The sequence below is a fragment of the Mucilaginibacter terrae genome, assembly GCF_031951985.1.
Lineage (GTDB): Bacteria > Bacteroidota > Bacteroidia > Sphingobacteriales > Sphingobacteriaceae > Mucilaginibacter > Mucilaginibacter terrae_A.
The window spans coordinates 5,245,859-5,303,529 of record NZ_JAVLVU010000001.1; the positions used below are offsets into that span (position 1 = coordinate 5,245,859).

Genomic DNA, 57,671 nt, shown 5'->3' on the forward strand with positions numbered 1-57,671 from the left:
GCAAAGGCTTTGCTTTTGTTGATTTTGATGATGAGGTTGGCGCACGTTTGGCTGTCAAAGAATTAGATGGATTTGAAATAAACGAGCGGGTGTTGCACGTAAGATTTGCAAACAGGAGAACTGTTGAATCAGGAGTTTTAGAGGCCCATGCGGCGATTACTAATGCTCCTCCTCCTGAAGAAATTAACCAGTTAAAAGTTAAACGGCCAAGAATCCACAAATGGCAGTCCATATCTGAATGATAATGGTGTAAATGGTCTTATCTTCACGGGCTTGTTGAAAAGGATATGCAGGCTATTTATGTAAAGCTTAAGTTTTAACATTGTAGGTTGCGGCAGTTTGGCTTATACAAATGTGGTGAATTTGCTGGCTTGTAGGTAATACCTGCCAGCCTATATTAATACATACAACCATTTAATTATTTTGCAGATCATGATTCGCCATATAATTGTAACAGTGTTTACTGCTGCCCTGCTTTGTTTTACTAATGCCAAAAGCCAAATTAAAGCAGCTTTACCTGTTTGGGGCAACTGGACAACCTGGGGCGACCAGCTTAAAGGTACTTACCAAAATCCTGTTATACCCGGCGATTATAGCGATGTAGATTGCATAAGGGTAGGCCGCGATTATTATGCAGTGTCGTCAACTTTTCAATATTCGCCCGGTTTTGTTGTGCTTCATTCTAAAAATATGGTTAACTGGCGTATTCAGGGTCATGTGGTTAACGATATCTCTGTAATATCACCAGCCATGAACTAAGAGTTCAGCTATGTTTATCAGTCCGTGAAGAATGATATGTGACTTATCTTTTCCGGCATGGTCTTCAATCCAGCCAAAATCAACGAATAATTACCGGTCTTTACTTATTGGGCAAGCGTGCTTTTTGAGAGAAAATAATGTACGCCCTGATAAACAACTTCTTGCCATTTGCTAAAAGCCCGAATGACCTAATATCTCTGTTTTTCTTTATAGCGGTAAAGAGAGGTATTTATATCTGTTCGTAAAAAAGCCTATCTTCGTAAATCAGACTATTTAATCTGAAGATTAAGGAGCAGTCTCTAAAATCAGGATTCTTGTTGCGTTTAATCAATTTACCAATTATAAAATATTGTGCTTTCTTTGTTTGCTTATCCTTTCGGGCCAAAGGTTTGTATGTACAATTCAATAGTTAGGGATATGCTTAATACTGGAAAAAAAGTTTATCTCTTATTGTTTTTCGCCTTTGCTGTTGTTTTTTCAACTACGGCACAAACCCCACTACTTCATTTGGGTGGGGGGCATCAGATGCCAAATTACGCACAACGGTCATATTCAACTAATGATGGTTTGCCAAGTAAATCGGTTACCTGTGCTCTGCGTTCTAAAACCGGTATTATGTGGTTGGGTACGGCTAACGGGTTGTGCAGGTTTGACGGTTACAGCTTCAAAGTATTTGTAAGCCGTTCGGGCAATTTGCAGGGCCTTAGCAATAACTTTATTAATTCCCTTGCAGAAGACCAAGACGGTAATATTTGGATAGGTACAATGGATGGCTTGTGTATACTTGAGCCCAAAGAGGAAAAATTCAGATCATTCCGCCACGACGCACGTAATGCACAATCAATTAGTAATGATAAAATATGGTCAGTACTGTGCGATCGCAACAACAACATATGGGTTGGTACTGATGACGGATTTAATCAATATGAAAGAAAAAATGACGAGTTTTTAGTCTACCGTCCGGATGCAAAAAACAGTAACGCCATGGTAGGCAAATCTGTTAATTCGATAATTGAAGGTGAGGGACCGGATTTATGGCTTGGCAACTGGGGCGGTGGATTAACCAGGTTTAACCGGTCATCTAAAGTTTTCAGGAGCTTTAAACAGGAGTGGAAAGCAGGTAGTAAAAACCCTAATGATGTATGGTCGGTTGTGTGGGGTAAAGACAAAACCCTATGGGTTAGCACGTACTGGAAAGGGCTGTATAACTTTAATCCACGCACACAGCAATTTAAATATTTTGGTGGCCCTGATGCTGATAATCCCTCAGTATTTAGCGCGGTTGCTGTTAGCAATGAAAAGCTGTTGGTGGGCGGAACTGCCGGTATATTTTGGTTAAATATTGCCACCAATAAATGGATAAAGGTTAATGATGGTACATTTTACGCTAACGGTGAGATATACGATGACCGTGCCGGCCGGTTTTGGTTGTGCACTAATTCGGGACTTATTAAACTGGATACCAACCAGTATAAATTCAATTTTGCATCTTTTAACATAGGGCAAAAAGCCGTTAAGGCATTGCTGGAGCAAGATTCATTGCTTTGGTTAGGAACCAATAACGGGTTGTACCAGTTTGACTTACGAACAGGGCAAACAACTGAGTTTAGATACAATGGAAACAGCAGGGCAATATCAAGTAATGATATTAGTAAGCTATACATTGATAGCAAAAAGCAACTATGGGTACTAACCGAGAACGGGTTTGATCTGTACAACAAAAACAACCGCACATTCACAAACTTCACACATCACTCAAAACTTGGTTCATTGTTTAATGAAGACGTTTTTAGAGATATGATTGAGCTTACGCCTGGTAAGTATTTATTGGCTACCGATGCAGGCTTAAAGACATTCAACAGCGCGAACCAAACTTTTGAACACTACTATAACCAGCCTAATAATCCTAATTCCATCAGTAATAATCACTTGTATTGTCTTTCAAAAGATTTGGATGGCACCATATGGATAGGTACAGCCGGTGGAGGTGTTAACCGCTTCGACCCGGCCACAAAAACATTTCGCAGATATTTAAGGAAAGATAATAGCAAGGGGGATATTAGTGATAACACGATTAATAACATCTTTCGTGATTCGCGCGGGGGAATTTGGATTTGTACCGTTAATGGATTGAACAGGTATGACAGAAAGCAAGATAACTTTATAAGTTACTCAAATAATAATGGTTTTGCGAGCAATGAGTTTAATAATATTTGTGAAGATGCAGAAGGTAAACTTTGGGTGCTAACAGGTACCGGTCTTTCGCGGTTTGACCCGGTTAATCTCGAAGTAAAAAACTTTGATGAAGCCGATGGGGCATTTGTAAGTGACCGTATTGCTAAAGGGCCCGGCGGGTTAATGTTAGTTGCTGGCCCAAGTGGTATACTATACTTTTCACCCGCTCAAATTAAACTTAATGCCCAAAAGCCACCGGTATATTTAACCGATTTGCAAATATTTAACCGGTCGGTTGTTCCCGGAGTAGGTTCGGTACTTAAAAAATACGGAATAAATGCAGCAGACGAAATCCGGTTATCGCACGGTCAAAATATGTTTTCAGTTGAATTTAGTGCCCTTAATTACACAAATTCCGAAAAAAATAATTATGCCTATAAACTTTTAGGTTTCGATAAAAAATGGAATTATGTGGGCAACCAACGTAAAGCCACTTATACCAACTTAAACCCCGGAAGGTATACTTTAAAAGTTAAAGCAGCTAATAACGATGGTTATTGGAATGAGGCTGGCAAGGAAATAAAAATTATTATTACCCCGGCGTGGTATGCAACATGGTGGGCATACAGCATTTACCTTTTAATAATAGCTGGACTTGTAACCGTGTTTGTTTTTTATAAAAGCAGGCAAGCCAAATTACAATACCGTATTAAGGTTGCAAATATTGAAAGCGAAAAGGAAAAAGAACTTAGTGAAAAGAAGTTGTCTTTTTTTACAAATATCTCGCATGAGTTTCGCACGCCGCTAACGCTCATCATTAACCCGGTAAAGGAGCTGCTGTATAAAAATGATCAGAACATTGATACAACGAGTTTAAATATTGTATACCGAAATGCCAGGCGCCTTTTAGGTCTGGTTGATCAGCTATTGCTTTTTCGCAAAGCGGGGGATGATGATGAGCTGAGGGTATCAATGGTTAATATTGTTGAGCTTACCAAAGAAGTATTTTTATGTTTTACTCACCAGGCCCGGGTTAAAAATATTCAATATGACTTTCATTCGCCCGATAGCCCTATTGAAGTGCTTTTGGATAGGGAAAAGGTGGAGATCGTGCTGTTCAACTTATTATCAAATGCAGTAAAGTTTACCCCGCCCCATGGACGTATTGAGGTTAAGGTTAGTGAAAGTGAAAACACTGCCATTATACAAGTAAGTGACACGGGTAGGGGTATACCCGCCAGCATTGGCGAAAAACTGTACAACAGGTTTTACCAGGAACCGCATCAAAGCAATGCACCTATGGGAGGCTTTGGGATTGGACTTTACCTGGTTAAAACTTTTATTGAACGGCATAAAGGCAAAGTTACCTATGAAAGTGAGCTTGGAGCCGGTACTGTTTTTAAAGTAGAACTTTTGAAAGGTAAGGAGCATTTGGATAAGGCTCAGATAGTAGAGGATACAGCATCAAGTTCGGTGCTGTTAAGAGAAATGATAGACGATGAGGTTACTGTTAATGCTTCGGTTGAAGCTGCAACAGAGCCTGATTTGATGCAACCACTCGCATCAGACTCTAAAACCATACTCGTGGTTGATGATAATGATGAAATAAGGGAGTATATTAAACTTATTTTTAAACTCGATCACCAGGTTTTAGAAGCAGCCGACGGCGAAACGGGATTGAATTTGGTAAAAGAAACTATGCCCGACATTGTAATTAGCGATGTTATGATGCCGGGGATGAGTGGTATTGAACTGTGCAACCTCATTAAGGATGATGCATCCATCTCGCACATACCTGTTATATTGTTAACAGCAAGTTCTTCGCCCGAGATAAAGCTGAAGGGTATAGAAGGCGGAGCTGATGATTACATAAGTAAGCCTTTTGACCGCGACTTACTTAAAGCACGTGTATCAAGCATACTAAAAAGCAGGAATACTCTGCAACAGTATTTCTACAACGAAATTACTTTGAGTCCCGGTAACCTTAAAATTTCGAACGAATACAAGCAATTTCTCGATCTGTGTATCAAGGTTGTTGAAAAGCATTTGCAGGATGCTGACTTTAGTATCCTTGTACTTGCACAAGAACTGGGTATTTCAAAATCTAATCTCAACAACCGGGTAAAATCAATATCCGGTCTTTCGCCCAATAATTTTATCCGTTTCATCAGGTTACGTAAAGCTGCCGAATTGTTTATCAATACCAATAACACAATTATGGAAACCGCCTACCAGGTAGGCATAAACGATGCTAAGTATTTCAGGGAGCAGTTTTCCAAACTGTTTAATATGAACCCTTCCCAGTACATCAAAAAATACAGGAATCCGGCATTCTATCAAAATACAGTTTCGCCTGCATTAAGGCAGGCAAAAAAGTAGGAAATAGCAAATTTCATCAGGTACATATTGTATCTGATATAAGCTAAAAATATCGAGTTTGCTAACTATATTATTAACATGAACTTTGGTAACATAAAAGTTGCAGATTTTTGCCTTACTAAGCATCTTATGCTTAAAAGCGAGATTTTGAAGCGATTTTATGCGTATTACCCCTGTATAAATGTTCAATTACCCCTCACTTGCACAGCAAAATTTCTCTCAATTTAGCTCCCAAACCAATTAGTATTACCGGCATGGCTTTAACAGCACCGGTAGTATAAAAATCATTTTTTAAACCAATTATTATGAGTGAATTTTTACAAATTCAATCCTCTCCGCCGCGCATTTACAGGCAGGCAGGAAAGGTGATCAATTGTGCGCTTATTGCCACAGCTCTGCTGTCTTTTCCGGCGGTGCTAAGCGCTTCTCCAATCACAAATCATCCCGGTTTTAAAGTTGAACTGCAAAAGCAGGATCGCCAGGTTACCGGTACCGTTGTGGATGAAAAAGGCGAACCGCTTCCCGGAGTGAGTATTTCTATTAAAGGCACCACGCGTGGCACCATTACAGATGTTAACGGCAAATTCTCGCTGCAAGTGCCGGATGATGCTGTTCTCGTGTTTTCTTATGCAGGTTATTCCAGCCAGGAGCAGGTAGTGGGTCAGAGGGCATCAATTGATGTTAAGCTGGCAGTTTCCGAAAAATCATTGGCCGATGTTGTGGTTGTAGGTTACAACGCACAAAAGCGTTCAACATTAACCGGTTCAGTATCTGATGTAAAGGGTGCCGAACTTGTTAAAAGTCCGCAGCCAAACGTATCTAACTCATTAGCCGGTCGTTTTTCGGGTGTTATTGCCAACAACCGTTCGGGCGAGCCTGGTTACGATGGTTCAAGCATTACTATACGTGGTTTAGCTACAAGAGGTAGTAATAATGTATTGGTTGTTGTGGATGGTATTCCGGGGCAGATAGGTGGCCTCGAGCGTTTAGATCCTAATGACATCGAAAGCATTTCGGTACTGAAAGATGCATCCGCAGCCATTTATGGTAACCGTGCAGCTAACGGCGTAATATTAGTAACTACTAAACGTGGTAAAACAGGTAAGCCAACTATCAACTATACCTTTAACCAGGGTTTTAGCCAGCCTACCCGTTTACCTCAAATGGCCGATGCGCCTCAGTATGCTCAGCTTGTAAACGAAATTTTATACAACGGCAGCCCAAGCGGAGGTTTAAACCAACGTTACAGTGCAGCGCAGATCGAAAACTTCCGTAATGGCTCTGACCCGTTAAATTACCCTAATACCGATTGGATTGATGCAACGCTGAAAAAAGTAGCATTACAAAATCAGCAAAGCCTGTCTGTAAATGGTGGTAGCGAAGATGTAAAATACTACCTTTCATTAGGTACTATTTACCAGGATAATCTGTATAAAAATGGTGTTACCAAGTATAAGCAATACAATTTCCGTTCAAACGTTGATGCCAACATTACCAAACGGTTTAAAGTAAGCTTATCACTATCTGGCAGGCAGGAAGATCGCCAGTACCCAACTACAGGGGGCGGTGGCATATTCCGGTCAATTTACCGTGCTAACCCAACTGTTGCGCCGTTTTATCCTAATGGTTTACCAACCATTGGGATCGAGGGTGAAAATCCGGCCTTACAAGTAACCGATATTGGGGGCATAAACAAGAATCCAATACATGTTTTCAACGGGATTTTGAGGGCAACTTACCAAATTCCAGGTGTTGAAGGATTATCTGTTGACGGATTTTTCTCGGTTGACCGTGCTTTCAATTTTAGTAAAAATTTCTCGAAGCCATACAGCGTTTATAATTATATAGCCAGTACAAATGTTTATGAACCAAGGTTATATGGTGGTTTCAATAACAAGCCTATATTGTTCGAATCGCAAATGAACGATGTTCAGTTAATATCAAACGCTAAATTGAACTATACCAAAAAATTTGGCAAGCATGATATTTTCGCTTTTGTGGGTTATGAGCAAAGCAGAAACCGCAGGGAATATTTTGATGCAACCCGCAGGAATTTCCTTTCATCAGAGCTTCCAGAACTTTCGCAAGGTGGTACAGCTTCAACAGATTTTGTTAACTCTGGCTACAGCTCCAATTTTACCCGCCAAAGTGTTATCAGTAAACTTACTTATAACTACAACGAAAAGTACATGATTGAAGGCCAGTTACGTGCCGATGGAAGTTCTAACTTTCCTGCAGGTAAGAGATGGGGGTATTTCCCGTCGGTATCGGGTGCATGGCGTATTTCGAAAGAAGACTGGTTTGCCAATAACGTTAAGTTCTTTAACGACCTGAAATTCCGTGCATCATATGGTACTTTGGGTAACGATGCGATCGGTAATTTTCAATACTTTGACAACTTTACCATTGTTAGAAATGGTTTTGTTAGCGGTACCGATATACAAGCTAATTTGAACCTTATTAAACTGGCCAACCCTAACATTACCTGGGAAGTTGCCAAGAAACTCGACATTGGTTTAAATGCTGTATTTCTTAAAAACTTTAATATCGAGGCAATTTATTTCAATCAAAACCGTACAAGTCTGCTCACTCCGCGAAGTGGCTCGGTACCCGCAGTTACCGGTATAGTCAATCCATATAATGGTGATAGATTATTACCTGAAGAAAATATTGGCGAGGTTAACAGCAAGGGTTTTGAAACCACTTTGGGATATAATCATAGTGGTAAAGATTTTACTTGGGGAGTATCAGGTAATGTAACTTATGCTAAAAGCAAAGTGATATTTTTAGATGATGCACCAGGGTTGTTACCATACCAAAAAATAACAGGTGCTTCATTAAATACCCCGCTGCTTTACAGAAGCATAGGCCTTTTCAGAACCGCCCAGGAGCTTGCCGCATATCCGCACGTAGTAGGGGCAAAAGTTGGCGACCTTAAATTTGAGGATTACAACCAAGACGGTGTAATTGATGCTCGGGATATGGTAAGAAATACTTATGGAAACGTTCCAAGAATCACCTACGGCTTTACATTAAACGCAGCTTACAAAAACTTCGATTTTACTGCATTACTGGCTGGTCAGGCACAGGTAGCACAATATGTTCTTCCCGAGTCGGGCACCATTGGTAACTTCTACCGCTCATGGGCCGATAATCGTTTCGGGCCTAACACGCCAGACGGAACTTTCCCTATGGTAACCGAAAGATCATCAAGTGCCATAAGCGGTGGCTTATATCCAAGCACTTTCTGGTTAAATAACGCATCTTTTTTACGTCTTAAAAATCTCCAGGTGGGGTATAATGTAAACGCTAATTTCTTATCAAAAATTAAGGTTTCAGCTTTACGGGTTTACTTCAGTGCCTTTAACTTGTTTACCATATCAAAAGTTAAAGATTATGATCCGGAAGGTGACAGTGGAAGCGGCCAGTTTTATCCGCAGCAAAAAATATACAACCTGGGTGTAAACGTTAAATTTTAAGAGTAATGAAAATTAGATATATAAAATATTGGGGCGCATTAGTAAGTGCAACCCTGCTTTTTTCGGCCTGTAAAAAAGATTATTTAGATATTCAGCCAACAGACCGTATTGCAACATCAGCATTACAATCAGATAGTACTGTATTTGAGGCTTATGTAACCAACCGTTACATTGGTACACAGTTAACCAATAAAGAAGGTGACGGCACTCCTCCAGGATTTGGAAGAGGATTTGAATACGCCATGTGGAGCTCACTTACCGATGAATCTATCTATAACAATGATGACGATACCTGGTTAATTCAACGTGGGCAATTAAGCCCTGATAACCTGGGTATAGCCAATGTTTTTTGGGGTAGAGGTTACAGGGGTATACGCGAGTGTAATTTTGCATTGAGCCTGTTGCCTAACGTACCAATGAGCGCACTTCACCGTAACCGCATAGAAGGCGAGCTGAAGTTTGTAAGAGCCTTCCGTTATTTTGACCTTATTCGTAACTATGGGGGTATAGTGCTCATGGGCGACCGTGTTACCCAGTTAGGTGAAAATTTTCAGGACCCGGCGTTATTTAAACGTTCTACCATAAAAGAGTCTATTGATTATGTAACGGCTCAATTAGATGATGCTTCGGCAAAATTGCCTCTAAACAATGATGGAACCTGGATCAATGGACGGGCAACAAAAGGGGCAGCGCTTGCTTTAAAATCGCGCTTGTTATTATACGCAGCAAGTCCGCTGTATGCAGCCGGAACCTGGGAAGCAGCAGCAAATGCAGCACAAGCAGTTATTGGTTTAAACAAATACAATTTGTACTCAGGTGGCTATGGTAACATGTTCCTGGTAAATGAAACCAGCGAAACTATTTTTGCCAGGTATTATACCCGCGATGCCGGTCACGTGCATTTAGAAATTGCTAACGGACCAAACGGTTACGGCGGTTGGGCAGGTAATTCGCCTTTGCAAAATTTAGTTGATGATTATGAGATGAGCAATGGAAAGGCCATTACCGATCCAACATCAGGTTTTAATGCCAATGACCCGTATGCTAACCGCGACCCGAGATTTGCAGCCACTATTTTCTACAACGGTGCACAATACCGTGGCCGTGCCATAGAAACTTTTATACCTGGCGGCAGAGACAGCCGGGATGGCAGTGAAAACTGGAACACATCAAAAACTGGTTACTATCTTAAAAAGTTTATTAACGAAACATACCCTATACAGAACCCATGGGGTAACGCGGGTTTCCAAACCTGGACGTATTTCCGTCTTTCTGAAATACTTTTGAATTTTGCCGAGGCTGCCAACGAGGCTTATGGTCCGGATGTGGTTCCTCCGGGAGCAACTTATTCGGCTCGTACTGCGGTTAATGCCATCAGGGCGCGTGCAGGGGTGAACATGCCAGCCCTTGCCAATGTATCTTCGAAAGACCAAATGCGTGATGCTATCCGTCATGAACGCCGCATTGAGCTTGCCTTTGAAGAGCACCGTTTTTATGATGTGCGCCGTTGGAGAATTGCCGATGTAACCGAAAATAAACCGGCAATGGGAGTAACCATTACCAAAACCGGCACCGGCTTTACTTTTGCACCAAAAGTAGCTTTGGATGGCAGAAACTTCCAAACCCGCCATTACTGGTTACCAATACCTCGGGCCGAGATACAGGCTTCAAGTAATCAGCTGCAGCAAAATAGCGGCTATAACAATTAATATGATAACCCGTGCCGTTTTGGCGGCACGGGTATTTTTTTAAACATTCAAATTTTTCGGATCATGAGATTTAAAGGAATACTTGCCCTCAATACAATCCTATGGATGTTTTTACTCATTTTTTCGGCTTGTAAAAAAAATGAGTCATCAACTGATGAAGCACCGGAGACCACAACCACAACTCCGCCTGTAACAACAAATTCGTTAGGCGCAGCCGCCATTTCAGGATTAAACTGGGCCGATGCAAGAGATAACTATAATGATGGTTGGGTTATACCAAGCGGCTTAACTGCTGCAGATAATTACAGCACTGTACAAAATAAAGCCGAAACTATTTTAAACGCCTTCATTACCAACCAGGCTAATACAGTCAGGTTGCCTGTAAACCCGCCTTCGGTAGCCGAATCCTGGTGGAATTCTTATTCGGGTGCTATTGATAAGGCATTAAGCAAAAACATGAAAGTGATTTTAGCTTATTGGGAAGGCACAGCCGCTAAAGATGGTAAGATTGACGACATGACCAAGTTTTGGGCTATGTGGAGCGCAGTGGTAACTAAATATGGGGCTAACCCCAAAGTTTACTTTGAAATAATGAATGAGCCGTTCGGTTATACAGAAACCGACTGGAAAAATATTTGTGCACAGTGGCTCACTACTTACAGCAACGTGCCGAGAGAGAGAATTTTAGTTGGAGGAACAGGTTACAGCGAAAATGTAGCCGTAATGGGTGCAGATAGCAGGTTTAACAACTGTTTGTTTTCTTTACATATTTATGCATGGTGGGGAAACCATGTTAACGAAAGTACCTGGCAATCACAAATGCAAACCGCCATGGGCGCATATGCTTCGCGCACTGTGCTAACCGAGTTTGGCGCTCCAATGACCACTGGTGAAAACTACACCGGTAGTATTAACAACGATGCAGAAATAGCCTTTATAAAAGGTATCACCAATAAATTAAGAACCGCCCACGTAGCCAGCGTATACTGGCCGGGGTTAAGAGATAATGATACTTACAGCCTGTTTACGTTCAACGCCGGAACTATGGCCTTTACCAATGGCTCGGGTTTAACGCGTATGAATTATGCGTGGGGTAATAATCCATCAACTTTTAATGCAAATAGCTTTTACAAAATCACTAACGCCAATAGCAATTTGTTGCTTGATGTAAGCCAAAGCTCAACTGCCGGTGGTGCGGCTATTACACAACAAACCGCAGGCACAGGTAACAGCCAGCAATGGAGTATCGTATCAACCGATAATGGATACTTTAAAATTATTAACCGTAACAGCGGATTGGCGCTTGACATAAACCAGGCATCAACCAACAATGGTACCGCCGCAATTCAATGGACCTATGGAGGCAGCGATAACCAGCAATGGGATATTTCGGTATTGGAAAACGGTAAATACGTAATCACTAATAAAAACAGTAAACAGTCTCTTGATGTCAATCAAGGCTCTACTGCAGCAGGTGGCACAATTATACAGTGGCCCTGGAATGGTGGAAATAACCAGCAATGGACAATTGCGCAGTAATAGCACTGGTATGAACTGTTAAAACACGTTTATTTAATAACCTAATGCAAAGCATTTTTTGAAGTAATATACTATGAAAAAATCCCCTGTACTGTTATTGATGTTGGGTTGCTGGTTTGTACAGGCAAATGCTCAGGATTTAAAAAAGACTTTTAATGATGGCTGGCAATTTCATTCGGGCGAAGCTGCGCCTGACCAAATTTCACCACAGGAATGGAAAGCAGTGCAACTACCTCATGATTGGGCTATTGAAAGCCCTTTTAGCGAGGAGTGGGCAAGCGCAACAGGCTATTTACCCGGAGGAGTAGGTTGGTATCAAAAAACTTTTAAAACTCAACCTACATGGTTAGGCAAAAAGGTATTTATATATTTTGACGGAGTTTACAAAAATAGCGAGGTATATCTTAACGGGCAACTGCTTGGCAAAAGGCCCAATGGTTTTATTGCATTCAAATATGATTTGACTCCTTATCTCAAAGAAAAAGGCGATAACCTTTTGCAGGTCAAGGTTGATCACCGCGATTTTGCCGATTCGCGCTGGTACACAGGTTCGGGCATATACCGTAATGTTTATGTTTACGAAAAGGATAAAACCTACATCGATCCGTGGGATGTTGCCTTTACCACACCTAAGGTAACTTCAGACCTTGCTGAAATAAATACCTCGGTGAAGATCACCAATAGTTTAGGTAAAAAAGAAAAGCTTAACCTTCAAATAAGCATTTTAGATAGTAAGGGTAAACTGGTTGCTACACAGTTGAAAAAATTCAGCACCGCAGGTAAAACTCAGGATTTGCTATTTAAGATGATCATGAATCAGCCCCGGCTATGGTCGCCCGAATCACCGCAGCTTTACAATTTGCAGGTTTCACTTAAGCGAAATGGTAAGGTAATAGACCTTATTTCGCAGCAGGTGGGTATACGATCGATAAGGTTTGATAAAGACAACGGATTTTTCCTTAATGATAAGGAAATGAAGATAAAAGGTGTTTGTATTCATGATGATGCAGGTGCTTTGGGCGTGGCCGTGCCTAAAGAAGTTTGGGCGCGTAGGCTCGATATTCTAAAAGAAGGGGGTGTTAATTCTGTAAGAATGGGGCACAACCCACACGCTGATTACTTGTACGATTTGTGTGATGAAAAAGGTTTTTTGGTTATGGATGAGGCTTTTGACGAATGGGAAATTGGTAAAAATAAATGGGTTAAAGGTTGGAATGTAGGCACACCTGCCAAAAACGGCTACCATGAGTATTTTAAACAATGGGCCGAAGCCGATTTGCGCAATATGGTGCTGCGTAGCCGCAATCACCCGTCCATATTTATGTGGAGCATTGGTAATGAAATTGATTACCCGAATGACCCTTATACGCATGAGGTGCTAAATTCAGGCAATAATCCGCAGATATATGGTAAAGGCTATCTTCCCGATCATCCGCCTGCATCTCAAATGACTCCCATAGCACGCCGCCTGGCTAAGGCTGTTAAACAATATGATACCACAAGGCCGGTAACTGCGGCATTGGCGGGCGTAGTAATGTCGAACGAAGTGGGTTTGCCCGAAGAATTAGATATTGTGGGTTATAATTACCAGGAGTATCGTTACCCCGAAGATCATCGCAAATTCCCTAACCGTATTATTTACGGTAGCGAGAACGGCATGCGCAAAAATTTATGGGATGCTGTTGATACGAACCGCTACATTTCAGCCCAGTATTTGTGGACGGGTATCGATTATTTAGGCGAGGCCGGTAAATGGCCGCAAAGAAGTAATGGCGCGGGTTTACTTGACCTTGCAGGTTTCAAAAAACCTGAGTATTATTACAGGCAAAGTCTTTGGTCAGCCACTCCAATGGTTTACACGGTGGTTGCCCCGCCGCGCACTAAAGAGCAAACCGGTAACTGGAGCCAAAGGAGAGGGCAGCCTACCTGGAACTGGACCGGATACGACGAACTTACCGTACAAGGTTACACCAACTGCGAAGAAGCCGAACTTTTTATAAACGGGCAGAGCCAGGGGCGTAAAAAATGCGCCGAAGCAACACTTAAAATTCCTGCTTGGAATGTTAAATATGCAGCCGGTTCACTGGTTATCAAAGGGTACAACTCGGGCAAGTTAGTTGCACAATCAGCGTTGAAAACTTATGGAGAGGCAAGCCGCATTAATGCCTCTGCTGATAAGTACAAAATTAAGCAAGGCGCAAAGGGTATTCGCCATATTGAAATTGAAATTGCAGACACAGATAATAATCGTGTGCAAATTGCAGAAAACGAAATATTGGTAGAGGTTACAGGGAATGGCAAATTGTTGGGCCTCGAAAGTGGCAGTAACGACAGCCATGAATCTTATCAAAGTAATAAAAGGCGGGCTGTACGCGGTAGGTTGCTGGCTTTTGTGCAGCTATCGGGCAATACAGGCCAAACAGAGGTTAAAATTTCGGCACCCGGTCTTCAAAGTAAGACCATAATTCTAAATAATAATTAATACATATGTTCTTCAAAAGAATCTTACTTATGGCTTTGCTGGTAGCTCCGGCAATGCTTTCTAACGCTCAAACTGCAAAACACACCTTTGCACTGGGCGATTCTACTTTTCTGCTCGATGGTAAGCCATTTCAAATGATTTCCGGCGAAATGCACTATCCGAGGGTTCCGCGCGAAGCCTGGCGTGCACGTATGAAAATGGCTAAGGCTATGGGCCTAAACTCCATAGGTACTTATGTGTTTTGGAACGTTCACGAGCCGCAAAAGGGTAAATTCGATTTCTCGGGCAATAATGATATTGTTGAGTTTGTAAAAATAGCCCAGGAAGTTGGCTTATGGGTAGTATTAAGACCCAGCCCTTACGTATGTGCCGAGTGGGAATTTGGTGGTTACCCTTACTGGCTGCAAAACGAAAAAGGCTTGCAGGTGAGGAGCAAAGAAGCTCAATACTTAAAAGAGTACGAGGCTTATATAAAAGAGGTTGGCAAAAGGCTTGCGCCTTTCCAGGTTAACCATGGCGGCAATATCCTCATGGTTCAAATTGAGAACGAATACGGCTCATATGGCAGTGATAAAGAATACTTAGGAATCAATCAACGTATGTTTAAGGATGCCGGTTTTGACGGTTTACTGTTTACCTGCGATCCTGCCGCTGATCTGGTGAATGGTCATCTTCCGGGATTGCTTCCGGGCGTTAACGGACTTGATGATCCGGCTAAGGTAAAAAAGCTGATCAACGAGAATCATAACGGTAAAGGCCCGTATTACATTCCGGAGTGGTACCCTGCATGGTTTGATTGGTGGGGAGCCCCGCACCATACCGTACCTGCTTCAAAATACGCCGGAAGACTTGATACTGCTTTAGCGGCCAACATCAGCATTAATATGTATATGTTTCATGGCGGATCGACCCGTGGATTTATGAATGGTGCGAATTATAAAGACACTTCACCATTTGAACCGCAAACCAGCAGCTATGATTATGATGCTCCTTTGGATGAAGCAGGTAATGCTACCCCTAAGTTCCATGCATTCAGAAAGGTGATCGAGAAACATCTGCCTAAGGAGGTTAAGTTACCGCCGGTACCTGCTGCCAAGCCTTCTATGAGCATTCCGGTTACAGCGCTAAATACATCGGCAGCTTTATTGAGCAATTTGCCTAAGCCTTTTGAAAATACAAATCCTTTAACGTTTGAAGATTTAAACCAGGATTATGGCTATATGCTTTACCGCTCCCAATTAAAGGGTGGACGTAAAGGAGTATTAAAAGTAGATGGCTTGCGCGATTTTGCCGTAGTGATGCTTAACGGACGTATGGTTGGCTCGCTTGACCGTCGTACTGGTAAAGACAGCATGATGATTTCGCTGCCTGCGGGTAATGTGTCACTGGAAATATTAGTGGAGAACATGGGCCGCATCAACTTTGGTAAATATTTGCTCGAAAACAAAAAGGGTATAATAGGTAAGGTGAGCTTTACCGGTAGTACCGTGCAAAACTGGAAAATGTATAAACTTCCGTTTTATGATTTAAAGGGTGTTAAATTTAATTCAGGCAAAAGCGCAGTTAATGGTCCGGTTTTACGTAAAGGATCGATCACCTTAGCTAAGGTTGCTGATACTTACCTGGACATGCGCACCTGGGGTAAAGGTATTGTTTGGATCAACGGTCACAATTTGGGTCGTTATTGGAGCATAGGTCCGCAGCAAACTTTGTATGTTCCTGCCGAATGGTTGAAGCCTGGAAACAACGAGGTGGTAGTTTTAGAATTATTGAAACCAGATGCTTCAAAAATATCTGCGTTAGATAAGCCTATTTTGGATATGCTACAACCTTAATTATATAGGTAAACAATAAAACAGGTTTAATAGATTTACTAAACTTTGTTTGTGAATTAAAGGGCTGGAATTATTCCGGCCCTTATTTGTTTAGAGTATTTGTACTACATATCAATTTAAGATGTTGCTGTAATTATTGATTAATACTTGTTGAACAAGGCAAAACATTTCTTTTACAAGAGTGGTTACCATTAAAATTTTACCTATGAATACCATCGATCCTAAAAAACAAGAAGAAAACGAACTGCCCGATTTTGTAGAGACTGATACCAAAGCGGCCGATTTTGGCGAAACCGAACACCCCGAAGTAGAGCAGGAGAGTTTCCCTGCAAACGGTAATCAAACACAAACCGGAGCGGCCACTAATAACAGCAAATTAGATATTGAACCTAACGAAGACGGGGACGATAGCTTGGCTAAAACTGATGATTGAATAACCTGAGGACATTGCTTTGCGCGATTGAATTGTCAATTTTTTGAATTTTGTACACATTGGCTATAAAATCAACATAATATTGCCGAATATAGCGGTGCAATGCCCTCAATCCGCACCTTTTCAATAAAGCAATTACTTGAGCTATTTGGCCTCTATCATCACCATCATGGGCTTCATATCAGCAGTTCGGAGGGTAATCCTGATGGTGGTATTATTTCTTTTCCCTTCCGGGCCGACCACTTTTCGCTTGCATTATTAAAGAGTGGAGAAGCTCATTTTCAGGTTAATTTATTGAAGTTTACTTTAAAGGCCAACCATGTTTTATTAATGGCGCCTAATGTGGTGCGGCAACTAACCTATTTATCTGACGATTGTGAAATTACCTGGGTTGCCTTTACACCAGAGTATTTAACAAGTGCAGGGGTACATGCTAAAGATATTGAAGTATTTGAGTTCTTGTCGGCGCAGTTAAATCCAATGATAAATGCCTGCGAAGAGGATTTTAATGGCTTGCTTGGTATACTCAATTTGCTGCGGTTTAAGCTTGATACAGCCAATACCCGTGTATACCAGGAAGATATGATGCTGCATTTGTTTGCCGCATTAATTTATGAGTTAAGCTCGCTTTACAAAATACATCAAAGCCTTACTGATATAAAACGCACCCGCAAAGAAGATCTTACATACAGGTTTTTTAAGCTATTACCTCAATATATAAAAGAGGAACGCAGCATACAGGCATATGCCAGTTTGCTTAATGTTTCGCCAAAATACCTATCTCAAACTATTAAAGAAGTCACCAGCATTCCGGCAGGTAATCACATTGATGAAATGGTAGTACTCGAAGCCAAGTTATTGCTTAATAGTACCGAACTCAGCATTGGCCAAATTGCCGCCTCATTGCACTTTGCCGATCAGTTTATGTTTAGCAAATACTTTAAAAAGCACAGCGGACTTACGCCCAGTCAGTATCGTCAAATTGCATAAAGAGATTTAGCTCATCCTTTCAATATCTCCATTAGACGCTTAATTATATAATGAGCCGGTTGTTTTAATGACTTTTTAATTACCAAAAATTACACTTACATACCTTTTTGACATATTTGTCAGGCTTCTGAACATTTAGTAAGCCTTCCACTTTACTCAATTTTGTCGCTATCAAACCAATAGGTCGTAATACAATGCCCTGTTGTTATGTAATTTGCATATGGCTGCTAGAGATACCGGTGCCGAACAATTGATAAAAGATACTGCAAAACACGTTTTTTTTGCCGAAGGAAAAATACATGCAGGTACCCAGGAAATTGCCGATGCAGCAGGGGTGAGCCGAACGTTGTTGAACTACTATTTTCGCTCAAAAGATGTGCTGATTGAGCAGGTTTTTAAGGAAGCTGTAATCAACCTCAATCAAAGGCTTGATATAATTATGCAGTCGGAAAAAACATTCCGGAAAAAAATTGAAGAATTTATAGAGGTTTTTTTAGGAGAAGCCATGGCTTTCCCATACCAGGAAACCTTTCTGATATCAGTAATAAATTCCGACATCTGCAAATACAGCGATGTCCAAAACTCACATAAGGTTCAACAGTTTTTGGAGCAAATTAAGGATGAAATGGATGCCGGTCGTATTGAAGCCATGAACCCTATTCATTTTATGATGAATCTTTCATCGTTACTTTCTTATCCCATGGTTATGGCTCCCATTTACAAAGAGTATTTTGACTTGAGCAAGGAAGACTTTTCGGTACTGATTAAAGAGCGTAAGCAGATTATATGTAAGATGATATTCAAATAAACATTTATACAGCCGTTAACAAAAATGTCAAACTAAATACACAACCGTCCAATGCTAATTAGCAACATAAAAACCACTCCATATACTTTCAAATTCATCATGAAAAACACAGTTCTTCAACTATCTGCATTTGCAGCAGCGCTACTGCTGCTGGCCTCATGCGGTAATAAACCCGATCAAGGCGCGGCTGCCGCTGCAGGCGGACCTCCACCCGTACAAAGCTATCCGGCTTTTAAAATAGAGCAGCAAGACGCTACATTAAATAGCGAGTATCCGGCTACCTTGCAAGGCCAGCAAAACATCGAGATCCGTCCGAAAATTGACGGCTATATTGAGCAGATATACATTGACGAAGGTGCCGTGGTAAAGAAAGGCCAGTTGCTTTTCCGCATCAGCGCGCCGCAGTATCAGCAAAGCGTTAACAATGCCCAGGCGGCCATTAGCAGTGCCGAAGCCGATGTAAGCGCAGCCCAATTGCAGGTTAATAAAGTAAAACCATTGGTTGAAAAAGACATTATCAGTCACTACGATCTGGAATCGGCCCAATATACCCTGCAGGCACGCAAAGCTGCTTTGGCGCAGGCTAAAGCAAATTTGGCTACTGCACGCACTAACTTAGGTTATACAACCATAACCAGCCCGGTAAATGGTGTAGCCAGTTCAATACCGTACAAGCTGGGTAGCTTGGTAAATAGCACCAACGCTGAGCCTTTAACCACCATATCGAACATTGGCAAAGTATACGCGTACTTTTCAATGAACGAGAAACAGCTTCTCGAGTTTTCGCGCACGTTTGAAGGAACTACGCTTGCCGCTAAACTCAATAAATTACCGGCTGTATCGCTCATATTAAGCGACGGCAGTAACTATCCTGAAAAAGGTAAAGTTGAAACTGTAAGCGGTTTAATTAATACCGAAACCGGTTCGGCAAGCTTCAGGGCTACCTTTCCTAACCCGGTAGGTTTAATACGTAGTGGCGGTAGCGCCAAAGTGAGCCTCCCGCGAAATATCAAAAACACTATACTGGTTCCGCAAAAATCAACCTATGAGTTACAGGGCAAACGCTTTGTTTACGTGGTTGATGCCGCAGGCAAAGTTAAAAGCACCGAAATTAATGTAATGAGCACGTCTGTCGGTCAAAACTTCGTGGTAACCTCGGGCCTTAAAGCCGGAGACACCGTGATACTGGAAGGCACATCAACCTTACAGGATGGTACCCAGGTTAAAGCCGAAGTGCAGCCTGCCGATAAGGTTTACCAGGATTTAAAATAACATTAGCTGACTGAGGCATTTATGCCTTGCAAAAATTCAACCAGCACATCAATTCATTATGTTAAAAACATTCATCGAACGGCCGGTACTATCTACCGTAATATCGGTCATCTTAGTTATACTGGGTATTTTGGGCCTAACATCGTTGCCCATATCACAATACCCCGAAATTGCCCCGCCAACCGTACAGGTTTCGGCCTCGTACCAGGGCGCAAACGCCGATGTGGTTATGAACAGCGTTATTGTTCCGTTGGAGGAGCAAATTAACGGTGTGGAAAACATGACCTACATGACCTCAACCGCCAGTAATGATGGTTCGGGTAAAATTACCGTATACTTTAAACTGGGTACCAACCCCGATCTGGCTGCCGTTAACGTGCAGAACCGTGTATCGAAAGCTACCCCCTTATTACCCGCCGAGGTTACCAAGGCAGGTGTAACTACCAGCAAGCAGCAAAGCAGTATGGTATATGTTTTTGCCCTAACCAGTACCAACAAATCATTCAACAGTACCTTTTTGCAAAACTATGCCAACATTAACTTACTGCCGCAAATTAAACGTATTAACGGTGTAGGTGAGGCAACTGCCTTTGGTACGCAGGAATATTCGATGCGTATTTGGCTAAAGCCCGATGTTATGGCTACCTACGGTTTAGTACCCGACGATATTAATGCCGCCCTGGCCGAGCAAAACGTGGAGGCCGCTCCCGGTAAAGTGGGCGAAAACAGCAAGCAATCATTCCAGTACGTGTTAAAATATAAAGGCCGTTTGAAAAAACCGGTTGAGTACGAGAATATTGTTATCCGTTCGGCTAAGAACGAGCAGATATTGCGTTTAAAAGATGTGGCCCGCATTGAGCTGGGTTCGCTGGATTACTCGACCACATCGAGCACCAACGGCTTACCGTCAATTGCTATTGCGGTATACCAATCGGCCGGTTCAAACGCGCACGAAATGATCAAGGAGGTTGAGAAAACTATTGAGGATGCTCAAAAAACTTTCCCTCCGGGTATTAAGGCCATGTCTATATTCAGTGCCAACGAGTTTTTAGATGTATCTATCGAAAAGGTTATTCACACATTAATTGAGGCGTTTATCCTCGTGTTCATCGTGGTATTCATCTTTTTGCAGGATTTTCGCTCAACGCTTATTCCGGCCATTGCGGTGCCGGTGGCTATTGTGGGTACGTTCTTCTTCCTGCAATTATTCGGCTTCACCATTAACTTACTTACCCTGTTTGCATTGGTACTGGCCATTGGTATTGTGGTGGATGATGCCATTGTGGTGGTTGAGGCCGTACACGCCAAATTAGGTAACGGAGCCAAAACTGCCAAAGGTGCAACGCTTGAAGCCATGAGCGAGATAAGCGGCGCTGTAATCTCCATAACGCTGGTAATGGCGGCGGTATTTATACCCGTAACGTTCATTACCGGTTCTACAGGTGTATTTTACAAGCAGTTTGGTTTAACGCTGGCAATCTCCATTATTATATCGGCAGTGAATGCGTTAACGCTTAGTCCGGCGTTGTGTGCTTTGTTGTTGAAGCCGCATAACGATCATGATCATCAGCCTAAAGGCTTTATGCAACGCTTTTACAGCGCGTTTAATGCCGGGTTTGATAGCATGACCAATAAATATAAAAGCTCGGTACAGTTCCTGTCGGCTAAAAAATGGTTGGCTATGTTGGGCATTGCCCTGTTTGCCGGTTTGTTTTGGTATTTGCTTAAAACCACGCCAAGCGGTTTTGTACCCAATGAGGATCAGAGCTTTATTATGGCCGATGTAAGCTTACCGCCGGCATCATCATTAGAGCGGACCGAGCAACTTGCCGACCAGGTAGCCGGTATTGCCCGCAGTTTGCCCGAGGTTGAATCGGTTACGCGTATTGGCGGTACCGGTTTATTAAGCGGCGCGGGCGGCTCATACGGCATCCTGTTTATGAAACTGAAACACTGGAGCGAGCGCGAAGGCAAAGAGCACGACGTAAATACGGTAATAGGTAAACTATTTGGTATGACGGCGGGCATTAAAGGTGCCAACGTTATCTTTTTTGCGCCGCCAACCCTGCAAGGTTTTGGTAACAGCAGCGGTTTTGAGTTCCAGTTGCAAGACAGGACCGGTGGCGACATCAGCAAATTTGTAGAGGTTAACGGCAAATTTTTAGGAGCCTTAAATCAGCGCTCCGAAATACAATATGCTACTACCTTTTTTAACACTAACTTCCCTCAGTACCAGGTTGATGTAAACGTGGCCAAGTGTAAAGAGGCTAACGTGGGTGTAAACTCGGTGTTGAGCACATTACAAGGTTATTACGGTGGTTTGTATGCCTCAAACTTTAACGAGTTTGGTAAACAATACCGCGTTATGATACAGGCCGATGCCATTTACCGTGGCAACATCAACAGCCTGAACAGCATTTTTGTACGCACTAATAATAACGTAATGGCCCCGGTATCGGAGTTTGTTACGCTGAAACGAGTTTACGGTCCTGAATCTATCAACCGTTTCAACTTGTTTACCTCCATATCAATTACAGGAGCACCCAAACCGGGTTATAGTACGGGCGATGCCATCAAAGCTATACAGGAAGTGGCGCAACAAACACTGCCTACTGGTTACGGCTACGAGTTTTCGGGTCTGAGCCGCGAGGAGATCTCGAGCGGAAGCCAAACGGTGTTTATCTTTATCCTTTGTCTGGTATTCGTTTACTTTTTGTTAAGTGCACAGTACGAGAGCTATATTATACCATTTGCTGTATTGCTTTCGTTACCGGTAGGTTTGGCGGGAGCGTTCTTATTTGCTAAGATATTCAATGTAGAAAACAACATCTACCTGCAAATTACGCTCATCATGCTCATTGGCTTATTAGCTAAAAACGCCATTTTGATCGTAGAATTTGCCGCTATGCGCCGCAAAGGCGGTATGAGTATAGTGCAGGCAGCTATTGATGGCGCGGTGGCGCGTTTACGTCCAATTTTGATGACCTCGTTTGCGTTCATCTTAGGCTTGGTGCCGCTAATGCTGGCTACAGGTGCCGGTGCCGAGGGTAATCGCTCAATTGGTACAGGTGCAGTAGGAGGTATGTTGATAGGTACCATATTCGGGGTGTTTGTGATCCCTGTGCTGTTTATCATCTTCCAAAACTTACAGGAGCGTATTGGCAAAAAGCAGGTAGCAACCGATGATGATAGCCATTTATTAGCCGAAGCCCATTAACCTTATTCATTCACCATTTTTGAAACATCATAAAATGATTAACAGATATAAAACGCACACCTTTTTAGCGCTGGCAACAGTGCTGAGCATTTCGGCGTGTGTTACCAAAAAGTATCAGGCACCCGGTTTGGATGTTAAAGGCAACGTTTACCGCGATACCACTATAACCGATACCACATCAATAGCCAACCTGCCCTACAAGCAGTTGTTTGCTGATACCGTGCTGCAAAATTTAATTACCGAAGGCCTGCAGGAAAACTTCGACCTTAAAACTGCCGTGCAGCGTATTAACGAGGCTACGGCTACTTTAAGCCAAAGCAAAGCAGCCTTTTTGCCAAGTTTAAATGGAAATGCACAGGTTACCCGTAACAAGCAGTCGTTAGCGGCATTAAACTTTCCGCCTGAATTTGTGGGCGCATTTCCGCTGAGCACAACCTTGTACCAAATGAGCCTGAGCACAAGCTGGGAGGCCGATATTTGGGGCAAACTAAGCAGTGCCAAACGTTCGGCAGTGGCTGGTTTGCTGCAAAGCGATGCTGCCCGTCGTGCCGTGCAAACCCAGCTTATTGCCAATATTGCCAATAACTATTATAACCTGCTGGCTTTAGACCAGCAATTGCGCATAACCGAGCAAACGCTTAAAAACCGTATTGCCGATGTAGAAACCATGAAAGCGCTTAAAGAGAGCGCCGTTGTTACCGGTGCAGCCGTGGTACAAAGCGAGGCCAACCGTTACGCAGCCGAGGTAACCATCCCCGATTTGAAACGTAGCATACGCGAAACCGAGAACGCTTTGAGCGTACTACTTGCCCGTAGTGCAGGTGCTATAAAACGCAGCTCGTTAGAGGAGCAAAAGCCGTATCAAAACTTACAGGTTGGCGTGGCATCACAACTGCTTAAAAACCGCCCCGATGTGCAACAGGCCGAATTGGGTTTCAGGATGGCATTTGAGAATACCAACCTGGCCCGTACTTACTTTTATCCGCAGTTAACCATTACGGCACAAGGTGGTGTATCATCGTTAAGAATCAAAAACCTGTTTGATAACTCTATATTTTACAGTTTGGTTGGCGGCTTAACTCAGCCCATTTTTAACAAAGGTGAAAACAAAGCCCGCTTACGTACCGCACAGGCACAACAGCAATCGGCTTACTACGCTTTCCAAAAATCATTGTTAACCGCAGGTGGCGAGGTATCAAACGCATTGTTTGCTTACCAGGCTGCCGTTGAAAAGCAAAGCAGCCGTGCCAATCAGCTTAAAGCCCTTGAAAAATCGGTTGATTACACTAAAGAGTTATTACGTTACAGCTCGTCAACTAATTATACTGACGTATTAACCTCTGAGCAAAGCCTGTTATCGGCTAAACTCAGCAGTGTTAACGACAGGCTCCAGGAGCTGCAGGCCATTGTGAACCTGTACCAGGCACTTGGCGGCGGTTGGAAACAATAACATAGCCCCTTTCCACTAATAATTTATATATCACGAAGCCGGAAAAAGCAATTTTTCCGGCTTATTAGTTTATCATCATTTACATATTATGAACACATACCGCACAAAATAAAATCTGAATTATATTTGATATTTTACAGCTGTTTTAGGTATAACCCGAATAACCGAAGCGACTACCCATTTTTATGAGAAATTTCAAGCATTTAATTTTATCCATTACCGGTTTATTATGGGTCTCGGCTGTTTTTGCGCAACAACGTACCGAATGGCTATCCACCACGCCAGATACAAGCTATTCAACCGCATCAGACTATAAAAACAACATCAAAAAATTTCCGCAGATAAAGGTTGTACCCGAACAAGCGTTTAATAATGTGACCGAAAACCGCGAATTGGTTTATTGTACCATGGGCAACCGTCAGCTCAAACTGGATGCTTTTATGCCAAAAGCAAAAAAGAAAGTCCCGGCCATCATGATCATACATGGCGGTGGCTGGCGTTCGGGTAGCCGGCAGCAACATATTCCGCTGGCGCAGCATTTGGCTTCAAAAGGTTTTGCGTGTTTTACGGTAGAATATCGCTTGTCGACCGAAGCGCTTTACCCAGCTTCGGTTTATGATTTAAAGGCAGCTTTGCAATGGATAAGGCGAAATGCCAAAAAGTACAATGTTGATACGGCTAATATTGCAGTATTAGGCTTTTCGGCAGGGGGACATTTAGCAGCTTTGGTTGGCTTGACTCCCAATATGGAAAAATTTCAGAAAGGGGAGTGTAACGATGCTACATCAACGGCTGTAAAGGCTATTGTAGATATTGATGGTACCTTATCATTTGTAAATCCTGAAGCGTGGGAAACCCAAAATGTTGACAAGATAAATGCCTCGGCCAAATGGCTGGGCTATCCACGTACCGAAAATATTGAGCTTTGGACCGAAGCTTCGCCCTTTACTTATGCTGAACAAAACCGAACTCCGTTTTTATTCCTGAACAGTTCGGTGGAGCGCATGCACGCCGGCCGCACCGATTTTAAAAAGATAGCTGACAAAAACGGCGTTTATGTAGAGATTAAAGAGTTTGAAAACTCGCCGCACTCGTTTTGCCTGTACGAACCCTGGTTTACGCCAACGGTAACAACCATCACCAGTTTCCTGAACAAGGTGTTTAAAAAGTAGTAATTGACCTGTGGCATAAAGAAAGGCATATGTTTAGTTTTCGTTTGAGGTTATCCTGAACCAATCAAAATCGGCATAGCCCGAATCATTGATCTGTGTGTCGCGGGTGCAGTAAATGCCCACTTTAGCACCTATCCATTTGCCCGGAGTTGCGGTAAAAGCCTGACTTGCCGGCTCAAATTTATTACCATCAAAGCTATAGCTGAAATTACAAATAGCACCCTTGGTAATCTTTACCCGTAAGTAAATTATTAGCGATGTAACTTTTGTAATAGTTTGCTCTTTTTCCTCCTCGCCGCGGTCGGCATTTTTTACTATAGAATAAACTAAATAGTCGCCATCTTTTTTATGCCTGATGCCGATGTTGGCATAGCTTAATCCCATTACAGCAAGGCCAGCCTTTTCTTCGAGTTTTACATTTGGTTTAAACTCAAGTTTGGTAGTAGCCGTAAATTCATCGGCCGGGAATTTTTGAAGTAGCAAATTAGGAACAAACCACAGGTTTTTAGCATCGGCTGGTGCCTGGGCGCTAAACAAGCGTAAAACTCCTTTGGCCGGATACATGTAACTCCAGTGTGCTTTGGGGTTGGCCATCCATTGCCACTGTAAACCTAATTGGTTGGTATTAAACTCGTCGCTTTCAATCGGGTTTTCAATGGGTTGTGCTGCGCCTGTGTTGGGTTTGCGGTGGGTTAATACAGGTTCGCCCTTGCCATCTTTATCGTTATCGATGCCAATAACCGGCCAATTGTTTTGCCAGGTCATGGGTTGCAGGTGTACAACACGTCCGTAAGCATCTTTATCCTGAAAGTGCAGGAACCAGTCTTCGCCCGATGCCGTATTTACCCAGGCACCCTGGTGCGGGCCATTAACCGGGCCTTTACCCTGATCCATCACAACTTTACGCTCATAAGGGCCATAAATATTTTTTGAACGTAACACCAATTGCCAACCGGTTGATACGCCGCCCGCCGGTGCAAATATGTAATAATAGCCGTTGCGCTTATAAAACTTCGGGCCCTCAATGGTAGGATCGGTCTCGTGACCATCGTACACAATTACGCCTTCGTCGGTAACTTTATCGCCTGCTTTGTTTAATTTATTAACCGAAATAATGGTTTTTATGCCAGCACGGCTGCCGGCAAAGCCATGCACCAGGTACATTGCACCATCATCATCTAAAAGAGGGCAGGGGTCAATTAACCCTTTACCGGGCATCACCATAACCGGGGTGCTCCACGGACCAGCCGGGTTAGTAGCTTTGATGAGGTAGATTCCAAAATCGGGGTCGGGGTAGTAAATATAAAACTCCTTGTTATAATACCTTATGGCCGGTGCCCAAACACCATCGCCGTGGCGGGGCGTGTCAAAATGTTCAAATGGTGGTTGCCTGAGCAGGGCATGTCCTAATATCTTCCAGTTAACCAAGTCTTTTGAATGCAGTACAGGCAAACCCGGTATATCTTCAAAACTCGAACTGATCATGTAAAAATCATTACCCACCCGTATCGCATCAGGATCAGAATAATCGGCATTAATGATAGGGTTTTTGTATTGCCCGTTGCCCAAATCGGGCGACCACACTTTAGATACATACGGTTTTGAGGCAGTGGCAACCGTTTTTTGCTGAGCATTGGTGGCAAGTGCTACAATAACTGCAAGCGTAAATAATACCAAATGTTTATTAGCCATTTAATTTAATTGCGTATTCAGGGTTGGATGTTAGTAACTGGTTGTGCTAAAGCGTCTCAATATAGCAACTGTTGCTAAATATCAACAGAATATTGTTACGAAAAACTTTTTATAAAGCAACTGTGTTTAGTTAAAAGTGTAATAATTAAACTATTAAGAATATGGCAAAGTCGAGCATAATTGCAATGCAGCAAGCATCTTGCACATAAAAAATTAACTATTGCCTTTGCAGAAAGCGCCACTGCGGGCTGGTTATGTTCTGAATTTGCTTTGGCACCCGAATCGGGACAGGTATTAAAGGGCGGCATGTTTGTTATGATGCCTCACTGAAACAATCCATACTCCATGTTCCTGAAAGTTTGTTTGAGCAGTTTACACCCGAATCGCAAGAGGTAACAGATGAACTGACGAAACGATTGGTTGCAGTAATACCTGCCGATGTATGCGTTGGCGTAACAGGATTAACAACGCCCGGCGGAAGCGAAACAAGGTATAAACCTGTAGGTACCATGTTTGTAAGCATGTTATTTAACGGCCAACTCATTAATGCCCGTTGGGTATTTGAAGGGAGCATTGAAGATATCATTCATCAAACTGTAGATGCTGCAGCTCAATTAATTATGAAAAGCATTTAAAAGATTAAATAAGATGGTATCTATTTTCAAATAAATTCTACTAAATAGATAGATATTATATACATTTGTTTTATCAGAAAGATAATAGCAATTGTTAAGACGTTTATTTAAGATATGAAATTTTTAACCACACTTAAAACGCAAATCATGTTCGGCCTCTCCAGCTGTTGCATGTGCTGTTGTTGTTAATGCCCGCAAGCGCCTGCCTGCACATTAAGTGGTTATTTTACCCAGGCTTTTAGCCGGGTACGGGTGAATTGAAAACACTATTTATCAGCTCAATTTTAAATAACATCATGAAAAACGCATCATCAAAATATCCTGAATTTGATCATCTTGAATTAGATACTGAACTGGAATTCGATAATATAAAATCTTATAAAAAACTTCAGCCTTTAAAAAGCGGCTATAACATTGCGTTAGAGGTACAGCAAACTGCGTATGGATTTTCGGCACTGCAGCATAAATATGGTGAAACGCCAAAGCTTAGCAAAATTCTGGTAGCTTATTTTTACTCAAAACATTGGGGAGAATTAGGGCTTGAGCATCTTAAACAGTTAAATGCGATCAGAAATGAAGTAAAATTTCATGACGGTAATATTGTAGTGATTGATGCCGATGGTGATGAAAGAGGCTTGCAGCAATTGTTATGGGATAACAACCTTGTTTTGCCCATACATACCGATAATAACGCGCTTTTAGCCAAGCTATTCAAGGTGTATTCGGACGATAGCCCGGCCTGGAATTTTTATGGTGGCATTGACGTAAATGTACCGCTACCTGCAATTTTTGTGGTCGACCATTCCTTCAAAATTATTTTTGATTATAGCAACGAAGAATTGTTAAGCCGCATTCCTTCACAGGAAATAGTAAGTACAGTATTTCGTTCAAACAATTATTTAGCCGGAAAGCGGTCTGCCTAAAAACATAAGGCGGAGTGGCCGAGTGGTTAGGTAGGGGTCTGCAAAACCTTGTACGACGGTTCGAGTCCGTCCTCACGCCTCATGCCCCAAAAATTGTTATTTCAAACAGATTATATATAAAATAAAGCAAGCGTTTAATGTTATTATTACTTTAGCTATTGCCTTTACAATGTTGGGTAATTAATAATGAAGCACCAAAATCGCGAATACGATGCTGTAATAATTGGATCGGGACCCAATGGACTGGCCGCTGCTATACTCATGCAGCAGCATGGGCTAAAAGTGCTTATTGTTGAAGGCAAGGATACAATTGGTGGTGGGTTGCGTACTGCCGAACTTACCCTGCCGGGCTTTAAACATGATATATGTTCGGCTATTCATCCGCTTGCGTTGGGTTCGCCGTATTTTAAAACCCTGTCACTTTCCGGTTATGGTCTCGAGTATATATTGCCCGAAATTGACACTGCGCATCCGTTTGATGATGGTACTGCTGCAGTTCTAAAACGCTCTTTAACTGAAACGGCAGCTTTGCTTGGTGCCGATGAGCAGGCTTATGTTGAAATGATAGGTCCGGTTATTCAAAACTGGCCACATTTGGCATCTGATATATTAGGGCCTTTAAGGTTCCCGCAAAAACCGCTTAAACTTGCCGCATTTGGTTTGTCGGCATTACAACCGGCAACATGGCTGGCCAAAAGGTTTAAAACTACTCATGCTCGCGGCCTGTTTGCCGGAATGGCCGCGCATGCAATACAACCTTTAGGTAATTTAACCACTTCAGCTGTTGCATTGGTGCTGCTGGCTAACGGGCATTTAGGCGGCTGGCCTATACCCAAAGGCGGGTCGCAAGCTATTGCCGATGCTTTGGCGGGATATTTTACTTCATTAGGAGGAGAGATACAAACCGGAAATTATATAACTTCATTAACACAATTACCATCGGCTAATGCTGTTTTGTTTGATGTAACGCCTCAGCAACTACTGCAAATAGCCGGGCATAAATTTTCATCAATTTACAAGTGGCAGTTAGAGCGCTACCGTTACGGCGATGGTGTGTTTAAGGTTGATTGGGCCTTGGATGCACCTATATCTTTTAAGGCTGATGAATGCCGCAGGGCCGGAACCGTTCATTTAGGCGGAACGCTTGAAGAAATTGTTATTGCCGAGCAAGCGGCATCAAAAGGGCAATATACCCATAAACCATATGTGCTGTTAGCACAGCAAAGTTTATTTGATAACACTCGCGCACCCGAGGGTAAGCACACCGCATGGGCTTATTGCCATGTACCCAACGGTTCAACTAAAGATATGACTGCAATTATTGAAAACCAGGTTGAACGTTTTGCCCCCGGTTTTAAGGAACGGATATTAGCTAAGCATACGTTTAATACAGCCCAATTGCAGGAGCATAATCCCAATTACATAGGTGGCGATATTAATGGTGGAAGGCTCGATATTTCGCAGTTGTTCACCCGTCCGGCACTTCGCCTATCGCCTTATAAAACATCGGCAAAGGGATTATACATCTGTTCATCATCAACACCACCGGGTGGGGGAGTACATGGTATGTGCGGATATTATGCAGCTAAACGGGCATTGAAAGATGTATTTAATATAGATACCAGTTTACAATAATAAGGCTGTTTATTTTGGGTTTGCTAAAACGCTGCTTAGCGTTAAACAATTCCTTTAAAAGGCGATGATTTAAAGAACAAAGCTTTTGCATTGTCTAAAATTTTGTGTTCATGTATAAATCTTCTACTTTTTTACGTGCCCAGGGAGTTTTGCGTAAAAATTTCAAGCTTGAAGATACACTTGGGTCTGAAGTAAAGCAATTTATTGGTATGATCCTTCCCATCTCTCGCCAGCCATAAAAAGCTACCAGGTCATTCAAAATGCTTTCCAGTGTTTTACCATGCAGCGGATTGTTGGGTTGAGTATTCATATGCAATAATAATCAATTTAGATGTAAGGATATTCTCGGGCATATTCCGCGATACTTGTATAGTGGCAAGACAATGTGCTTTACAAACGAACAAGGGAGGCCTTGCGCCTCCTTTGTTTTTAACATAAACTATTAACTGCTGATGACAGTGCTTTAATTATCTTAGTTTAAGCAGTGCCTTTTAAAAAAGACCCTGCTTTGTATAAAAATGACACAATATGATAAACGAAGAAAGGAAGCCTTGCGCCCCCCTTCTCTCAAAACTATTTATTAACTCTCAAACAATTAAGCCGGGTTTGAGGCCGGACAAGATCTTTAAATAAAGAAGGGGAAGCCTTGCGCGCCCCTTCTTTAACAACACACTTAACTAAACTATAATTGGGAGCAACACCACATTGCTAAACCATAGTTTTCTCTTTATTGCCAGCCGCCGCCTAATGCCTGGTAAGCATTAATGCGGGCGTTTATTTGCTGTTTTTTAGTTTCTATTAGTTCAAATTTGGCTTCCAAAGCATCGCGTTGAGTCATGAGTACCTCCATGTAATCGGCCCGCGTAGATTTGAACAGGTCGTTGGAGATATTGATGGACTGCGACAGTTTTTGCACCTGCTGCGATTTCAGGTCGAAGCTTTTTTCGAGGTTGCCCATTTTCGATAACTGGTTGGCTACCTCCATGTAGGCATTCAAAACAGTGCGCTCATAATTGTAAACTGCCTGTAATTGCCGGGCATTGGCCGTGCCGTAAACCGCCTTAATAGCATTACGGTTGATGAACGGCGCAATCAAATCGCCACCCACCGAATACAGTAACGATTGGGGCATGTTAAACAGAAACGACGGATTGAAGGCATTGTAACCGATAGATGCCGAAATACCCAACGAAGGGTAGAACTGAGCCCTGGCAACCGATACATCCAGTTTGGCAGCCGCTAAAGCTAATTCGGCCTGACGAATATCAGGACGGTTAGCCAGCAACTGCGACGGTAAACCCGATTGAACTTCTACATTTTTTAAAGCTTCAAAGCTTTGCTTATCGCGCGAAATGGGTTGAGGATAACGGCCCAGCAAAAAGTTAATGCGGTTTTCGGTCTCCACAATTTGCTGCTGAATGTTGAACTGCAGGCTACGGGTACTTAACACCTGTGCTTCAAACCGGCGCACAGCCAGTTCGGTAACACGGGTAGCCTCTTTTTGTATGCGAACAATGCGTAAGGCGTTATTTTGTATATCAATGTTCTGCTTTACAATATCCAGCTGATTATCAAGCGCCAGAAGCTCGTAGTACGAGTCGGCAATTTCGGCGATCAGGTTGGTTACCATAAAGTTTTTACCTTCAATAGTAGCTAAGTACCGGGCAACTGCGGCCTTTTTACCGTTACGCAGTTTGTGCCAAATATCCAGCTCCCAGGTGGCATAAGCCGCTACCAGGTAGTTTGGCAGCGGGTCGGGCATTTCTTTACCGGGTTTAATTTCGGTAGTGGCTTCGCTGGCACCACGGCTGGTGTAGCGGCCTACTTTCTCTAAATCGGCACCGGCTTTAAGGCCAATAAAAGGCAGGTATTCACCTCTGCGGGCTTTGATCTCGTTACGGTCGATCTCAATATCCTGCATGGTGATATTAAGCTCCTGGTTATTTTTAAGCGCCGTATCAATCAGGCTGCTCAGGTGTTCATCGTTAAAAAACAGCTTCCAGTTAGTTTTGGCTGTATTAACGGTATCCTGTGTGCCCGATGCGTAGGTAGCAGGCGTGGCCTTGTTAGCCTCGCGCTGCGAAAACTTAGGAATTGAACAGGCCCCGTAAACAACCGACAGGCAGGCTACTGCAAATCCTCTATATATGGTCTTGTTATTCATGAGGGGTTTCTGTGATAATTAATTTCTCTTCTTGCTTGGTCTTAAAAGGCCAGAATTTTCTTTTCTTCTTTTTCTTGTGGCCAAAATCTTCGGTTAATGGGTTGTGGTCTTCGTCCTGTATCAGCTTGCGGCCATCGGCCAGGGTACCAAAAATATAGTACAAGCCCGGCACAATAATTACCCCGAAAATGGTACCGAACAACATACCGCCAGCCGATGCTGCACCAATGGTCCGGTTACCCAATGCACCCGGTCCGGTTGCAAACAGCAACGGAAGTAAACCCGCCACGAAAGCGAACGAGGTCATTAAAATTGGACGGAAACGAACTTTAGCACCCTCAATGGCAGCCTCCAGTACGGTTGAACCCTGCTGGTGTTTTTGTATGGCAAACTCAACGATCAGTACCGCGTTTTTACCTAATAAGCCAACCAGCATTACCAAACCTACCTGTGCATAAATATCATTGGCTAAGCCCATGAATTTTAACAGCATAAAGGCACCAAAAATACCGGCAGGTAATGAGAGTATTACCGCAAACGGTACAATGAAACTCTCATACTGGGCGGCAAGTACCATGTACACAAACAGGAGTACAATGATGAAGATGTAGACTGCTTCGTTACCGCGGCCAACCTCATCTTTTGAGAGGCCTATCCAGTCAATATCGTAACCGCGTGGCAGGGTTTGTTTAGCTACGTCCTGTATAATTTTAATGGCCTCACCGCTGCTGTAACCTATGGCAGGGGCACCGTTAATGGCCGATGCCGTGTACATGTTAAAGCGGGTGATCTCGTTCAAACCTTGTTTCTTCTTGATTTTCATGAAGGCCGAATAAGGCACCATTTCATCGCGGTTGTTCTTTACGTAGAGTTTTAATAGATCCTCAGGTAAAGCGCGGTATTCGGGCGGCCGACTGCACGTACACTTTAAAGAAGTTACCAAAGCGAATAAAACCCTGCTCATATGTACTACCGATCAAAATAGAAAGGTTGTTCATGGCGGTGCTAATGTCAACGCCTTTTTGCATGGCCACTTTGTTATCTATCTGCAAATCGTATTGCGGATAGTTTGACGCGAAGAAGGTGAACAAACCGGTCAGCTCTTTACGTTTTTTAAGTGCGGTCATAAACTCCTCGTTCACTTTGCCAAAGGCAGCATAATCGCCCGAGTTGGTTTTATCTAACAAACGCAACGAGAAACCGCCTGCCGCACCGTAACCCGGTACTGCCGGTGGTTCAAAAAACTCAATAGTAGCGCCGGGGATCACCTTGGCTTCTTTCTCCAGTTCTTCGATGATCTCTTTTGCCGAATGCTTACGTTCCGACCAATCCTTTAAGTTGATCAAACAAGTACCAGCGTTCGAACCGCGGCCTTCGGTCAAGATCTCGTAACCGGCCAGTGCCGATACCGATGCCACACCATCAACATGGCTGGCTACTTTTTGCAGCTCGCGCGATATGTGGTTGGTACGCTCTAAAGTTGATCCCGGAGGGGTTTGAATGATGGCATATATTTGGCCCTGGTCTTCGTTAGGGATGAAACCGGTAGGTAACGAATTGGCCGTGAAATAAATACCGGCACAAAATACCAATAATATGCCGAAAGTTACCGTACGGCGGTTAACAATTGCCTTGAGCAAACTGGTATACTTACCGGTTACGCGTTCAAATACGTTATTAAATCCGTCAAGTGCTTTGTCAACAATGGTTTTCTTTTTATGATGATCGTGTGGTTTTAAAATCATGGCACACAATACCGGGGTAAGCGTTAACGCCACAATACCCGATATTACAATGGAGGTAGCCATGGTGATGGCAAACTGCCGGTAAAAAATACCTACCGGCCCTGTCATGAAGGTTACCGGCACAAATACAGCCGTCATTAAAAAGGTAATGGCAATAATAGCCCCGCTAATCTCGTTCAATACCTGCTTAACCGCTTTAAACGGGGACAAGTGTTCCTCGGCCATCTTGGCGTGTACGGCCTCCACGACCACGATGGCATCATCCACCACCACACCAATAGCCAGTACGAGTGCAAACAGGGTAATGAGGTTAATGGTTAACCCAAACAGCTGCATAAAGAAGAACGCACCAATTAATGATACCGGTACCGCAATGGCCGGGATGAGGGTTGAGCGCCAATCGCCCAAAAAGATGAATACCACAAATGCTACCAGCACAAATGCCTCAACCAGCGTGTGTATTACCTTTTCAATAGATGCATCCAGGAAGCTCGAAACGTCATAGCTGATCTGATAATCCATACCCGGAGGAAAGGAGGTTTTCTTGATCTCTTCCAGTTTGGCTTTTACCTCTTTAATAACATCGCTTGCATTACTGCCGTAGGTTTGTTTTAAGGTTATAGCGGCCGATGGGTGGCCATCCATGTTAGAGTAGATGTCATAAAACTCACTACCCAGCTCTACATCGGCAATATCTTTCAGGTAAAGTATTTCGCCGTTTTTGTCGGCCTTAACAATTACGTTTTTATATTCTTCAGGCGTGTTGTAACGGCCTTTGTAGGTTAGTACATACTCCAATGATTGTGAGCGTTTACCGGTACTTTGGCCCAAACGACCAGGCGAACCAATAATGCTCTGCTGAGCCAGTGATTTCATTACCTCCTCGGTTGATACGTTGTAGGCGCGCATACGATCGGGTTTTAGCCAAACACGCATGGCGTACTGGCGGCTACCCAATATTTTAGCACTACCCACACCTTTAAGGCGGCTTATCTCGTTCACAATATTTACACCCGCAAAGTTGTAGAGGAAGTTCTCGTTGGCCTTAGGGTCGGTACTGTACAAGTTAACGTACATGAGCATGTTAGGCGAGGTGTAGCTCACAATCAAACCCTCGCGCTGTACCAGTTCGGGCAGGCGGTTGGTAATTTGCTCAATACGGTTTTTTACGTTTACTACGGCCTGGTTAGGGTCGGTACCTAAATCAAATACTACCTGTACGGTTGCCTCACCGGCGCTGGTAGCGTCGGATGTCATGTACTTCATGCCCGGAGCGCCGTTAATGGCTTTTTCCATTGGGATGAGTACCGAGTTTACCAGTACATCGGCGCTGGCACCAGGGTAGGCTATATTAACCACCACCATGGGCGGTGCAATGGATGGGAACTGCGATATCGGTAGCGTCTCGATAGCCAGTGCCCCCATAAATACAATGACCAGCGACAGTACGATGGCAAGCACCGGTCTTTGAATGAATTTATTAAACATGTTAAAAGAAGTTTAGAGGGTTAACTATTCGGCGTGTAACCTTAATTCGGGCAATACTTTTTTCATGTTTACATAGTTGTAAGCAATCTTGTCGTCGTTATTAACCTTGCGTAAACCCTCGAGCAGTATCTTGTCGTTAGGTGAGAGGCCCGAGCGTATCTCGTACAAATCGGCCATATCGGCACCTATGGTTATTTCGCGGGCGTGTACACGGTTGGCGTTGTCAACCACATAAACGTATTTCTTTTCCAGTACCTCAAAAGTGGCTTTTTGCGGAATGATAAGTGCACCTTTAAGCGGTACGGTCATTTCCACGTTGCCGGTTTCGCCGTGGCGCAAAAGGCCTTCGGGGTTAGGGAAAGTGGCCCTGAACGGAATGTTACCGGTTTCGTTATCAAAATCGGCCTCAATGGTTTCAACCACGCCGGGGTGTTTAAATATCTGGTGGTTGGCCATTAACAGGTTAACGGTTTGTTTCTTTTGATCACCCAGCATTTTGTAGTCCAGGTATTCGGCCTCGGGTACATTGTAGTAAACCCACATCTGGCTGTTATCGCTTAGGGTCGTAAGCAGGTCACCTTCATCAAGCAAACTACCTATACGTACCTGCAGGCGGTCAATGTAACCATCAAAAGGGGCTCTTATTTCGGTGAACTGGTAATGCACGCTCATTAATGAGAGCTCGGCTTTGGCTTTGTTCAATTTAGCTTTAGCCATGGCTAACTCGTTAGGAGCCACAATGTTGCTGTCACGCAGCTTTTTGGTGTTTTGATATTCTATCTGGGTCAGATCCACCTCGGCTTTGGCCTTTTCAATTTCGGCACCATAAAGCTTAGGCATGATCTGGAAAAGCAGCTGACCCTTTTTTACATAGGCACCTTCGTCTACATAGCTTTTTTGCAGGTAACCACGTTCCTGGGCGCGTAGTTCAATGTGCCGTATGGAGCGCACCTGGCACACATATTCATTTACAATGGACGTGTCCATTTTTAACGGACTGGTAACCAATAGCTTGGTTTCTTCTTCTTTTTGTTGTTCTTTTTGTTTACAGCTGGTATGGCATAACATTATGCACAAACCTGTAACCACGAATAAATACTTCATGAATAGTTATTATATATTAACCGGAAAGGATTGATTGCTTTTTGAGCGGTAATGATTATACAGGAATGCGCAAATTCCTGTTGAATAATCATCGTATCATGAATTCAATAGAAAACATGAAAAGGCGGACAAACAGAAAGTTTACCGCATAAAGAAGAATAAAATATCAGATGCGGAATACGCTGATAGAGCGATATAGCTTATTGGAAGTAGTGTACCTGGGGAAACGGTTAAGATTATAGCCTGTTTTAAGGTAGTGGCCATTAATGGCAGCTACACGAGTGTAAAAGAAATGGCAAGCGAAGTTATCGCGCTCGGCAATTTTTTTGTGCGATGAAGACTCGTTGCTGTCGTCTTTAAACTCCTCATCGGGAAGATTATGATGATTTTTGTGTTTGTGACGACCGGTAAGTTTGGTAATATTTGAGCCGTTTGCCTTATCTTTTTTAAGAGAAGTTTGGGCAAAAATGTAGCTGTCCTGTAGCGAGTTAGCTGATAAGGCAAGGTCGCAAAACAGGATAAAACTAAGCGGCAGAAATATTCTAACTAACCATTTCATTTTCCGGGATAAATATATGCAAAAAATTAAATTGAATAATATTTAACGTAAATGTTACAATTTTGGCATTTTTAAAGTAGATAATGTGAAATATTACTATTTATCAGGATGTTAAAATTATATATAACATATGCTAATATAAACTAATACACATTCAGTGCAAATTACTTATTTGCAAACCGGTAAGTTTGATGTGTAACTTGCAACCCTAAACGGCATATAAAGCGTGGTTATTGCATCTAATCTATCATTTAATCTATAAATCATTTGAAAATTCATGTTCAGTTTAAAAAATAAAGCGGCAGTAATAACAGGCGGCGGCAGCGGAATTGGTAAAGCCATTTCCAAATTATTTGCCAAACAAGGTGCTATTGTACACATTATCGAACTTAATGCCGATGCTGCCCAACAAACTATCAAAGAAATTAAAGCCGTAGGCGGCGAAGCATTTGCACACAGTGGCAATGTTACCGATCAGCAGCAAATTGTTAGTGTGTTTAACGAGATAAGCAAAATTGATATACTGGTTAACAACGCCGGCATAGCCCACGTAGGCAATGTTGAAAAAACTGCCGAGGCTGATTTTGAACGGGTATACAGCGTAAATGTTAAAGGTGCCTATAATTGCTTTTATGCGGCCATCCCGATTATGAAAGCCAATGGCGGCGGGGCTATTGTAAGCATGGCTTCCATTGCATCATCGGTTGGTATTGCTGATAGGTTTGCCTACAGTATGAGTAAAGGCGCCATACACGCCATGAGCATGTCAATTGCGCGCGATTATTTGCATGATAACATCCGTAGCAACAGCATTTCGCCGGCACGGGTGCATACCCCGTTTGTGGATGGATTTATATCCAAAAACTACCCTGGTAAAGAAGAAGAAATGTTTGACAAGCTATCCAAAAGCCAACCCATAGGCCGTATGGCTAAGCCCGATGAAATTGCCACCCTGGCATTATACCTGTGTTCGGAAGAAGCCGGATTTATCACCGGATCTGATTATGCGATTGATGGCGGGTTTATCAGGTTAAATAATTAATCGCCAGTTTAATTAATTAATGCTCTTTAGGGCATTTTTTCGGGCGTTAATTAATAAATAGTTAATTGTAAATATTCATATATCGCACTAAATATTCTGTTTATATTTAGTGTGATATTATGAACACACCAACCTTATCATTTTGGCACTCAGCCAATATCAAGAGATATTTATGTCTCGCTGTAATCTGTCTCTCTTTCTTTGCACCACAATTAGTTAAAGCTCAAAGCTGGCAAGCTGTAGGGGAAGATGAAAACAACCAGCCTATTTTCTCTTCTACAGGGAATGTATCCATGGTCACAGGGCCTGATCATAAGCAATATCTTGCTTTTATTGATGGTTCGACAAACAAAGCATCAGTACGTAGATATAATGGTACAAGCTGGGAGCAGGTAGGGCAAAGAATTATATCTGATTCGGTTATAACCAAAGTTAGTATTGCATTTGAAGGCAACACGCCCTACTTAGCTTATGCCGGCAACGAACTTGGCGTAAAAAAATTTAACGGAAGTAATTGGGTTAGCGTGGGCAGTGAGGTTATAACCGGCGGTGCCTCTATGTTAGCGCTAAACGTAGTTAACCAAATTCCTTATATTCTTTATCGAAAAAACAACCGTGATATTGTTTTTAAAATGTTTGAAAACGGAGCTTTTGTAACCATCTCTGCATCGGGTGTTATGCGTAATAGCAATTACTATAATCCTACTTATAATTCATTTGCCTTTGATGGAACAACTCCATATATAGCCTACAAAGATGAAAGTAACTATTTTTCGTATGTGAAGAAGTTTAATGGTGCTGAATGGGTAGATGTTGGTTCTTTCAATGAGTTTGAGGCATCTGCTGTGATGCAGATAAGCATAAATAAGGGAATACCATATATTGCATATCGAAGCAGTTCAAATAAAGCTACAGTAAAATATTTTAGCGGTAATAAATGGAATTTTTTGGGCGAAAGGGAGTTTACCGAGAATAGGGTAAGTACAATGGTACTTGGGTTTGATGATGATACTCCTTATTTATTAAGTCAGGGTGGATATTTGTCATACAAAGCATTTATTTATAAGTATACTGGTGGCAGGTGGCAACAAATAGGTTCATCATTAAAGTCAGATGAGCAATCAGATGCGTCGGTTTTAGCACTTGCATTTGATAACGGAACACCCTATACATTTTGCCAGGACGGAAGCGCTGGAGGAAATGTGGTGCGCAAATACAATGGCACCGATTGGGAGGTATTAGCAAGTAAGGGATTTTCATTGGGTTCTGCTATTATACTTGATGTAAAAACAGATAAAAATAACACTCCATATGTGCTTTATAATGATTACACCAATTCGTACAAATGTACATTAGTTAAATACAATGGTTCTGTATGGGAAGTTGTTGGGCAACCAGGTTTCACAACTGTTGGAAATGTAAATATAGCCACACTTGGGTTTTCTGCCGACAATTATCCAATGGTTGTTTACAGAGGCTCGGGCACTACTGAAGAAAAAGTTTTTTTAAGTAAATTTAACGGTGCTACGTGGCTAAATGATAATACTTCGACTCTTACATTACCATCCAATGCCTACTATTCTGTATTTTCCTTTGACGGAAGTACTCCATGTGTTTTATATCCAGATTCTTATGATAAGAAACTTACCCTTAAAAGGTTTAACGCATCGGCTTGGACTGTTTGGGGGGCAACGGCCTTTACAGATGCTTATGCTTCAGAAGCTGAACTCAAGATTCAAAATGGTATACCATACGTTGCATACCGGGATGAGTATGGCTTAAAGCTAACGGTGATGGCATTATTATGGAACCAGTGGTCGCGTTTGGGTAACGTTATGGAAACCCAAAGGGATGCCGATATGATAAGCTTGGCTGTGGGTACTGATGGTGTGGCCTACATATCAAGGGCTGGATGGCAGAACACAAAGCTATCGGTATTAAAGCTTGTTAATGGAAATTGGACGCTGTTAGGCTCTGCGTTCAATTCAAGTTCGCCTACCAACAAGCCATCACTTTTTATATCATCGGCCAACCAGCCTGTTGTAAGTTTCAAAGATGCCGGTGTAACTGGCCGTGCAAGCAGTTATCGATTTGACGGTGCCAACTGGCTTCCAATTGGTTCTCGTGGATATTCGGCCTACGAAACTATGCCTTATACTTTTGTTTATAACAATAAACTACATGCTGTATATGCTATAAACAAACTATATCACCAATTTTTTAACGGCGATTTTATTGAGAGCCGGCCTTCAACCGCAGCAAGCAATGTGAAAGTAAATACATTATCAGCTAATGAAGCTGGCATTAGCTGGAAAAACGGAAGCGGGGCCGCAAGAGCTGTTTTTGTATCAACTTATGACTCGGGCACAATAACATTACCCGACGGAATTGAATATACCGCTAACGCTGAATATGGGATGGGCTCGAAGGCACAAAACAGTAGCTGGTATTGTGTATATAACGGCACTGATACTACGGTGACTGTAAAAAAACTAAGCTTAGGTACACACTATAAAGTTGCAGTATTTGAATATAACGGGAGTGGAACCGAAATCAAGTACACCTCTCCTGTGCTGTCAATGACTAAAGATTTTACGACGCTGGCGAGGCCAATTACCATTGCCGAAGGACAATGGACTTGGGCAAGCGGAACGCAAGGATTCCATTCAAACGGTAGCCCGGGTTTAAAGGAGGTAAGCGCGCCTTCAAATGAACCCAAGGCCAGGTTTGGGGGTATGAACTGGAAAGATAAAAATGGAGATTTCTGGATAATGGGTGGTTATGGTCTTTACGATTTTGGCCAACGTAACGATTTGTGGAAATATACCACCCAAACCGGTGAATGGGTATGGATGAGTGGCGAAGTGACTATAAATCCGGGTGCCTCGTATGGTACTAAAGGCGTGGCCGCCGCATCTAATGTGCCGGGTGGCAGGCAGGATGCTTTAACCTGGACGGATGCTAACGGTGATTTGTGGCTTTTTGGTGGATTTGGGTTTACTACTCCCGATAAAATTGGCTACTTAAATGATCTTTGGAAATACAGCACTGCAACTGGTTTGTGGACTTGGGTAGGTGGTTCAGATCAAATTAACCAATATGCTACTTACGGAGGTAAGGGAATAGAAAATGCCGGAAATTATCCCGGGTCCAGAAGGCAAAGCGTAACCTGGGTTGATAACAATGGGAACTTTTGGCTGATGGGAGGAGCTGGATACGCAGTTACCGGGACATTTGGCGAATTGAATGATCTTTGGAAATACAATTCACTTACCAACCAATGGACGTGGATGTCGGGCAACAATGTTATATATAGTAAAGGTGTTTACGGAACAAAGGGTGTGCCATCTGCCGACAACTACCCTGGGGGCAGGGCTGATGCAGTTGGTTGGACAGATGGGCAGGGAAACCTTTGGCTGATGGGTGGTATTGCTTATTTGAGTAATAATAACGGGGGCTTTGCAAACGATCTTTGGAAATATAACATTGCCACCAATCAATGGACATGGATGTCGGGTGGTAATATTGGGGGCGAAATATCCAATTACGGAACTCAGGGTGTGCCATCGGCATCAAACATGCCGGGTTCAAGATATCAGGCTAGCGCATGGACTGATAATAACGGAAATTTTTGGCTCATGGGTGGCAGTGGGCATAACCAATATGGAATTTTAGACAATTACAATGAAATGTGGGTTTACTCACCTGCAACCAATATGTGGACCTGGATAGACGGTAGTACATACCAGGGCCAGCGGGGAGTATACGGTACCAAAGGACAAGCTGCACCAGCTAACCGGCCTGGCACTCGCCGGGATGCACTTACCTGGACTGATAAAAATAATAATCTTTGGTTGTTTGGCGGATCAGGTATGGGTGGAATGGGAACAGGTAATGCAGAAAATGGCACGCTGAACGATTTATGGGTTTATCAACCACCTGAATTGCCATGGGTAAAACCGGCATTAACCAGCCTTACACCCGATAAGGGGAAGTTATCACCCGGGTTTTCAGCAGATAGTATTAATTATACTGTAAAGCTGCCCTTAGGCTCAAAAGCTATACGTTTTACACCAACGGCTCCTAATAGTGCTACTATTAAAATACAAAATAACATCATTCAAAGCGGAAGTTTGTCTGATAGTATAGCCTTAACAAACGGCGATAATATAATACCTGTTGTTGTAAGTATCGGTAATGAAAGTTTATCCTATAAGGTTACAGTTAAGGTAGGCCGTTATGCAGCTCAACTCGCCTTAAGCCTTTCACCAAAAACTTACGGCGATACTGCTTATGATCCCGGAGCTACCAGCGATAACTCCAAAACACCTATTGTTTATACTTCAAGTAACAACCAGGTAGCACAAATTGTAAATGGAAAAGTGAAAATTATAAGAGATGGCACGGTACGTATAACGGCATCGCAACCTGCAGGTAATGGTTATGATGCTGCCGTGCCTGTTTCACAAATTCTTACCGTTAACAAGGCTCAATTAGTAGTTAAAGCCAAAGATAAAAACCGTATTTACGGAACAGCCAATGGTACTTTAACCTTTATATACACCGGTTTTGTGAACGGCGATACACCTGCTAAACTCACTGGCGGGCTACCGGTTGCCAGTGTTAATGCAAATGCCTCATCTCCGGTGGGAACTTACATAATTACACCAGTAGTAAAGCTATCAGGTTTTTATGAATTAATAACCGAGCCCGGTGTATTAACCATAACCAAGGCTCCGCTTACGGTTACAACTACGGCTGCAACTCGTTTTTATGGTGCTGTTAACCCGGCAATTACTTTTAAGTATACTGGTTTTGTTAATAATGATGGCGTAAGTAAACTTACCATAAAACCTATGGCTAAAATTCAGGCTAATCAGTTATCGTTACCCGGAAAATATGTAGTTACTGTTGATGGAGGCGTAGCGCAGAACTACGAGTTTACCTATGTGCCGGGCACAATTACCATCAAACAAAGCTAACTTGTTTATCACCGCCAAGAGTAGGATTACAACTTATGGTGCAGCTTTTCCATCGCTTTCATTAGCTTATAGCGGTTTTGTAAACGGCGAAAAGGCCGAGCAGGCATTTGATAACATTCCTATGGTAAATACAACCGCTACACCAGCTTCTCCTGCAGGTAATTATCCTATTACTGTTTTGGGTGGTGCTTCTTCAAAATACGTGTTGCGTTATACTAATGGAACCTTTACCATTAACAAAGCGGTATTACAGGTTACAGCACGTAACCAAACCCGAGAGCAATATCAAGCTAATCCGGAATTTACTTTGAAATATAGTGGCTTTGTAAACGGCGACACCGAAACTATGTTGCGTACTATACCTGCAGGGAGCACCAGTGCTACAATAAATTCAGCAGTTGGACAGTATGCTATCCATGTATCGGGAGGGTACTCGCCGTTTTACACTTTTAATTATACTCCAGCGGTACTTACAATTACAAAGGCTACTTCATCATCGTTTGCCCGTACATCATCACTACAAAATGATGTTGTGGTGCACCCTGCAGTATCACCAAACGGCGATGGCCAAAATGATTACTTGCAAATAGACAATATTGAGAAGTATACTGATAACGAAGTGATGATATTAACAAGCTCAGGTACATTAGTGTACAAGGCTAAGGGATATGATAACTACAACAATCGCTTCGATGGTTACTCTTCGGGCGGGAGGATTAAGCAACAGCCTGGCAATTATATGTATGTAATAAATTATTATGATAACGGCGAACAGAAAAGAGTAACAGGCTATCTCATGATAAAGTAACTATAAATAACAAAGCCCTCAATTTGGAGGGCTTTGTTATTTAATTAAGCGGTTAAATACTTATTTAAATGTGCTAATAGTACCACATCCAGTCCATATACATCAGGCCTGAATTGCAGGGTTCCGTTCTCATCGGCCCAGCAAGTTACATAGGTAAGATATACAGGAACTTTTTTGGATAAGTCAACGTTTTTAGGCTCCGCGCTCCCTGAAGCCATGTCATTTTTAATAGTTTCATATTTTGTACCATCTCCAAATAGGGCATGAGCTAAATCGAGCGGACGTTCAACCCGCACACAGCCGTGGCTAACGGCACGCATAGGTTTATTAAAGGCCAGTTTGGCAGGAGTATCGTGCAAGTAAACGCTGCTACTGTTTTTAAATAAAAACTTGATTTTGCCCAATGCATTATCATCTCCTGGGCGCTGTTTAAACTCATAATCATTTGGACCGGCCGATGACCAGTCGATCGTTTCGCTATCTTCTATCTCTTTGCCATTTTTGTAAACAGCCATGTTGTGATTCGATAAATAGTAGGGGTCTTGCGCAGCCGCAACCATAATTTCTTTGGTTGCAATACTTTTAGGAATGTTCCATACCGGGTTTACCTGTGCGGTATAAATGGCGCTGTTGAGTTGAGGCGTTTCGCGCGAAAAAGGACGGTCAACTTTATCACTTTCGTCGTACTCGGTTAAATCGGCAGAGCGGTCAATATTACGGCCTTCGCCCACACAAACCTTCATATTCATTACTGATTTTCCGCCTTCCATTACATCCAAACGATAATCGGGGATGTTTACTATTACATATTTATCAGCGGTAGGTTTGTTTTTCCAGCGCAGGCGTTCCAAATTCACTTTCAGCATTCGCTCAGTTTCCTCGGCGGTTTGGCCAGGTACTTGTACGTTTGCTGCCAAGGCTTTTTGAAGGGCAATGTACTGTGGGTTTTTAGGCTGAACGCTGTCTAAAAAACTTTTCATATCGGCAATCGCAAACACCTTTTTCATCGAGGTGCTGTCTGGGCGTTTAGTTTCGGTATAGTAACGCGCATATATTTTACGCGGACTAATTAAGCCGTACTGCAGGGAGTTGGTGTAGTTAATTAATGAATTTGCCAGTGCCACTTCTAAACGAGCCATAGTTTCATAGGCTTCTTCGGTAGTTTTAATAGCATCTTTGCTGTAAAATTTATCTACCAGGCTGTTTACTTCATCGGCCTGGAAGATTTTAGGGTTAAGACCATGCTCACCTGATTTTTTAAGATAAGTAGCAAGCGTTTTCAGGTCTTCACCCTTCATGTGGTCGAGTACCAGTACCGGGTCATAACCATTGTCCTTATAAAAAGTGGTTATTAAAACCGGGTTTTTAAGGCCCGATTTTTTTTCGGCTAATATTTTTTGAAACACAGGTTGAAAGCCCTCTTCAGTAACTTTATTAAAAGCCTTGTTTTTATTAACATCGTAAATGGTTTGAGCCATATCTGAACGTTTGGTATGTTTACAGCTTTCAAACGTCAGGAGCAATATTGCGCACATGCCTAACATCAGGCCATGCCAATAGCTTTTAAAATTGATTTTGTTGAGTAATATCATAGGTAGATTATATTTGATTTTGCTATGCAATACCTGTACCAATCACCTTTGTGGCTCTAAACGGTTGTTTAACCATCTACATGATCTCAGATGTTAGATTAAAATGATACGATGTTGTATAGTTTAGCATAATTTTACGCTATGGCTAATTCAAAACCCGAAGTATGGCTGAGAGGGCCACTGCCCAATATACCGGCATTATTGCAACCGGTAGCGCATGCGCTTTTACAAGCCCGCGAAGAACTGTTTGAGTTGATGCAAGATTTTTCTGAGAATCATTTATGGCAAAAGCCGGCCAATCTGGCTTCACCCGCATTTCATTTACAGCACCTCACCGGGGTTTTGAACCGCTTATTTACCTATGCCCGTGCCGAGGCATTGAATGTTGAGCAATTAACCTATTTAGCAGGTGAAGGCAACCCGCCATCTGCTAATTACAGCGTGCAAACTTTGGTCGAAACTTTCAGTAATGAAATTGATGCTGCCCTTAACCAGTTAAGCAAAGAAGACGAAAGTCGGCTAACCGAAATTAGGGGAGTGGGTCGTGCTCAAATACCATCAACCGTAATTGGCCTGTATACTCACGCTGCCGAACACACCATGAGACATTTAGGTCAATTACTGGTTACGGTTAAAATTTTAAAGGCGGGTTATTAATTGCCGTAGCTATCAATAATGCTTTGCAATGCGGCAAAGTTGTTAATATGATGGTCGGCCACTTTATTCGAGTAATCGCTATTACGGTCGTACAACACGGTAGGTATGCCCAGTTGTAATGCCGCTTTGATTTCCGATTCAGGATCGTCACCTATCACCAGCACTTCGTGAGGCTTTAAGGCATGTTTTAGCAAGATGTCCTGAAATACTTCTTTTTTAGTGTCTTTGCTTAGTTCCGGGTCATTAATATGAATTTCGGTAAAATCGTCGCCTATATTCAGCTGTTTTACTTTGCTGTTTTGCATATTGGTAAAACCCATGGTAACTAAAAACTTAGCTAATGGCAATTGTCTTACATGCTCATAATCGGCAAACGTGTTCATTGGCTTATCATAAGTCAAGTTGCTTAGTAATTCGTTGCCTTTTTTTATAAGTTCGGGGCTAAGTCTGTTTTCATCGGCTACTTTTTGCCAGGCCCTACGCATAATTTGCTTTTTAATTTCGCGCATTACGTCTTCGGCAACCTCTGCTTTATGTTCATTAAGCAGTTGTTGCAACGGCTCAAACAGCTCATTGCCAATTGAACTAACCGGGTAAATAGTATTATCTAAATCGAGTATCAAGGCCTTAATCATAAAATACAAACCACAAATTTTGAAGCATGTTTTATTTGAGCGGCTAACTTATAGCTTGTAGCCGCTCAAATTTGGTTAAATGTTTACTTGTAAAGGTTTTGTGCGCCTGCTAAACCTATTGTAATACAGAACTGTAAACCCACCGGCCGAAACGATGCTGATCACACCCAACGCCCACCATAAAAAAGTATAGCCGTTGTAATCAACCAAAAAGCTACCCAAAGCCGGGGCCGCAATTTGAGCGGTAGACCACGCCATGCTGTACAAACCTGCATATTGCCCTGTATTACTTTCGTTCGCACGCGAAATCCAGAACGCATTCATAAATGGCATGCTCATGATTTCGCCTATGGTTAAAAAAACAATTATCATAAACCCGGTAAACCCTGTGCCTGGTAATAGGTTGGTTAAGGCAAAGCCAAAGCCCATAAGCAATACCCCCAGCGGAATATAAACAAGTGGGTGCCGCCTGCCATCTATTTTATGCACCAGCACCATTTCAATTGCAATAATTAGTAAGCCGTTTATTGACATGAGCATACCAATAAAACGCTCGGTGTAGTGCCAGTGTGTTTTAAAGAACACCGGTTGCAGCGTAAAAAACTGGAAAAAGCAGGTTGCAAACAAGGCCGTAAATACCAGGAAAAGTAGATACACACCATCTTTATAGGCTGATGCCGTTACGGCAGCTTGTTGAGCTTTGTGCAATACCTTTTTTACCGCACCCGTGCGCGGCATAAGTTTTAAAAGTAAAAAGGCCGAAAATATATTGGTAAAACCATCAACCCAAAACAAAAGGTGGTAATTTACAGATGCTATAAAACCGCCCACGGCACCGCCAACAGCCCAACCCAGGTTAACAGCTAAGCGGTTGAGCGAGTAGGAGCGGGTGCGTGTTTCGGGAGTACTGTAATGTGCAACTGCTGTTGAGTTTGCCGGCCTGAAGGCATCATTACAAACACTCAAAATAAAGCTGGTAAGGCAAACCGACCATAAGCTTTGCTGAAAACCCAGTATCAGAAAAATTAAGCCACCGCTTAGTAGCGCACCAAACTGTACATCATAAAAGCCATATTTATCGGTTATTTTTCCACCCAAAAATGCGCCCGCTAATGAGCCTAAGCCAAACATCGACATAACTATACCTGCCTGTGCAATAGTAAAGTGCAGGTGCTGGGTGCAGTAAATGGTCATGAAAGGGAGTACCATAGTGCCGCTGCGGTTTACCAGCAAAACCAGCGACAGGTACCAACTACTTCGGGCCAGGCCGCTGTAGGCGGCTTTGTAAAGGTTAATAGTATAGTTAAACATTTGTGTAATATTTAGGAATAAAATCTTTGAATTTGTGTTTGAAAAAAACCTTGTAAAATAAAAAACCACTGCTTTGATTATCAAGCAGTGGTTTCTGTTACTTAAGGTGTATCTGTAATATTTAGATACGCTTTATGTCGGCACCCAGTGCTATTAATCGTTCGTCAATGTGTTGGTAGCCACGCTCAATTTGCTCAATGTTGTAAATAGTTGATTTGCCCTGAGCTGATAGCGCTGCAATTAACAATGACACTCCCGCGCGAATGTCGGGCGAGGTCATGGATATACCGCGTAACTTGACCTGGTTATCTAAGCCAATAACCGTAGCGCGATGCGGATCGCACAGAATAATTTGCGCGCCCATATCCAGCAGTTTATCAACAAAGAACAGGCGGCTCTCAAACATTTTTTGATGTATTAATACTGAACCTTTTGCTTGTGTAGCTACTACTAATACAATGCTGATCAAATCGGGCGTAAAGCCAGGCCAGGGCGAATCGGCAATGGTCATGATCGAGCCATCAATAAAGCTTTCAATTTCGTAATGGTCCTGCGATGGTATGAAAATGTCATCACCACGCAGCTCCAGTTTTATACCCAGGCGTCTAAACGTATCAGGTATTATGCCTAACTCTTTATACTGAACATTTTTAATGGTAATTTCAGAACCGGTCATGGCAGCCAAGCCAATGAAAGAACCAATTTCGATCATATCGGGCAGCATACGGTGTTCGGTACCATGCAATTCGGTTACACCTTCAATAGTAAGCAGGTTTGAGCCTATGCCGGTAATTTTAGCGCCCATACGGTTAAGCATTTTGCAAAGCTGTTGCAGGTAAGGCTCACAAGCGGCATTGTAAATAGTAGTAATGCCTTTAGCCAATACAGCAGCCATAACAATGTTAGCTGTACCGGTAACCGATGCTTCGTCAAGCAAAATGTAAGTACCTTTAAGGTCTGATGCATCTACTTTAAAAAAACCGTCTTCGGGGTTATAATCAAAACGGGCACCTAATTTTTCGAAACCCAGGAAGTGGGTATCTAACCTGCGGCGGCCAATTTTGTCACCACCCGGTTTAGGAATTGATGCTTTACCAAAACGTGCCAGTAACGGGCCAACGATCATGATAGAGCCACGTAAGCTGCCACCTTTTGATTTAAATTCGTCTGAGTGGAAAAACTCAAGATCAATTTCGCTGGCTTCAAAAGTATAAGTATCAGGAGCAAGGCGTTCAACCTTAACGCCCATATCTCCAAGCAATTCAATTAGCTTGTTAACATCTTTAATATCAGGTATATTGCTGATGGTAATTTTTTCGCCGGTTAACAGCACAGCCGAAAGTATTTGCAAAGCCTCATTTTTAGCGCCCTGCGGAGTAATTTCGCCTTTAAGTTTTTTACCACCTACAATTTCAAAAGCATTTTTCATATAAAATTCAATATAGTGTATAACAGCACACTATTGCCGGTTGATTTGTTTGCAAAGATGTTTAAAAGAGAGGCAAGAAACAAGAGGCTCTTTAAAAGAGAAGCAAGAATCAAGAGACAAAAACCAAGACTTCACAAAATTAAGGTTTGCCTCAAACGCAAAAGCCAGAAGCTAAGACTCACAAATAAACGTCTTGGCTCCTGGCTCTTAGCTCTTGGTTCTATTCCCTTAGTATTTTCTCGAACCGCCATTGCTGCGGTTTTGGTTATTATTGCGGTTTTGCTGTCCGCCGCCGCTTCCGCCACGGTTTTGCTGACCTCCGCCACCACGATTTTGCTGACCGCCACGGTTTTGCTGGTTGTTGTTGCGTTGGTTATTGGTGCGGGCTTGTACCGGTGTACGGTATTCAACCTTGGCAAGGTTAACATTGTCTTCAAGTTTCAGCTCACCTTTTGATAGTTCATAAAGGTCATTTAAAATGATCTCGTCGCTTACCGAGTCTTTATTCCATTGCACATAAGCCATTTTCATGAAATTGGCAATAGCCTGTACCATGTGCTGCTTGCGTGCAGGCTCATCAATACTTTTGGCTTTGGCAATCATCAGTTCAATGGTTTTGCCATAGTGCTTAAACCTGATGCGCTGGTTAGGATAGCCTAACGGCTCGGGCCTGATATGTATAGCCTCGGGCGATGGCAGCGGGTAAGGCGCGTCAACATCAATTTTATAGTCGGATATGATGTGAAGGTGATCCCAAAGCTTGTGCTTAAAATCGGCCACATCACGCAGGTGCGGGTTTAAAAAGCCCATTAATTCAATAACCACGTTGGCATAGCGGTTACGTTCTTCTTTGGTGGGCAGGGCAACAATGTACTTAACCATGTTTTGTACGTTGCGACCGTATTCGGTTAATAAAAGTTTGCTACGGGTTGAGTTATAATCAAATTCTCCAGGCGTAAGTTTTGCAGCCATGTAATTGTTTAGAGTAAAATTTCAGTTCAGCGCCGGTCCTTTAAAATAGTATAAGGAAATATGCGGCAGCCGGATTTGAGTAAGTTAATTAATAAAATATATACGGGTAACGCAAATATAAGCTAAATTGTGTGGGTTACAGCTAAAATAAGTAGCACAAATGTGTAAATTTTTGCCGTCAAGTCAAAATATTTATCATCTATCCCCTAAAATATAACGTATTAAGTTTACATGCCTGATCAACTTAGCATTACCCATATTGATATTTACCGTTTAAGCATTGCCATGGAGCCTTTTACCATTGCCACCGGCACCATGAACTATGCGCAAAATGTTTTTATACGCCTACATACCAATGCCGGTTTGTACGGGGTAGGTGAGTGCTCGGCCTTTCCTATGATAGTGGGCGAAACACAGGATACCTGCTTAGTAATGGCCCGCGATTTTGCCAAACTTTGGATCGGGCAAGATCCGCTTCATATACCCGAACGGATGCAGCAACTGCACGATTTTACCGCCGGAAACTATACCATAAAAGGGGCATTCGATATGGCACTGTACGATATAGCGGCAAAAAATGCAGGCTTGCCTCTATATAAATTTTTAGGCGGAAGCCGCCGCGAGGTTGAAACCGATATTACCATTGGCATATCCACGCCCGAAGTGATGGCGCAAAAGGCCATACACTTTAAGCAAACCGGAGCTTCCATATTAAAAGTAAAATTAGGCAAAGATGCCCGGCAGGATGTAGAGCGCATTAAGCAAATACGGGAGGCCGTTGGTGCCGAAATGAAGATACGTATTGATGCCAACCAGGGCTGGAGTTATGATGATGCCATATATGCCTTACAAGCCTTAGGTGAGTATGGCATAGAGTTTTGCGAACAACCCATGCGTACCTGGTATAATGATAAGCTACCCGAACTACGCAGCCTATCGCCAGTAAAAATTATGGCAGATGAAAGCGTGTATATCCATTACGATGCCCGCTTGCAAATTGAGAGTAATTCGTGCGATTACATTAATATCAAATTGGCTAAATCGGGCGGGATTTTGGAGGCGCGTAAAATACACGATTTAGCAGCGCAGCATAATATACCTTGCATGATGGGCGGTATGCTCGAAAGCCGTATTGCCCTGAGCACTAAGCTGCATTTGGTTTACGCCAGCCCCAATATTCAATTTTTTGATATGGATACCTGCATGTTAGGCCACCTCGAAGACCCATGCCTTGGTGGGGTTACTTATGATGGCTACTTTTTAAATATTGATGATACCCCCGGCATTGGAGCCGATGCCCGGCCGGAGTTTTTAGAGAAGTGCGAAAGGTGGACGATATAAACTTATCCTGAAAATTACCTGTCTACCTCGCCTAAAACAAAATCAATAGAACCTACTATGGCTATCAGATCGGCGATCATAACGCCTTTTGAAATTTCGGACAATACCGAAAGATTATGAAAACTTGGCCCGCGCGATTTTACACGGAACGGGATTTCGGATTTGCCTGAGGGATCGGTAATAAAGTAAAATCCAAGTTCGCCTTTTGAACCTTCGCCACGCATGTAGTAATCCTGAGCCTTAGGGGCAAGTCTGCGTGGGAGTTTAGCACGTGGATCGAACTCGGGGAAACGTTTAAGTTCTTTTTGCAGGCGATCGAGGCATTGCTCAATGATCTTGAGCGATTCGCCAATTTCATCAACACGAACCTTGTTACGGTCCCAGCAATCGCCTTTGGTGCCCATTAAACCCTCGCCAACGGGTATTTCAAAATCAAGTTCGGGATAAACCGAGTAATTATCTATACGGCGTAAATCCCATTTTAAACCTGAGCCGCGTAGCATTGGGCCCGAGCAGCCGTAATTAATGGCCACATCCATGGGTAAAACACCCACGTTGGCGGTACGGCTAATAAATATCTGGTTATTGGTAAGCAGCTCATTCAGCTCAACCATTTTAGGCTTAAAGTATTCTATAAACTCGCGGCAACGTTCTTCAAAACCAACAGGAAGGTCGAAAAATAGGCCGCCAATCCAAATATAGTTGTACAGCATGCGTGAGCCCGAAGCCCATTCCAGCATACCCAATAATATGTTCCCGGTCGCGAAAACACCATAAAAAAGGTGTAAATGCGCCAATATCAATACCGTAAGTGCCGATGGAAATTAAATGCGATGCAATGCGGTTTAATTCGCAAACCAGCACGCGTATATACTCCACACGTTTCGGAATATCCTTATCAATACCCAGCATACGTTCAACACCCATTACCCAAACGTGGCTGTTGTTCATGGAGGCCAGGTAATCCATCCTGTCGGTAAAAGGTATAGTTTGCTGATACGTTAAGTTTTCGGCATGCTTTTCAAAACAGCGGTGCAGGTAACCGGCATGCGGAATAACCTCCTTCACAATCTCGCCGTCGGTGATCAACTCCAACCGTAAAACCCCGTGGGTAGACGGGTGCTGCGGCCCCATATTCAGGATCATATCCTGTGTTGCGGCTTCGGCTATTTTTTTATGATATTGTTCTAATGCGGTCATTTTTGGATTTCGAATTTCGAATATTCAATTCGAAATTTCCTTGTGTTTATACTGTTTGTCATCTCAAACGGAGTGAGAGATCTTTTCGAACTGTTTAGTTGGTCGCTTTGAAAAGATTTCTCGTTCCTCGAAATGACATGTTGGACTTAATTCAAAGTCTTGACTCTTGGTTCTTGTCTCTCGCCTAATCTATCTTTATCCCCTTATAATACTCCGCAGCTTCATAATCTTTTCGCAACGGGAAACCTTGCCAATCATCGGGTAATAAAATACGCCGTAAATCGGGGTGCCCTTCAAAAAAGATGCCTACTAAATCATATGCCTCACGTTCGTGCCAGTCGGCGGTACGGTAAACGTTTGACAGGGTAGGGAACGTTGGTAAGTTGTTAACATCGCGGCCGTGCTCTTTACTCACTTTTAAGGTAAGCTGCGTTTGATAGGGGATAGATGCCAGGTGATACACCACGCCAAAGCGGTTGGCTGTAACACCGTAATCAATCCCGCTAAGGCACGAAAGGAAATCGAAATACGTAGCCGGGTTGTTTCTCAGCTCCAGGCATACGTCGGCAATACGGTCGGGCGCTATCAGCAGGGCTGGTTGCAGGCCGCCGGTTTCTTCGCCAACAATTACTTCGGGGCCAAAGCGTGCGGTTAGTATTTCTTTAACGCTATCTAACATCATGGGGCAAGTCTTACTTTTTTCCAGGTCTTTTTATCAGCTTTTTTATACAAAACGCGGTCGTGCAGGCGGCTGCTGCGGCCTTGCCAAAACTCTATTAATTGCGGCTTTAAAATGTAGCCACCCCAGTAAGCTGGCTTAGGCACTTCTTTACCCTCATACTCGGCTTCTAACTCCTGCCACTTTTTCTCTAACACATCTCGGTCTTCAATTTCCTGGCTTTGGGGAGATGCCATAGCACCTATCTGGCTGCCTTTAGGGCGCGAGTGAAAGTAGTGTTCCGATTTTTCTTTGCTTAATTTTTCGATAGTACCCTCGATACGTATCTGGCGCTCCAGGTCGCCCCAAAAAAATACGAGAGCAGCATGCGGGTTTTTGGCAATTTCTTTACCTTTACGACTAAGGTAATTGGTGTAAAACGAAAAGCCATCTTCGTTAAAGCCCTTTAACAGTACCACACGTGCCGATGGTCGGCCGTCATGTGTTGATGTGGCCAGCGTCATGGCATTGGGTTCGAGTACTTCGGCCTTAACAGCCTGGTTAAACCAGCTCTCGAACTGTTTTATAGGGTTGGCATGAGCGTCGGCCTCTTTTAATGAGCTGGCGCGATACTCTTGTCTTAGGTTTTGTATGTCTTTTTCATCCATTTGCTGCAAACTTACTAATTGCCGTTATCAATTTATGAAGCGAGTGTTAAAATGAACATATTTATACACTTCATGTTATACAAGTAAATTTTAACTATGCTAAGTACTATAACACCCGCCGCCGGGCGCCTGCTAATTTCTGAACCATTTATGATGGACCCAAACTTCAAGCGTTCGGTAATATTATTGGCCGAACACGCTGAAGACGGTACGCTGGGTTATGTACTTAATCACCTGAGCGAATATAAGCTGAGCGATGTATTGCCCGATGTGAACTACTCGGAAATGCCCATATACATTGGCGGACCGGTTGCCAACAATACCCTGCACTTTATTCATCGTTGCCCTGATAAAATTGAAGGCGGGGTAGAGGTATGGGATGGTATTTACTGGGGCGGAAGTTTTGACCGTGTAAAAGAACTGCTGAACAACTACCAGCTAAACGAAAACGAGATCCGTTTTTTTATGGGCTACTCGGGCTGGAACCCCGGCCAGCTGGATACAGAAATAGAAGAAGATACCTGGATAGTAGCCAATAAGTTTAATCCTGAAGTGCTTTTTATGCACGATGAACAAAACTTGTGGCGCGAAGCAGTAATTAGCTTAGGCCAGCGATATGCGCATATCGCTAATTTTCCGGAAAATCCGATGTTGAATTAAACCTCACCCCGGCCCTCTCCAAAGGAGAGGGAGTAAAACAAATTGGTATTTACTTTTTAAAGTCCTCTCCTTTGGAGAGGGTTTAGGAGAGGTTACCCGTTATACCCAATTGGCAACCCTTCAGCTTTCATATCTTCTGCCGAATCCAATACCTTTTGGGCTAATTCATGTTTGTAAGTGATGAGGGCTTGGGTTAATTTCTCATCTGCTGTTGATAATATTTGGGCAGCAAGTAGGCCTGCATTTTTAGAAGCATTGAGTGCTACGGTTGCCACTGGGATACCATTTGGCATTTGGAGTATAGATAATACCGAATCCCAACCATCAATTGAATTGCTCGATTTTACAGGAACGCCAACTACCGGTAAATGGGTTAATGAGGCTACCATGCCCGGCAAATGCGCTGCACCGCCTGCACCGGCAATTATTACCTTTAAGCCACGGCTTGCGGCCGATTTTGCATAATCAAATAACCTATCGGGTGTGCGGTGGGCTGAGACCACGGTAATTTCATAGGCAACGCCTAATTCGGTAAGCACATCGGCAGCATCCTGCATTACAGGCAGATCTGATTTGCTGCCCATTATAATTCCTACTTTATATTCTGAGGTCATTGTATATGTTATTAAGCGTCATTGCGAGGTACGAAGCAATCTCTGCGGATGCATACAGTATATGCAAATCGTTCAGGGATTGCTTCGTACCTCGCAATGACGGGTTGGGTATCTAACTAATTACTTTAAGCGTATTCTGCACGTACCTTGCTTTTTCAATCGCTTTCTCTCTATCAACATCAACAATAGTAACATGTCCCATTTTGCGGAAAGGTTTGGTTAATGCTTTACCGTACAAATGAATATACACTCCGGGGCAGTTTAATACCTTTTCAATGCCCTGGTAAACTGCCGGCCCTTCGTGGCCTTGTTCGCCCAATACATTTATCATAATGGCGTTGCTCAAGCTGTCGGTATTACCTAACGGTTGATTAAATATAGCGCGCAAATGTTGCTCGAATTGCGACACCACATTGCCCTCAATAGTTTGGTGACCGCTGTTGTGTGGGCGTGGCGCGAGTTCATTTACTAATATCTTACCGTTCTTGTCCAAAAACATTTCAACCGCCAGTAAACCTACAATACGCAGGCTTTCGGCAATTTTTTTGGCTATGTTAGCTGCTTCCTGCTGTATTTCGAATGATAGGGTAGATGGCGAAATTAAAAACTCTACCAAATTGGCTTCCGGGTTAAACTCCATCTCCACCATGGGGAAGGTTTCTATATCACCTTTTTCGTTGCGGGCAACTATTACGGCAATTTCCTTCTCAAAATTAACCCAACGCTCAATAAGGCTTGGTTCGGTAAAGGCCTTGGCTAAATAACTTTCGTCAACTACCTTATACACACCTTTGCCATCGTAACCGTCGCGGCGTAGCTTTTGAATGTAAGGGAAAGGCATAGTGCTTTCCTGTAGTTCTTTAGCGCTGCTTATAATTTGAAACTCGGCCGTGGGAATTTCGTTTTCTTTAAAAAACTGCTTTTGCAGTCCCTTGTCCTGTATTAATCTTATTACACGGGGTTGCGGATAAACCACCACGCCTTCGCGTTCCAATTGTTCTAAAGCGTCAACGTTAACCTTCTCAATTTCGATGGTAAGGAGGTCAACCTTTTTTCCAAAATTATATACGGTTTCGTAATCGCTTAACGAGCCAACTACAAATTCGTCGCATAGCTTGCGGCAGGGCGCTTCGCGGTCGGGGTCTAAAACTTTAACGGTTACGTTATAATTGATGGCTTGCTGTATAAGCATGCGGCCTAATTGTCCGCCGCCTAAAATTCCAAGCCTTAAATCGCCATAAAATGCTTTCATATTTCGGTTTACAAATTAAGCCCAAATCTTTTAAAAACCCTAAATCAAATTTATCCAAATCAATTATGCGTGTTTAGCTGTATATTTGCAAAAGTTTATTAACATAATACATTACCCTTAATGAAGACAAGAATAGCTGTAGCCAAAGGCGATGGTATAGGTCCTGAAATAATGGAAGCCGTACTTAATATTTTTGAGGCGAACGA

Annotated in this window: 38 protein-coding genes, 1 tRNA gene and 3 pseudogenes (2 of these 42 running past the window's edge); 26 read left to right on the forward strand and 16 right to left on the reverse strand. The window is 42.8% G+C overall.

Annotated features, from left to right (window positions below):
- The 15 genes from QE417_RS22520 to QE417_RS22590 form a co-directional block, all read left to right on the forward strand.
- Nucleotides 1-242, forward strand: the 3' portion of a protein-coding gene (locus QE417_RS22520) for an RNA recognition motif domain-containing protein (protein WP_311954053.1). The gene continues 124 nt to the left of window position 1, outside the view; 242 of the gene's 366 nt are visible here — the last part of the coding sequence; its start codon lies off the left edge, out of view; it ends in the stop codon at nt 240-242.
- A 190-nt stretch (nt 243-432) separates the two neighbouring features.
- Nucleotides 433-759: a family 43 glycosylhydrolase gene (locus QE417_RS22525; RefSeq protein ID WP_311954056.1), complete on the forward strand. Its 327-nt coding sequence runs from the start codon at nt 433-435 to the stop codon at nt 757-759.
- Nucleotides 760-1,176: 417 nt separating this feature from the next.
- Nucleotides 1,177-5,313, forward strand: coding sequence for a two-component regulator propeller domain-containing protein (locus QE417_RS22530; protein ID WP_311954059.1), 4,137 nt, complete (start codon nt 1,177-1,179; stop codon nt 5,311-5,313).
- A 305-nt stretch (nt 5,314-5,618) separates the two neighbouring features.
- Nucleotides 5,619-8,792, forward strand: a complete 3,174-nt coding sequence (locus QE417_RS22535; RefSeq protein WP_311954062.1) for a SusC/RagA family TonB-linked outer membrane protein — start codon at nt 5,619-5,621, stop codon at nt 8,790-8,792.
- 5 nt (nt 8,793-8,797) lie between these two features.
- Entirely contained in the window at nt 8,798-10,501 is a 1,704-nt protein-coding gene (locus QE417_RS22540) for a RagB/SusD family nutrient uptake outer membrane protein (RefSeq protein ID WP_311954064.1), read from the forward strand.
- 63 nt (nt 10,502-10,564) lie between these two features.
- Complete coding sequence (locus QE417_RS22545; RefSeq protein WP_311954067.1) at nt 10,565-12,040, forward strand: RICIN domain-containing protein; 1,476 nt, start codon at nt 10,565-10,567, stop codon at nt 12,038-12,040.
- Between the two features lie 73 nt (nt 12,041-12,113).
- On the forward strand, nt 12,114-14,522 hold the full coding sequence (locus tag QE417_RS22550) for a sugar-binding domain-containing protein (protein WP_311954071.1): 2,409 nt from the start codon (nt 12,114-12,116) through the stop codon (nt 14,520-14,522).
- A 5-nt stretch (nt 14,523-14,527) separates the two neighbouring features.
- Nucleotides 14,528-16,357 (forward strand): glycoside hydrolase family 35 protein, encoded by a 1,830-nt coding sequence (locus tag QE417_RS22555; RefSeq protein WP_311954073.1) that lies wholly within the window; start codon nt 14,528-14,530, stop codon nt 16,355-16,357.
- 205 nt (nt 16,358-16,562) lie between these two features.
- Nucleotides 16,563-16,790, forward strand: a complete 228-nt coding sequence (locus QE417_RS22560; protein ID WP_311954075.1) for a hypothetical protein — start codon at nt 16,563-16,565, stop codon at nt 16,788-16,790.
- A gap of 102 nt (nt 16,791-16,892) precedes the next feature.
- Nucleotides 16,893-17,780 (forward strand): helix-turn-helix domain-containing protein, encoded by an 888-nt coding sequence (locus tag QE417_RS22565; protein WP_311954077.1) that lies wholly within the window; start codon nt 16,893-16,895, stop codon nt 17,778-17,780.
- 220 nt (nt 17,781-18,000) lie between these two features.
- Nucleotides 18,001-18,588: a TetR/AcrR family transcriptional regulator gene (locus QE417_RS22570; protein WP_311954080.1), complete on the forward strand. Its 588-nt coding sequence runs from the start codon at nt 18,001-18,003 to the stop codon at nt 18,586-18,588.
- A gap of 99 nt (nt 18,589-18,687) precedes the next feature.
- Nucleotides 18,688-19,860, forward strand: coding sequence for an efflux RND transporter periplasmic adaptor subunit (locus QE417_RS22575; protein WP_311954083.1), 1,173 nt, complete (start codon nt 18,688-18,690; stop codon nt 19,858-19,860).
- Nucleotides 19,861-19,918: 58 nt separating this feature from the next.
- Entirely contained in the window at nt 19,919-23,077 is a 3,159-nt protein-coding gene (locus QE417_RS22580) for an efflux RND transporter permease subunit (RefSeq protein WP_311954085.1), read from the forward strand.
- A gap of 34 nt (nt 23,078-23,111) precedes the next feature.
- Entirely contained in the window at nt 23,112-24,527 is a 1,416-nt protein-coding gene (locus QE417_RS22585; protein WP_311954088.1) for a TolC family protein, read from the forward strand.
- Between the two features lie 185 nt (nt 24,528-24,712).
- Nucleotides 24,713-25,699 carry an alpha/beta hydrolase gene (locus QE417_RS22590; protein ID WP_311954090.1) on the forward strand — a complete coding sequence of 329 codons (987 nt, stop codon included), beginning with the start codon at nt 24,713-24,715 and terminating at the stop codon, nt 25,697-25,699.
- A 33-nt stretch (nt 25,700-25,732) separates the two neighbouring features.
- Here QE417_RS22590 and QE417_RS22595 read toward each other — a convergent pair whose 3' ends face one another.
- Nucleotides 25,733-27,391, reverse strand: a complete 1,659-nt coding sequence (locus QE417_RS22595) for a glycoside hydrolase family 43 protein (protein WP_311954094.1) — start codon at nt 27,389-27,391, stop codon at nt 25,733-25,735.
- 180 nt (nt 27,392-27,571) lie between these two features.
- Here QE417_RS22595 and QE417_RS22600 point away from each other — a divergent pair.
- From QE417_RS22600 to QE417_RS22615, 4 genes and pseudogenes are all read left to right on the forward strand, one after another.
- Nucleotides 27,572-28,026, forward strand: a pseudogene (locus tag QE417_RS22600) (CinA family protein).
- 296 nt (nt 28,027-28,322) lie between these two features.
- Complete coding sequence (locus QE417_RS22605) at nt 28,323-28,949, forward strand: redoxin domain-containing protein (protein WP_311954097.1); 627 nt, start codon at nt 28,323-28,325, stop codon at nt 28,947-28,949.
- An 8-nt stretch (nt 28,950-28,957) separates the two neighbouring features.
- Nucleotides 28,958-29,029, forward strand: a tRNA-Cys gene (locus QE417_RS22610).
- Between the two features lie 106 nt (nt 29,030-29,135).
- Complete coding sequence (locus tag QE417_RS22615; protein WP_311954099.1) at nt 29,136-30,584, forward strand: phytoene desaturase family protein; 1,449 nt, start codon at nt 29,136-29,138, stop codon at nt 30,582-30,584.
- 94 nt (nt 30,585-30,678) lie between these two features.
- Here QE417_RS22615 and QE417_RS22620 read toward each other — a convergent pair whose 3' ends face one another.
- The 5 genes and pseudogenes from QE417_RS22620 to QE417_RS22640 all read right to left on the reverse strand — a co-directional run bounded on the left by QE417_RS22620 (nt 30,679) and on the right by QE417_RS22640 (nt 37,644).
- A complete protein-coding gene (locus QE417_RS22620) occupies nt 30,679-30,894 on the reverse strand; it encodes a VF530 family protein (RefSeq protein ID WP_311954100.1) in 216 nt (71 codons plus the stop codon).
- Between the two features lie 417 nt (nt 30,895-31,311).
- Entirely contained in the window at nt 31,312-32,748 is a 1,437-nt protein-coding gene (locus QE417_RS22625; RefSeq protein ID WP_311954103.1) for a TolC family protein, read from the reverse strand.
- Nucleotides 32,741-35,981, reverse strand: a pseudogene (locus QE417_RS22630) (efflux RND transporter permease subunit). The gene QE417_RS22625 and the pseudogene QE417_RS22630 overlap by 8 nt, the downstream one beginning before the upstream one ends.
- 24 nt (nt 35,982-36,005) lie before the next feature.
- Complete coding sequence (locus tag QE417_RS22635; protein ID WP_311954105.1) at nt 36,006-37,085, reverse strand: efflux RND transporter periplasmic adaptor subunit; 1,080 nt, start codon at nt 37,083-37,085, stop codon at nt 36,006-36,008.
- Nucleotides 37,086-37,251: 166 nt separating this feature from the next.
- Nucleotides 37,252-37,644, reverse strand: a complete 393-nt coding sequence (locus QE417_RS22640; RefSeq protein WP_311954108.1) for a hypothetical protein — start codon at nt 37,642-37,644, stop codon at nt 37,252-37,254.
- Between the two features lie 277 nt (nt 37,645-37,921).
- Here QE417_RS22640 and QE417_RS22645 point away from each other — a divergent pair, with 277 nt between their 5' ends.
- The 3 genes from QE417_RS22645 (at nt 37,922) to QE417_RS22655 (ending at nt 44,476) form a co-directional block, all read left to right on the forward strand.
- Complete coding sequence (locus QE417_RS22645; RefSeq protein WP_311954111.1) at nt 37,922-38,686, forward strand: SDR family NAD(P)-dependent oxidoreductase; 765 nt, start codon at nt 37,922-37,924, stop codon at nt 38,684-38,686.
- Between the two features lie 293 nt (nt 38,687-38,979).
- The gene (locus QE417_RS22650) at nt 38,980-43,668 is read left to right on the forward strand and encodes an MBG domain-containing protein (RefSeq protein WP_311954112.1); all 4,689 of its coding nucleotides are present in this window, start codon (nt 38,980-38,982) and stop codon (nt 43,666-43,668) included.
- 1 nt (nt 43,669) lies between these two features.
- On the forward strand, nt 43,670-44,476 hold the full coding sequence (locus QE417_RS22655; RefSeq protein WP_311954113.1) for an MBG domain-containing protein: 807 nt from the start codon (nt 43,670-43,672) through the stop codon (nt 44,474-44,476).
- Between the two features lie 44 nt (nt 44,477-44,520).
- On the opposite strand, the gene QE417_RS22660 is transcribed toward QE417_RS22655, so the two are convergent.
- A complete protein-coding gene (locus QE417_RS22660) occupies nt 44,521-46,068 on the reverse strand; it encodes a L,D-transpeptidase family protein (protein WP_311954115.1) in 1,548 nt (515 codons plus the stop codon).
- A gap of 141 nt (nt 46,069-46,209) precedes the next feature.
- Here QE417_RS22660 and QE417_RS22665 point away from each other — a divergent pair, with 141 nt between their 5' ends.
- Nucleotides 46,210-46,725 carry a DinB family protein gene (locus tag QE417_RS22665; protein ID WP_311954116.1) on the forward strand — a complete coding sequence of 172 codons (516 nt, stop codon included), beginning with the start codon at nt 46,210-46,212 and terminating at the stop codon, nt 46,723-46,725.
- Here QE417_RS22665 and QE417_RS22670 read toward each other — a convergent pair.
- From QE417_RS22670 to QE417_RS22685, 4 genes are all read right to left on the reverse strand, one after another.
- Complete coding sequence (locus tag QE417_RS22670; RefSeq protein ID WP_311954119.1) at nt 46,722-47,360, reverse strand: HAD family hydrolase; 639 nt, start codon at nt 47,358-47,360, stop codon at nt 46,722-46,724. The two genes, QE417_RS22665 and QE417_RS22670, sit on opposite strands and share 4 nt — an antisense overlap.
- Before the next feature lie 75 nt (nt 47,361-47,435).
- The gene (locus tag QE417_RS22675; RefSeq protein ID WP_311954122.1) at nt 47,436-48,671 is read right to left on the reverse strand and encodes an MFS transporter; all 1,236 of its coding nucleotides are present in this window, start codon (nt 48,669-48,671) and stop codon (nt 47,436-47,438) included.
- Nucleotides 48,672-48,792: 121 nt separating this feature from the next.
- A complete protein-coding gene (gene murA, locus QE417_RS22680; protein ID WP_311954124.1) occupies nt 48,793-50,100 on the reverse strand; it encodes a UDP-N-acetylglucosamine 1-carboxyvinyltransferase in 1,308 nt (435 codons plus the stop codon).
- A 228-nt stretch (nt 50,101-50,328) separates the two neighbouring features.
- Nucleotides 50,329-51,072 carry a DUF4290 domain-containing protein gene (locus tag QE417_RS22685; RefSeq protein WP_311954128.1) on the reverse strand — a complete coding sequence of 248 codons (744 nt, stop codon included), beginning with the start codon at nt 51,070-51,072 and terminating at the stop codon, nt 50,329-50,331.
- 231 nt (nt 51,073-51,303) lie between these two features.
- Here QE417_RS22685 and QE417_RS22690 point away from each other — a divergent pair, with 231 nt between their 5' ends.
- Entirely contained in the window at nt 51,304-52,413 is a 1,110-nt protein-coding gene (locus QE417_RS22690) for a mandelate racemase/muconate lactonizing enzyme family protein (protein WP_311954130.1), read from the forward strand.
- A 14-nt stretch (nt 52,414-52,427) separates the two neighbouring features.
- Here QE417_RS22690 and QE417_RS22695 read toward each other — a convergent pair.
- The 3 genes and pseudogenes from QE417_RS22695 to pdxH all read right to left on the reverse strand — a co-directional run bounded on the left by QE417_RS22695 (nt 52,428) and on the right by pdxH (nt 54,939).
- Nucleotides 52,428-53,613: pseudogene (locus tag QE417_RS22695) on the reverse strand (NADH-quinone oxidoreductase subunit D).
- Nucleotides 53,614-53,797: 184 nt separating this feature from the next.
- Nucleotides 53,798-54,295 (reverse strand): NADH-quinone oxidoreductase subunit C, encoded by a 498-nt coding sequence (locus QE417_RS22700; RefSeq protein WP_311954132.1) that lies wholly within the window; start codon nt 54,293-54,295, stop codon nt 53,798-53,800.
- On the reverse strand, nt 54,292-54,939 hold the full coding sequence (gene pdxH / locus QE417_RS22705; RefSeq protein WP_311954134.1) for a pyridoxamine 5'-phosphate oxidase: 648 nt from the start codon (nt 54,937-54,939) through the stop codon (nt 54,292-54,294). The genes QE417_RS22700 and pdxH overlap by 4 nt, the downstream gene beginning before the upstream one ends.
- A 96-nt stretch (nt 54,940-55,035) precedes the next feature.
- Between pdxH and QE417_RS22710 the strand changes: the two genes are divergently transcribed.
- On the forward strand, nt 55,036-55,599 hold the full coding sequence (locus QE417_RS22710; RefSeq protein WP_311954136.1) for a YqgE/AlgH family protein: 564 nt from the start codon (nt 55,036-55,038) through the stop codon (nt 55,597-55,599).
- A gap of 92 nt (nt 55,600-55,691) precedes the next feature.
- On the opposite strand, the gene purE is transcribed toward QE417_RS22710, so the two are convergent.
- Together purE and QE417_RS22720 are read right to left on the reverse strand one after the other, a co-directional pair.
- Nucleotides 55,692-56,213 (reverse strand): 5-(carboxyamino)imidazole ribonucleotide mutase, encoded by a 522-nt coding sequence (gene purE / locus QE417_RS22715; RefSeq protein ID WP_311954139.1) that lies wholly within the window; start codon nt 56,211-56,213, stop codon nt 55,692-55,694.
- Nucleotides 56,214-56,325: 112 nt separating this feature from the next.
- Complete coding sequence (locus QE417_RS22720; protein WP_311954141.1) at nt 56,326-57,465, reverse strand: 5-(carboxyamino)imidazole ribonucleotide synthase; 1,140 nt, start codon at nt 57,463-57,465, stop codon at nt 56,326-56,328.
- Nucleotides 57,466-57,585: 120 nt separating this feature from the next.
- Here QE417_RS22720 and QE417_RS22725 point away from each other — a divergent pair, with 120 nt between their 5' ends.
- Nucleotides 57,586-57,671: the 5' portion of an isocitrate/isopropylmalate family dehydrogenase gene (locus QE417_RS22725; RefSeq protein ID WP_311954143.1), read on the forward strand. Its footprint extends 1,375 nt past the window's final position; 86 of the gene's 1,461 nt are visible here — the first part of the coding sequence; its start codon is at nt 57,586-57,588; its stop codon lies beyond the right edge, outside the window.

Coding starts and splice junctions, on each gene's coding strand:
- murA (WP_311954124.1), bottom strand. CDS start 50,100: ATGAAAAATGCTTTTGAAATTGTAGGTGGTAAAAAACTTAAAGGCGAA.
- QE417_RS22565 (WP_311954077.1), top strand. CDS start 16,893: ATGCCCTCAATCCGCACCTTTTCAATAAAGCAATTACTTGAGCTATTT.
- QE417_RS22555 (WP_311954073.1), top strand. CDS start 14,528: ATGTTCTTCAAAAGAATCTTACTTATGGCTTTGCTGGTAGCTCCGGCA.
- QE417_RS22590 (WP_311954090.1), top strand. CDS start 24,713: ATGAGAAATTTCAAGCATTTAATTTTATCCATTACCGGTTTATTATGG.
- QE417_RS22660 (WP_311954115.1), bottom strand. CDS start 46,068: ATGATATTACTCAACAAAATCAATTTTAAAAGCTATTGGCATGGCCTG.
- pdxH (WP_311954134.1), bottom strand. CDS start 54,939: ATGGATGAAAAAGACATACAAAACCTAAGACAAGAGTATCGCGCCAGC.
- QE417_RS22710 (WP_311954136.1), top strand. CDS start 55,036: ATGCTAAGTACTATAACACCCGCCGCCGGGCGCCTGCTAATTTCTGAA.
- QE417_RS22690 (WP_311954130.1), top strand. CDS start 51,304: ATGCCTGATCAACTTAGCATTACCCATATTGATATTTACCGTTTAAGC.
- QE417_RS22540 (WP_311954064.1), top strand. CDS start 8,798: ATGAAAATTAGATATATAAAATATTGGGGCGCATTAGTAAGTGCAACC.
- QE417_RS22595 (WP_311954094.1), bottom strand. CDS start 27,391: ATGGCTAATAAACATTTGGTATTATTTACGCTTGCAGTTATTGTAGCA.
- QE417_RS22550 (WP_311954071.1), top strand. CDS start 12,114: ATGAAAAAATCCCCTGTACTGTTATTGATGTTGGGTTGCTGGTTTGTA.
- QE417_RS22585 (WP_311954088.1), top strand. CDS start 23,112: ATGATTAACAGATATAAAACGCACACCTTTTTAGCGCTGGCAACAGTG.
- QE417_RS22635 (WP_311954105.1), bottom strand. CDS start 37,085: ATGAAGTATTTATTCGTGGTTACAGGTTTGTGCATAATGTTATGCCAT.
- QE417_RS22720 (WP_311954141.1), bottom strand. CDS start 57,465: ATGAAAGCATTTTATGGCGATTTAAGGCTTGGAATTTTAGGCGGCGGA.
- QE417_RS22525 (WP_311954056.1), top strand. CDS start 433: ATGATTCGCCATATAATTGTAACAGTGTTTACTGCTGCCCTGCTTTGT.
- QE417_RS22645 (WP_311954111.1), top strand. CDS start 37,922: ATGTTCAGTTTAAAAAATAAAGCGGCAGTAATAACAGGCGGCGGCAGC.
- purE (WP_311954139.1), bottom strand. CDS start 56,213: ATGACCTCAGAATATAAAGTAGGAATTATAATGGGCAGCAAATCAGAT.
- QE417_RS22650 (WP_311954112.1), top strand. CDS start 38,980: ATGGTCACAGGGCCTGATCATAAGCAATATCTTGCTTTTATTGATGGT.
- QE417_RS22605 (WP_311954097.1), top strand. CDS start 28,323: ATGAAAAACGCATCATCAAAATATCCTGAATTTGATCATCTTGAATTA.
- QE417_RS22580 (WP_311954085.1), top strand. CDS start 19,919: ATGTTAAAAACATTCATCGAACGGCCGGTACTATCTACCGTAATATCG.
- QE417_RS22545 (WP_311954067.1), top strand. CDS start 10,565: ATGAGATTTAAAGGAATACTTGCCCTCAATACAATCCTATGGATGTTT.
- QE417_RS22570 (WP_311954080.1), top strand. CDS start 18,001: ATGGCTGCTAGAGATACCGGTGCCGAACAATTGATAAAAGATACTGCA.
- QE417_RS22685 (WP_311954128.1), bottom strand. CDS start 51,072: ATGGCTGCAAAACTTACGCCTGGAGAATTTGATTATAACTCAACCCGT.
- QE417_RS22575 (WP_311954083.1), top strand. CDS start 18,688: ATGAAAAACACAGTTCTTCAACTATCTGCATTTGCAGCAGCGCTACTG.
- QE417_RS22640 (WP_311954108.1), bottom strand. CDS start 37,644: ATGAAATGGTTAGTTAGAATATTTCTGCCGCTTAGTTTTATCCTGTTT.
- QE417_RS22535 (WP_311954062.1), top strand. CDS start 5,619: ATGAGTGAATTTTTACAAATTCAATCCTCTCCGCCGCGCATTTACAGG.
- QE417_RS22700 (WP_311954132.1), bottom strand. CDS start 54,295: ATGATGTTAGATAGCGTTAAAGAAATACTAACCGCACGCTTTGGCCCC.
- QE417_RS22625 (WP_311954103.1), bottom strand. CDS start 32,748: ATGAATAACAAGACCATATATAGAGGATTTGCAGTAGCCTGCCTGTCG.
- QE417_RS22530 (WP_311954059.1), top strand. CDS start 1,177: ATGCTTAATACTGGAAAAAAAGTTTATCTCTTATTGTTTTTCGCCTTT.
- QE417_RS22670 (WP_311954119.1), bottom strand. CDS start 47,360: ATGATTAAGGCCTTGATACTCGATTTAGATAATACTATTTACCCGGTT.
- QE417_RS22615 (WP_311954099.1), top strand. CDS start 29,136: ATGAAGCACCAAAATCGCGAATACGATGCTGTAATAATTGGATCGGGA.
- QE417_RS22675 (WP_311954122.1), bottom strand. CDS start 48,671: ATGTTTAACTATACTATTAACCTTTACAAAGCCGCCTACAGCGGCCTG.
- QE417_RS22560 (WP_311954075.1), top strand. CDS start 16,563: ATGAATACCATCGATCCTAAAAAACAAGAAGAAAACGAACTGCCCGAT.
- QE417_RS22620 (WP_311954100.1), bottom strand. CDS start 30,894: ATGAATACTCAACCCAACAATCCGCTGCATGGTAAAACACTGGAAAGC.
- QE417_RS22665 (WP_311954116.1), top strand. CDS start 46,210: ATGGCTAATTCAAAACCCGAAGTATGGCTGAGAGGGCCACTGCCCAAT.